The following is a 57,671-nucleotide window of genomic DNA, read 5'->3' on the forward strand; positions in this document are numbered from 1 at the left end:
ACGGGATCCCGACACCATGTCATGGCCGACCGCACCGACCAGGCGCGCGGCGGCCCGAGAGGGAGTACGAGAAGGTGGCAGCACCTAAGAGGGGCCGGAGCGCGAGCGCCCAGAGCAAGCCAGGGCGCTCGCTGGCCCTCATCCTGATCGCCATCGTGGCGCTCACCGGCGGAATGTTCGCCTCCGGAAACACCACTCCGCGTCTCGGTATCGACCTGGCCGGTGGTACGAGCATCACGCTGCAGGCGAGGAACGAGCCGGGCCAGCCCAACGCGATCAACAAGACCAACATGAACACCGCGGTCGAGATCATGAACCGCCGTGTCAACGGTCTGGGCGTGTCCGAAGCGGAGGTCCAGACCCAGGGCACCAGCAACATCATCGTCAACATCCCCAAGGGCACGAACTCCGCAGAGGCCCGCCAGCAGGTCGGCACCACCGCGAAGCTGTACTTCCGCCCGGTCCTGGCCCAGGAGGCCAGCGCCGCCGCGTCGTCGAGCGCCTCCCCGAGCGCGTCCGCCAGCGGCAGCTCCAGCGCCTCCCCGAGCGCCTCCCCGTCGAGCAGTGCGTCGGGGTCCCAGACGGCGACCGGGTCGTCCGCCTCGCCGTCCTCCTCGGCCACCTCGCAGGGGCGCGCGGTCACCGACGCCCTGAAGGCCGGCTCCACGCCGTCGTCCTCGGCGTCCGCCTCCTCGTCGGCGAGCCCCTCCGCCACCTCCTCGGCCGACGCGAGCGCCTCTGCCAGCGCCTCCGCCGCGGCCTCGAAGCTGGAGGCCGAGTACACCGCGCTGGACTGCACGAAGGCCGCGCAGCGCGCCACCGCGGGCAAGAGCGCCAAGCCGACCGACACCACCGTGGCCTGCGGCCAGATCGGCGGCGCCTGGTACAAGTACGTGCTCGGCCCGGCCCGCGTCGACGGCACCGATGTCAAGAAGGCCCAGGCCGTCTACGACACCCAGAGCGCCGCCGGCTGGCAGGTCCAGATGTCGTTCACCGGCGGCGGGGCCAAGAAGTTCGCGGACGTCACCGCCGAGCTCGCCAAGAACGCCACCCAGCCGACGAACGAGTTCGGCATCGTCCTCGACGGCGAGGTCGTCTCCAGCCCGACCGTGAGCCAGTCGATCACCGGTGGCCAGGCGGAGATCTCCGGCAGCTTCACCCAGGAAGAGGCCCAGAGCCTCTCCAACATGCTGTCCTACGGCGCGCTCCCGCTGTCCTTCAGGACCGAGAGCGTCACCACCGTCACCGCCGCCCTCGGCGGCCAGCAGCTGCACGCCGGTCTGCTGGCAGGCGCCATCGGCCTCGCGCTGGTCATCATCTACCTGGTGGCCTTCTACCGCGGCCTGTCGCTGATCGCGATCCCCTCGCTGCTGGTGTCCGCGATCCTCACCTACACGATCATGTCGCTGCTCGGCCCCACGATCCACTTCGCGCTGAACCTGCCCGCCGTCTGCGGTGCGATCGTCGCGATCGGCATCACGGCGGACTCGTTCATCGTGTTCTTCGAACGCATCCGGGACGAGATCCGCGAGGGCCGCACGCTGCGCCCCGCCGTCGAGCGGGCCTGGCCGCGCGCCCGGCGCACCATCCTGGTCTCCGACTTCGTGTCGTTCCTGGCCGCCGCCGTGCTGTTCATCGTGACCGTCGGCAAGGTCCAGGGCTTCGCGTTCACCCTCGGTCTGACCACCGTGCTCGACGTGGTCGTCGTCTTCTTCTTCACCAAGCCGCTGATGACCATCGTCGCCCGGCGTAAGTTCTTCGCGAGCGGCCACAAGTGGTCGGGGCTCGACCCGAAGGGCCTGGGCGCCAAGGCCCCGCTGCGCCGCACCCGCCGTCCCGCCGGCCCCGTCGCCGGCCCTGTCGACCCGAAGGAAGCGTGAGCGATGTCGAAACTCGGCAACCTCGGCGCCCGACTGCACCGCGGCGAGATCAGCTACGACTTCGTCGGCAAGCGCAAGATCTGGTACGGCGTCTCCATCCTGATCACCATCACGGCCATCGTCGGCCTGGCGGTGCGCGGCCTGAACATGGGCATCGACTTCCAGGGCGGTGCCGTCTTCACCACCTCGAAGACCAGTGTCTCGGTGTCCCAGGCGGAGACCTACGCCAAGGAGGCCTCCGGCCACGACGCGGTCGTGCAGAAGCTCGGCACGGGCGGTCTGCGCATCCAGATCGCCGGCATGGACACCGCGAAGTCGGACGCCACCAAGGCCAAGCTGGCCACGGACATGAAGGTGGACCCCGAGTCCATCAACTCCGACCTGGTCGGCCCGAGCTGGGGTGACGAGATCGCCAACAAGGCCTGGGAGGGCCTCGGCATCTTCATGGTCCTCGTGGTGATCTACCTGGCGATCGCCTTCGAGTGGCGGATGGCGCTCGCGGCCCTGGTCGCGCTGATCCACGACATCACCATCACGACCGGTATCTACGCCCTGGTCGGCTTCGAGGTCACGCCCGGCACGGTCATCGGTCTGCTGACGATCCTCGGTTACTCGCTCTACGACACGGTCGTCGTCTTCGACAGCCTCAAGGAGCAGACGAAGGACATCACCAAGCAGACCCGCTTCACCTACAGCGACATCGCCAACCACTCGATCAACGGCACCCTGGTCCGTTCGATCAACACCACGGTGGTCGCGCTGCTGCCGGTCGCGGGCCTGCTGTTCATCGGCGGCGGCTTCCTCGGCGCGGGCACGCTCAACGACATCTCGCTGTCGCTGTTCGTCGGTCTCGCCGCCGGTGCCTACTCGTCGATCTTCATCGCCACGCCGCTCGTCGCCGACCTCAAGGAGGCCGAGCCGCAGATGAAGGCCCTGAAGAAGCGCGTCCTCGCCAAGCGCGCCCAGGCCGCGGCCGAGGAGGAGATGACCGAGTCACGGGTCGGCGGCTCCGAGGACCCCGAGGACGCCGCTCCGGCCGTCGTCGGTCCGCGCAACCAGCCCGCGTCCCGCAACCGGGGCGGTCGCGGCCGCCCGTCGGGGAAGCGCCGGTGACCGACATCGAGGAACTGCTGCTCAGCCGTATCCGGGACGTCGAGGACTACCCGGAGCAGGGCGTGATGTTCAAGGACATCACCCCGCTCCTGGCGGACCCGGCCGCGTTCACCGCGCTCACCGACGCCCTCGCGGAGATCGCCGAGCGCACCGGTGCCACCAAGGTCGTCGGCCTGGAGGCCCGGGGCTTCATCCTGGGCGCCCCGGTCGCCGTCCGCGCCGGCCTCGGCTTCATCCCGGTCCGCAAGGCGGGCAAGCTCCCCGGAGCCACCCTCCGCCAGGCCTACGAGCTGGAGTACGGCTCGGCCGAGATCGAGGTGCACGCCGAGGACCTCGGCACGGACGACCGGATCCTGATCGTCGACGACGTGCTCGCCACCGGCGGCACCGCGGAGGCCGCGATCCAGCTGATCCACCGCGCCGGCGCCGAGGTCGCGGGCGTCGCGGTCCTGATGGAGCTGGGCTTCCTGGGCGGCCGCGGCCGCCTGGAGCCGGCCCTGCGGGGAGCGCCGCTGGAGGCCCTCCTCCAGGTCTGAGCGTCGTACGACCGACCAAGCGGCCGCCCCCTCGGGGGCGGCCGTTCGCGTTCCGCGGGACCCGGGACAACCCGCACGACACCCCTGTGGAATCCCACGGCAGCCTCCGGTGTTCCTCCCGTATACGGTTCTCCGTCCGGCCTGCAGGCGATGACACGGCCCAGGATCGCTACCATGGGCACTCCGGAGCCTGACCGGGGGACCCGGATCGCGCACGAGGAGCCCTCTTGCCAGACGAGGCCCAGCCACTGACAGCCGCCAAGCCCGAGCCCGCCTCGGCGCCCGCGGCCAAGCCCGCGCCGAACGTGTCGCAGACGAAGAACGACACCCGTGGGCCGGTCGAGCACGCCCAGTCCGCGCCGGTCGAGAAGTCGGCCGAGACCTCGCGCCCCAAGCCGGCCCCGCCCGAGCGCCCCGCGACCCGCCCCAACAGCGGCCAGCCCGCACGCTCCGGCTCCTCCAACCGCGTCCGCGCCCGCCTGGCCCGCCTCGGTGTGCAGCGCGCGAACCCGTACAACCCGGTCCTGGAGCCGTTGCTGCGCATAGTCCGCAGCAACGACCCCAAGATCGAGAACGCCACGCTCCGCCAGATCGAGCGCGCCTACCAGGTCGCCGAGCGCTGGCACCGCGGCCAGAAGCGCAAGAGCGGCGACCCGTACATCACGCACCCGCTCGCGGTGACCACCATCCTCGCCGAGCTGGGCATGGACCCGGCGACCCTGATGGCGGGCCTGCTGCACGACACCGTCGAGGACACCGAGTACGGCCTGGAGGACCTGCGCCGCGACTTCGGCGACGTCGTCACGCTGCTCGTCGACGGCGTGACCAAGCTGGACAAGGTCAAGTTCGGCGAGGCCGCGCAGGCCGAGACCGTGCGCAAGATGGTCGTCGCCATGGCCAAGGACCCGCGCGTCCTGGTCATCAAGCTCGCCGACCGCCTGCACAACATGCGCACCATGCGCTACCTCAAGCGCGAGAAGCAGGAGAAGAAGGCGCGCGAGACCCTGGAGATCTACGCGCCGCTCGCCCACCGCCTGGGCATGAACACCATCAAGTGGGAGCTGGAGGACCTCGCGTTCGCGATCCTCTACCCCAAGATGTACGACGAGATCGTCCGGCTGGTAGCCGAGCGGGCGCCCAAGCGGGACGAGTACCTCGCCATAGTGACCGACGAGGTCCAGACCGACCTGCGCGCCGCCCGGATCAAGGCGACCGTCACCGGCCGGCCGAAGCACTACTACAGCGTCTACCAGAAGATGATCGTCCGCGGCCGGGACTTCGCGGAGATCTACGACCTGGTGGGCATCCGCGTCCTGGTGGACACCGTCCGCGACTGCTACGCGGCCCTGGGCACCGTCCACGCGCGCTGGAACCCGGTTCCGGGGCGCTTCAAGGACTACATCGCGATGCCCAAGTTCAACATGTACCAGTCGCTGCACACGACGGTCATCGGCCCCAACGGCAAGCCGGTCGAACTCCAGATCCGTACCTTCGACATGCACCGCCGCGCCGAGTACGGCATCGCCGCGCACTGGAAGTACAAGCAGGAGGCGGTCGCCGGCGCCTCCAAGGTCCGCACCGACGTGCCCAAGTCGTCCGGCAAGGGCAAGGACGACCACCTCAACGACATGGCGTGGCTGCGGCAGTTGCTGGACTGGCAGAAGGAGACCGAGGACCCCAGCGAGTTCCTGGAGTCCCTGCGCTTCGACCTGTCCCGCAACGAGGTCTTCGTCTTCACGCCCAAGGGCGACGTCATAGCGCTCCCGGCCGGTGCCACCCCGGTCGACTTCGCGTACGCGGTCCACACCGAGGTCGGCCACCGCACGATAGGGGCGCGGGTCAACGGCCGTCTGGTGCCGCTCGAATCGACGCTGGACAACGGCGACCTGGTCGAGGTCTTCACCTCCAAGGCGGCCGGCGCCGGACCGTCCCGCGACTGGCTCGGCTTCGTCAAGTCCCCGCGCGCCCGCAACAAGATCCGCGGCTGGTTCTCCAAGGAGCGCCGGGACGAGGCGATCGAGCAGGGCAAGGACGCGATCGTCCGCGCGATGCGCAAGCAGAACCTGCCGATCCAGCGCATCCTCACCGGCGACTCGCTGGTGACGCTGGCGCACGAGATGCGCTACCCGGACATCTCCTCGCTGTACGCGGCGATCGGCGAGGGCCATGTGGCCGCGCAGAACGTCGTGCAGAAGCTGGTGCAGGCGCTCGGCGGCGAGGAGGCGGCCACCGAGGAGATCGACGAGGCGGTCCCGCCGACCCGCGGCCGCCGCAGCAAGCGGCGCAGCAGCCAGGACCCCGGTGTGGTCGTGAAGGGCGTCGACGACGTCTGGGTCAAGCTGGCCCGCTGCTGCACCCCCGTGCCCGGCGACCCGATCATCGGCTTCGTGACGCGCGGCAGCGGGGTCTCGGTGCACCGCAGCGACTGCGTCAACGTCGAGTCACTGTCCCGCGAGCCCGAGCGGATCCTCGACGTCGAGTGGGCGCCCACCCAGTCCTCGGTCTTCCTGGTCGCCATCCAGGTCGAGGCCCTGGACCGGTCCCGGCTCCTGTCGGACGTCACCCGCGTCCTGTCCGACCAGCACGTCAACATCCTCTCCGCGGCCGTCCAGACCTCCCGCGACCGGGTGGCCACCTCCCGCTTCACCTTCGAGATGGGCGACCCCAAGCACCTGGGCCACGTCCTGAAGGCCGTACGAGGTGTGGAGGGCGTGTACGACGTCTACCGGGTCACCTCGGCGCGCAACCGGTCGTAGCGGCGGACAGGCATACGACGAGAGGGGCCCCGTACGCCGTGTACGGGGCCCCTCTCGGTGCCGATGGGAAAATCAGCCGAACTAGCCGCCGAACTCCTGGAGGCCCTTCAGGGCCTGGTCCAGGAGCGCCTGGCGGCCCTCCAGCTCACGCTCCAGCTTCTCCGCCTTCGACGCGTTGCCCTGGGCGCGGGCCTGGTCGATCTGCGTCCTCAGCTTGTCGACGGCGGCCTGCAGCTGGCCGGTCAGACCCGCGGCACGCGCGCGTGCCTCCGGGTTGGTCCGGCGCCACTCGGCCTCCTCGGCCTCCTGGATCGCCCGGTCGACCGTGTGCATCCGGCCCTCGACCTTCGGACGCGCGTCGCGCGGCACATGGCCGATGGCCTCCCACCGCTCGTTGATCGAGCGGAAGGCGGACCGCGCGGACTTCAGGTCCGTGATCGGCAGGAGCTTCTCGGCCTCGGCGGCCAGCTCCTCCTTCAGCTTCAGGTTCTCCGTCTGCTCCGCGTCCCGCTCGGCGAAGGCGGACCCGCGCGCCGCGAAGAACACGTCCTGGGCACCGCGGAAGCGGTTCCACAGGTCGTCCTCGTGCTCGCGCTGGGCGCGGCCGGCGGCCTTCCACTCGGCCATCAGCTCGCGGTAGCGCGCGGCCGTCGGACCCCAGTCCGCCGAGTCGGACAGCGACTCCGCCTCGGCGACCAGCTTCTCCTTGGCCTTGCGGGCGTCCTCACGCTGGGCGTCGAGCTGCGCGAAGTGCGCCTTGCGACGCTTGGAGAACGCCGACCGGGCGTGCGAGAAGCGGTGCCACAGCTCGTCGTCCGACTTGCGGTCCAGGCGCGGCAGGCCCTTCCAGGTGTCCACCAGGGACCGCAGCCGCTCACCGGCCGCCCGCCACTGGTCGGACTGCGCCAGCTGCTCCGCCTCGACGACCAGGTCCTCCTTGGCCTGACGGGCCTCGTCGGACTGCTTGGCACGCTGCGCCTTGCGCTCCTCACGGCGCGAGTCCACGGTCTTCACCAGCTCGCCCAGCCGGGTGCGCAGCGCCTCCAGGTCACCGACCGCGTGGTGCGCCTCCACCTGCTCGCGCAGGTGGTCGATCGCGACCTGGGCGTCCTTCGCGGACAGGTCGGTGGTCTGTACTCGCTTTTCGAGGAGGCCGATCTCGACAACCAGGCCCTCGTACTTGCGCTCGAAGTAGGCCAGCGCCTCCTCGGGGGAGCCTGCCTGCCAGGAACCGACGACCTGCTCGCCGTCGGCCGTACGCACGTACACGGTCCCCGTCTCGTCGACGCGGCCCCACGGGTCGCTGCTCACAGCGCCTCCTCCACATGATGCCCGCGAGGGGCCTCAGCGCCCCCGGGCATCGTCCACAGTTTCGTCACGGCCAACATAGGCGACCGGCGGGTTGCCTGTCCGCATCCCGCGCGACCGAAATTCCGCAGTTCGTGGTCAGGATTTCGTGACCGCGGCCTTGTTGATCACGACCGTCGCGTTCGGGGCTCCGTCACCCTGTCCCGTGTTCTCACCCGCGGCGGCGATTTTCTTGAGGATCTTCAGTCCGGCGGCGTCGACGGTGCCGAACGGGGTGTAGCTGGCGGGCAACTGGCTGTCCTGGTAGACCAGGAAGAACTGGCTGCCACCGGTGTGCTTCTGGCCCGTGTTGGCCATCGCGACCGTACCCGCCGGGTAGACACCGCCCTTCAGGCTCGTGTCCTTCAGGTTCTCGTCGGGGATCGTGTACCCGGGGCCGCCGCTTCCGGTACCCGTCGGGTCGCCGCACTGCAGCACGTAGATGCCGTTGGTGGTGAGCCGGTGGCACTTGGTGTGGTCGAAGTAGCCCTTCGACGCGAGGAAGTCGAACGAGTTCACCGTGTGCGGGGCCGCCGACGTCTTCAGCGCGATGCCGATGTCGCCGCAGGTCGTCGACAGCGTCATCGTGTACTTCGCCGACGTGTCGATCGTCATCGCCGGCTCCTTCTTCCAGCTCAGCTTCGCCACCTTGCCGGCGGCGGGCTTCTCGCACGGGTCCGGCGCCTTGCTGGCACTGGGCGTGGCGCTGGGCGTCGTCTCCGAGCTGGCGTTCGTCTTGTCGTCGTTGCCCTTCAGCGCACCGGTGGTGTACAGCGTGACACCCACGATCACGACCACGCCGAGCACCGACGCGATCACCGAGTTGCGCATGCGTGTCTTGCGTCGTGCGCTGGTACGCCGCTGCTGCTGCCGCAAGAACTTCTCCCGGGCGAGCTGACGCCGCCGCTGCTCCTGGGTGACCACCGGGTTCTCTCCTCATGCGTGTCGTATGTCGACCGGTACGCGTGCGTCCTGTGCGCTGTGTGAGCCGACCACTGCGTGTAGCCCCGTACCGTATATGGGTTCGCTGAGGAAACGGCAGCGCCGGTAGGCTCTGGACCACAGCTTGTAGCCACCCGAACCGACACAACAAAGGACGATCGTGCTCATTGCCGGGTTCCCCGCCGGGGCCTGGGGGACGAACTGTTATCTCGTCGCCCCCGCCGCCGGTGCGGAGTGCGTGATCATCGACCCCGGCCACCAGGCCGCCGAAGGCGTCGAGGAAGCACTGAAGAAGCATCGGCTCAAGCCCGTCGCCGTCGTCCTCACCCACGGCCACATCGACCACGTGGCCTCGGTCGTCCCCGTCTGCGGAGCGCACGACGTACCGGCCTGGATCCACCCCGAGGACCGGTACATGATGAGCGACCCCGAGAAGGCGCTCGGCCGGTCCATCGGCATGCCGCTGATGGGCGAGCTGACGGTGGGGGAGCCGGACGACGTCTTCGAACTGACCGACGGCGCGAAGCTGGAGCTGGCCGGACTCGAACTCTCCGTCGCGCACGCGCCGGGCCATACCAGGGGGTCGGTGACCTTCCAGATGCCGGAGACGGCCGACATCCCGTCGGTCTTCTTCTCGGGCGATCTGCTCTTCGCCGGCTCCATCGGACGCACGGACCTGCCGGGCGGCTCCATGGACGACATGCTGGCCTCGCTGGCCCGTGTCTGCCTGCCGCTCGACGACTCCACCGTGGTGCTGTCCGGCCACGGCCCCCAGACGACCATCGGTCAGGAGCGCGCCACCAACGCCTACTTGCGGCAGGTGGCCGCCGGCCAGGGAGCGCAAGCCGGCGCTCCCCGACGAGGAATGTGACGAGAACTTCCGTGAGCACCTTTCAGGCCCCCAAGGGCACGTACGACCTGATCCCGCCGGAGAGCGCCAAGTACCTGGCCGTCCGCGAGGCGATCGCCGCGCCGCTGCGCAACTCCGGCTACGGCTACATCGAGACCCCGGGCTTCGAGAACGTCGAACTCTTCGCGCGCGGTGTCGGCGAGTCCACCGACATCGTCACCAAGGAGATGTACGCGTTCGAGACCAAGGGCGGCGACAAGCTGGCCCTGCGTCCCGAAGGCACGGCCTCCGTCCTGCGCGCCGCCCTGGAGGCGAACCTCCACAAGTCCGGCAACCTTCCCGTCAAGCTGTGGTACTCCGGCTCGTACTACCGCTACGAGCGCCCGCAGAAGGGCCGTTACCGCCACTTCTCGCAGGTCGGTGCCGAGGCGATCGGTGCCGAGGACCCGGCCCTGGACGCCGAGCTGATCATCCTGGCCGACCAGGCGTACCGCTCGCTGGGGCTGCGCGACTTCCGCATCCTGCTGAACAGCCTGGGCGACAAGGAGTGCCGCCCGGTGTACCGCGCGGCGCTCCAGGACTTCCTGCGCGGCCTGGACCTGGACGAGGACACCCTCCGCCGTGCGGAGATCAACCCGCTCCGCATCCTGGACGACAAGCGTGAGTCGGTCCAGAAGCAGCTCGGCGACGCCCCCCTCCTTCGGGACTACCTCTGCGACGCCTGCAAGGCGTACCACGAGGAGGTCCGCGAGCTGATCACGGCGGCGGGCGTGGCCTTCGAGGACGACCCGAAGCTGGTCCGCGGCCTGGACTACTACACCCGCACGACCTTCGAGTTCGTCCACGACGGCCTGGGTTCCCAGTCCGCGGTCGGCGGCGGCGGCCGCTACGACGGCCTCTCCGAGATGATCGGCGGCCCCGCGCTGCCGTCCGTCGGCTGGGCCCTGGGCGTCGACCGCACGGTGCTGGCGCTGGAGGCCGAGGGCGTCGAACTCGACATCCCGTCCACCACCAGCGTCTTCGCCGTACCGCTCGGCGAGGAGGCGCGGCGCGTGCTCTTCGCGAAGGTCACGGAGCTGCGCCGGATGGGCATCGCGGCAGACTTCTCCTACGGTGCCAAGGGCCTCAAGGGCGCCATGAAGAACGCCAACCGCAGTGGCGCCCGCTACACGATCGTCGCCGGCGAGCGGGACCTCGCCGAGGGCGTCGTCCAGCTGAAGGACATGGAGTCCGGCGAGCAGTCGGCGGTGGGCGTGAACGAGATCGTGGCGGAGCTGGAGTCGAGGCTCGGCTAGCGGGACCGGGTTGCCGGCGCCCCTGCCACCGTGCCGGTCAACTCGCCGAAGAACCGGCGAAGTTGGCCGGCACGGTAAACGCTTGGCGATGTCTCCGAACGGGTGTGCGTGGCATTCCTACGCTGCGGGCATGAAAATCTTCCGGTCGCGCGACCGCGTGGACACCCGGCCCCCGGTGGGCTCTCCCCTGCATCTGGCGAACACCCTCTTCCGCGAAGGGCAGTACGCGGCGGCGGAGGCCGAGGCACGGACGGTGGCCGCGCGCCATGTCCGTTACGCGCCGCCGGCGCTGAGCCTCGTCGCCGCGGCGCTGGGCGCCCAGGGCCGTCATGGCGAGGCCCTCGCCGAGTACGACGCGCTGCTGCCCGTCTTCGGCAGGGAGTACGGCGCCGAACATTGGCTGACGCTGCAACTGCGCTCGAACCGCGCCCAGACGCTGATCACGCTCGGCCGGCACGTCGAGAGCGAGGTGGAGTGTGCCGCCGTCGCCCGGGCCGCGAGCCGCGGCACCGGACCGGCGATGCAGGTCCTGGCGGGGGCCGCCCGCAACGGACAGATCTATGCCGTCAACGCGCAGGGGCGCCACGAGGAGGCCGAGGCGCTCGCCCGCGACGCCCTGGCCGCCCCTGACTCGCCCAACCGGCTCACCCTGGTCCTGCGGCTCGGTCTGGCACGCAGCCTCAACGGCCAGGCCCGCCACGACGAGGCCTTCACGGAGGCGCAGCACGCCGAGGAACTGCACCGGAGTCTCTCCGCGGACCAGCGCCGCCCGGAGGCCGGTGCCGTCGAACTGGCCATGGCCACCGCCCTCGTGGGGCTGGGCCGCGGCGCCGAGGCCCGCCCGCTGGTCGTGGTCGCCCGCGACGCCTGCGTGGCCGCCTTCGGGCCGGACCACTACCGCGTCGCCGAGGCCCGGGCCCTGCTCGACCGCATCGACGGCGCCTGACCGGACACGGCGGTCGTCGTGTGCGAGCAGGCGGACCAGGGTCCCGGAACTGACGACGGGCCGGCCGGGTCGGAAGCCGGTCGTCGGCTCGTCCAGCAGCAGGAGCTCCGGGGCACCGATCACGCTGGGTGCGTCGTCGAGGCGGCGCCGCCGGCCGCCCGAGAGGGACTTGATCCGGCTGTACGCCTTGGCCTCCAGACCGACCAGGGCGATCACCTGCTCCGGGTCGCGCGGCCTCGGGCAGTTGTGCGCGAAGTGCCGTACCGCCTCGCGGACCGTCAACCCGGCGGGCGCCGATTCGTCCTGCCGGACGATTCCCGGTCGGGACCCCCACGCACGCGTGCGCGACGCCGGGCTCGCGCCCAGGACCGACACCCCGCCCGCGTCCCGACTCCGGTTCCCCTGGACGATCTCCACCGGCGTGCTCCTGCCCGTCCGTCGGGCCCGAGCGTCCACCCCGAGTTCGTATCCGTGTGCTGTCATGGCCCGAGCCCGGCCGGAACCGAGCCTTCCGGGACGACCGTGCGCACTTCCTTATCTCCACCGAACGGTGGAGAGGGTGCCTCGTGCGGCACAATGGCCCCTGACCCGAAGAAGTTCCAACTCTCAAACAGACGGAATCGGCGTGATGAGCAAGACGACAGTCAAGGACGTCTCCACCGAGCCCGAGCCCGAGCACGCCTCCGCGGCACCGCGCACGGAGGGCGGCAGTCTCGCCTTCGCGCTGCTGCTGATCATCACGGGTGCCGCCGGCCTGCTGGCCGCGTGGGTCATCACGATCGACAAGTTCAAGCTGCTGGAAGCCAAGGTCGAGGGCAAGACGTTCACCCCCGGGTGCAGCCTCAACCCGGTGGTCTCCTGCGGCAGCGTCATGGAGTCCAAGCAGGCCGCCGCCTTCGGCTTCCCGAACCCGATGCTCGGCCTGGTCTGCTACGGCATCGTCATCTGCGTCGGCATGAGCCTGCTGGGCCGCGCCCGCTTCCCGCGCTGGTACTGGCTGACCTTCAACTTCGGCACGCTCTTCGGCGTGGGCTTCTGCACCTGGCTGCAGTTCCAGTCCCTGTACCGGATCAACGCGCTCTGCCTGTGGTGCTCGCTGGCCTGGGTCGCCACGATCACCATGTTCTGGTACGTGACCTCCTTCAACATCCGCAAGGGTTTCCTGCCGACGCCGAACTGGCTGAAGTCGTTCTTCGGCGAGTTCACCTGGGTGCTGCCGGTCCTGCACATCGGCATCATCGGCATGCTGATCCTGACCCGCTGGTGGGACTTCTGGACCAGCTGACGACCGGGGCCGCCGACGGCCCGGGCCGGATTGTCAGTGCCGTGACTTAGGGTTTCAGCGTGGAACCCGACCTGTTCACCGCCGCCGCAGAAGAACGCCAGGAGAAGGACCCGACCGGGAGCCCCCTGGCGGTGCGGATGCGCCCGCGCACCCTCGACGAGGTGGTGGGCCAGCAGCACCTGCTGAAGCCGGGATCCCCGCTGCGCAGACTGGTCGGCGCGGGTTCCGGCGGCCCGGCCGGACCGTCGTCCGTGATCCTCTGGGGTCCGCCCGGCACCGGCAAGACCACCCTCGCGTACGTCGTCTCCAAGGCGACCGACAAGCGGTTCGTGGAGCTCTCCGCGATCACCGCCGGCGTCAAGGAGGTCCGCGCGGTCATCGACGGCGCCCGCCGCGCCACCGGGGGCTACGGCAAGGAGACCGTCCTCTTCCTGGACGAGATCCACCGCTTCAGCAAGGCCCAGCAGGACTCCCTGCTCCCGGCCGTCGAGAACCGCTGGGTCACCCTGATCGCCGCGACCACCGAGAACCCGTACTTCTCGGTGATCTCCCCCCTCCTCTCCCGCTCCCTGCTCCTCACCCTCGAACCGCTCACCGACGACGACGTCCGGGGCCTGCTGCGCCGGGCCCTCACCGACGAGCGGGGCCTCAAGGAGGCCGTCGCCCTCCCCGAGGACACCGAGGAGCACCTGCTGCGCATCGCAGGCGGCGACGCCCGCCGCGCCCTGACCGCCCTGGAGGCCGCCGCCGGGGCCGCCCTCGACAAGGGCGAGACGGAGATCGGCCTGGGGACCCTGGAGGAGGTCGTCGACCGGGCCGCGGTGAAGTACGACCGGGACGGCGACCAGCACTACGACGTCGCCAGCGCCCTGATCAAGTCCATCAGGGGCTCCGACGTCGACGCGGCCCTCCACTACCTGGCCCGCATGATCGAGGCCGGCGAGGACCCCCGCTTCATCGCCCGCCGCCTGATGATCTCCGCGAGCGAGGACATCGGCCTCGCCGACCCGAACGCCCTGCCCATAGCCGTGGCCGCCGCCCAGGCCGTCGCCATGATCGGCTTCCCCGAGGCCGCCCTCACCCTCAGCCACGCCACCATCGCCCTCGCCCTGGCCCCCAAGTCCAACTCCGCGACCACCGCGATCGGCGCCGCCCTGGAGGACGTCCGCAAGGGCCTGGCCGGCCAGGTGCCCCCGCACCTGCGCGACGGGCACTACAAGGGCGCCGCCAAGCTCGGGCACGCGCAGGGGTACGTCTACCCGCACGACCTGCCCGAGGGCATCGCCGAGCAGCAGTACGCCCCGGACACCGTCCGGGACCGCGAGTACTACACCCCGACCCGGCACGGCTCCGAGGCGCGATATGCCGACGCCGTCGAGTGGACCAGGAAGCACCTCGGTCGCAGGCGGTCCTGAGCAGCCTGTAGACTTCGCCGAAGCGCCGAGTCCCGCGCAGTCAGAGCGGGACAGTCGGCCGGAACCCCCGTCAGGGGGATCCAGGAGCGTCGCGCACCGTCGATCGGTGTCGCGGGCAGCCCACCACCATCCGTCGGGTCAAAGACGACGGAACCGGTCGGTGGGCCACTCGCGTGCTGCACGTATGTGCCCAGACCAGGGGAGCGGCTGCCCACCAGACCCGGCAACGGCTCCGGAGGGTTTCCCCGGCTGCGGATTGCGACCTCCCTCAACCCTGACAAGCCGAATAGTCAGAAGGAAGAAAGAGACAGTGGCGAACCAGTCCCGCCCCAAGGTCAAGAAGTCGCGTGCCCTCGGCATCGCGCTGACCCCGAAGGCCGTCAAGTACTTCGAGGCCCGCCCCTACCCGCCGGGTGAGCACGGCCGCGGCCGCAAGCAGAACTCGGACTACAAGGTCCGTCTGCTGGAGAAGCAGCGTCTGCGCGCGCAGTACGACGTGTCCGAGCGCCAGCTCGTCCGCGCCTACGAGCGTGCCTCCAAGGTGCAGGGCAAGACCGGTGAGGCTCTGATCATCGAGCTGGAGCGCCGCCTCGACGCGCTGGTCCTGCGTTCGGGCATCGCCCGCACGATCTACCAGGCCCGCCAGATGGTCGTCCACGGCCACATCCAGGTCAACGGCCAGAAGACCGACAAGCCGTCCTTCCGGGTCCGCCCGGACGACGTCGTGCAGGTCCGCGACCGTTCCAAGGACAAGACGCTCTTCCAGGTCGCCCGCGAGGGCGGCTTCGCCCCCGACGGCGAGACCCCCCGCTACCTTCAGGTGAACCTCAAGGCCCTGGCGTTCCGCCTGGACCGCGAGCCGAACCGCAAGGAAGTTCCGGTCATCTGCGACGAGCAGCTCGTCGTCGAGTACTACGCCCGCTGATCACCGGCCGGGTGTAGCACCTCAGCGTCAGCCCGCCGGCTCCCCGCCCTTCCGGGTGGGCGAGGCGGCGGGCTTCCGCATGTCGGTACCCTCCCGCCGCTGCCGTACCGGCCCACGTGGCGCGGGCAGCGCGTCCAGCGGCCGTACCCCGAAGTACTCCAGCGCCCGGGCCACCGCCGCCTCCCGGTCCAGCCGGGCCCCCTGCCGTACGCACTCCGCGTACCGCTCGTCGCCCAGCGCCCGCCGGGCCGTCGCCTCGCACAGCTCGTGCGGGGCGTTGTAATGAGCCGAGCCGAACAACGGCAGGCCCACCGAGGGCCACATCCGCCCGGCCGCGCCCTGCAGCACCGCCGCCTCCGCCGGGTCGCCCTGCGCCACCGTCACCAGGGCAAGCAGCTCGATGGACAGCACCGAGCCCAGCAGGTCCCGGAAACCGTGGGCGTGGCCGAGGCAGTCGGTCAGCAGCTCCCGGGCCGCCGCGTGCTCGCCGTCCTGCCAGGACGCGTACGCCAGCACGTACAGCGCGTACGAGCGGGCCCAGCGCTCGCCATGGTCCTCGCACACCCGGCGCACGTCCTCGCACAGCCGTACCGCGTCCGGCAGATCGCCGAGGAACGCCCTGGTCATCGCCAGTTCGACCTGGCCCATCAGGACGTTGCTGTTGAGCTCGCCGATCTCCTGGTAGCGGCCGAGGGCCGAGCGCAGCAGCGTCTCCGCGCGCGCCATGTCGTCCGTGACCAGCGCCAGACAGCCGGTCCGGTGCTCCGCGTACGCCACCGCCGTCGGGTCGGCGGCCAGCTCGGCCTCCGCACGGCACTCCTGCAGCGCGGCAAGGGCGGGCACCGCGTCGCCCTGGAGGATCGCCACATAGCCGAGCACCCACAGCGCCTTCAGCCGGGACTGCGGATACTCCGAGTCCAGCTCCAGACTCCGCTCCAGCCAGCGCCGCCCCTCCGAGAGCCGCCCGCAGCCCGCCCAGTAGAACCACAGCGAGCCCGCCAGGTACTGGCCCAGATGCGCCTCGTCCGGCTCGGTCAGGCAGTGGTCCAGGGCCGTCCGCAGATTCGGCAGCTCGGCCTCGACCCGCGCGGCCACCTCGCTCTGCCGCGGTGAGAACCACTCCAGATCGCACCAGGTCGCCAGCCCCATGAACCAGTCCCGGTGCCGGCGCCGCAGCCGCCCCGCGTCCCCCGTCGCCGCCAGCCAGTCCGCGCCGTACGCCCGTACGGTGTCGAGCATCCGGTAGCGCACGCCCGACCCCGTCTCCGCCCGGGACACCACCGACTGGGCGAGCAGCTCCGCCAGCACGTCCAGGACCTCCTCGGACGCCAGCCCGTCCCCGCTGCACACGTACTCGGCGGCCTCCAGGTCGAAGGTCCCCGCGAACACCGACAGCCGGGCCCACAGCAACCGCTCGGCGGGCGTGCACAGTTCGTGGCTCCAGCCGATCGCGGTGCGCAGCGTCCGGTGGCGGGGGAGGGCGTCCTGCCCGCCGCCGGTCAGCAGCCGGAACCGGTCGTCGAGCCGCCCCAGCAACTGCCCCGGCGACAGCGCCCGCAGCCGCCCCGCCGCCAGCTCGACCGCCAGCGGGATCCCGTCCAGGCGCCGGCACACCTCCCGCACCTCCGCGCAGTCCCGCACCTGAAGCCCCTGTTGCCCGGCGCGCTCGGTGAGCAGCTCCACCGCCTCGTCCTCGCCGAGCGGCCCCAGCGGGAACAGCCGCTCGCCGGCCACCCCGAGCGGCCGCCGGCCCACCGCCAGCACGGCCAGGTCCGGCAGTTGCCGCAGCAGCTCGGCCACCAGCTCCGCGCACGCGTCGACCAGATGCTCGAACCCGTCGAGCAGCAACAGGATCCGGCGGTCGGCCAGCTGTTCGAGGAGTGTCTCGCGCGGCAGCCGGGTGGTGTGGTCGGTCAGCCCGAGCGCCTCCACGACCGCGTACTCCACGAACTCCGGGTCGCGCACCGGCGCCAGCTCCACCCGCCAGACCCCGTCCCGGGGCGCCGCGCCGGCCGCCACCCGGGCCGCGAGCCGGGACTTGCCCACCCCACCGGCTCCGGTCACCGTCACCAGCCGGCCGGACTCCAGGGCCCGGGACAGCTCGCCGAGTTCGGCCGACCGGCCCACGAAGGCGGTCAGTTCCAGGGGCAGATTGCCGTCCGCCGAGCGGCCGGGGCGCTGAGGACCTCGCATGGGACACGGAGCGTACTTAACCGTGTTCAGTCCGTACAATCGCTTCCCGCAACTCCGCCTTCCGCGCGCGGTAATCCGGTACGGACCGCCAGCCCCGGCGCGATAGGCTCGGTGCAGACTTTTCGAGGTAGATCCACGCGGTGGTTGATCAACGTGGTCCAGGCACGAGACAGGGAGCGGGTGCGCGCGGTGTCCGGTGGAGAGGTGGCCGGGATCCTGGTGGCCGTCTTCTGGGCGATCCTGGTCTCCTTCCTCGCGGTGGCTCTCGTGAGGCTGGCCCAGACGCTCAAGGCGACCACCAAGCTCGTGGCGGACGTGACCGACCAGGCCGTCCCGTTGCTCGCCGACGCCTCCGCGGCCGTACGCTCCGCGCAGACCCAGATCGACCGGGTCGACGCGATCGCCTCCGACGTCCAGGAGGTCACGTCCAACGCCTCCGCGCTGTCCACCACGGTCGCCTCCACCTTCGGCGGCCCGCTGGTCAAGGTCGCGGCCTTCGGCTACGGCGTGCGCCGGGCGCTGGTGGGCCGCAAGGCGGACGTGCCCGTGAAGGAGCCCAGGCGTACGGTGATCGTGGGCCGGACCGTCCCCGCCGCACGGCGCAAGAACCGGGGAAAGTAGGAGCCAGGCCATGTTCCGCCGTACGTTCTGGTTCACCACCGGTGTCGCCGCCGGAGTGTGGGCCACCACCAAGGTCAACCGCAAGCTGAAGCAGCTGACCCCCGAGAGCCTCGCCGCCACCGCCGCGAACAAGGCCCTGGAGGCCGGCCACCGGATCAAGGACCGGGCGATCGGCTTCGCGCTCGACGTCCGCGACAACATGGCCCAGCGGGAGGAAGAGCTGGGCGACGCGCTCGGTATCAACGCGGACCCCGAACTCCCCGCGCCCCGGCGGTTCGCCGCTATCGAGAACCGCAGCAACCCGAAGTACGCCGATGACAGGACGACGTACTCGTACAACCGGAATGAGGACCACTGATGGAGTCGGCCGAGATTCGCCGCCGCTGGCTGAGCTTCTACGAGGAGCGCGGTCACACCGTCGTCCCTTCGGCGTCGCTCATCGCGGACGACCCGACTCTGCTCCTCGTCCCGGCCGGCATGGTGCCCTTCAAGCCCTACTTCCTCGGTGAGGTCAAGCCGCCGTGGGCGCGCGCCACCAGCGTGCAGAAGTGCGTGCGCACCCCCGACATCGAAGAGGTCGGCAAGACCACCCGGCACGGCACCTTCTTCCAGATGTGCGGCAACTTCTCCTTCGGCGACTACTTCAAGGAAGGCGCCATCAAGTACGCCTGGGAGCTGCTCACCGCGCCCCAGGACAAGGGCGGTTACGGCCTGGAGCCGGACCGGCTGTGGATCACCGTCTACAAGGACGACGACGAGGCCGAGCGCATCTGGCACGACGTCATCGGCGTGCCGAAGGAGCGCATCCAGCGCCTCGGCATGAAGGACAACTACTGGTCCATGGGCGTCCCCGGCCCGTGCGGCCCGTGTTCCGAGATCAACTACGACCGCGGCCCCGAGTTCGGCGTCGAGGGCGGCCCCGCTGTCAACGACGAGCGGTACGTGGAGATCTGGAACCTCGTCTTCATGCAGTACGAGCGCGGCGAGGGCATCGGCAAGGACAACTTCGAGATCCTCGGCGAGCTGCCCAGCAAGAACATCGACACGGGCCTCGGCCTGGAGCGCCTCGCCATGATTCTGCAGGGCGTGCAGAACATGTACGAGATCGACACCTCCATGGCCGTCATCAAGAAGGCCACCGAGCTGACCGGTGTCCACTACGGCGAAGCCCACGCCTCGGACGTCTCGCTGCGGGTCGTCACCGACCACATGCGCACGTCGGTCATGCTCATCGGCGACGGCGTCACCCCCGGCAACGAGGGCCGCGGCTACGTGCTGCGCCGCATCATGCGCCGCGCCATCCGCAACATGCGGCTGCTCGGTGCCACCGGCCCGGTCGTGCTCGACCTGATCGACACCGTGATCGCCATGATGGGCCAGCAGTACCCGGAGCTGGTCACCGACCGCGAGCGCATCGAGAAGGTCGCCGTCGCCGAGGAGAACGCCTTCCTCAAGACCCTGAAGGCCGGCACCAACATCCTCGACACCGCCGTCACCGAGACCAAGGAGTCCGGCGGCAAGGTCCTCGCCGGCGACAAGGCGTTCCTGCTCCACGACACCTGGGGCTTCCCGATCGACCTCACCCTCGAAATGGCCGCCGAACAGGGCCTCTCGGTGGACGAGGAGGGCTTCCGCCGCCTGATGAAGGAGCAGCGGGAGCGCGCCAAGGCCGATGCCCAGGCCAAGAAGACCGGGCACGCCGGGGCCGGGGCCTACCGCGAGATCGCCGACAAGACCGGCGAGACCGACTTCATCGGCTACAGCGACACCGAGGGCGAGACCACGATCGTCGGCATCCTCGTCGACGGCGTCTCCTCCCCGGCCGCCGGCGAGGGCGACGAGGTCGAGATCGTCCTGGACCGCACCCCCTTCTACGCCGAGGGCGGCGGCCAGATCGGCGACACCGGCCGGATCAAGGTCGACTCCGGTGCCGTCATCGAGGTCCGCGACACCCAGAAGCCGGTCCCGGGCGTCTACGTCCACAAGGGCGTCGTCCAGGTCGGCGAGGTGACGGTCGGTGCCAAGGCCCACGCCTCGATCGACTCCCGGCGCCGGACCGCCATCGCCCGCGCCCACTCGGCCACCCACCTCACCCACCAGGCGCTGCGCGACGCCCTCGGCCCGACGGCCGCCCAGGCCGGCTCCGAGAACCAGCCCGGCCGCTTCCGCTTCGACTTCGGCTCGCCGTCCGCCGTTCCGACGGTCGTGATGACCGACGTCGAGCAGAAGATCAACGAGGTGCTCGCCCGCGACCTCGACGTGCGCGCCGACATCATGGGCATCGACGAGGCCAAGAAGCAGGGTGCCATCGCCGAGTTCGGCGAGAAGTACGGCGAGCGGGTCCGCGTGGTGACCATCGGCGACTTCTCCAAGGAGCTGTGCGGCGGCACCCACGTCCACAACACCTCCCAGCTGGGTCTGGTGAAGCTGCTCGGCGAGTCCTCGATCGGCTCGGGCGTCCGCCGCATCGAGGCCCTCGTCGGCGTCGACGCCTACAACTTCCTGGCCCGTGAGCACACGGTCGTCGCCCAGCTCCAGGAGCTGATCAAGGGCCGCCCGGAGGAGCTGCCGGAGAAGGTCTCCGCGATGCTCGGCAAGCTGAAGGACGCCGAGAAGGAGATCGAGAAGTTCCGCGCGGAGAAGGTGCTGCAGGCCGCCGGCGGTCTCGTCGAGTCCGCCAAGGACGTCCGCGGGATCGCCGTGGTGACCGGGCAGGTCCCGGACGGCACCACCCCGGACGACCTGCGCAGGCTGGTCCTCGACGTGCGCGGCCGCATCCAGGGCGGACGCGCCGCCGTGGTCGCCCTGTTCACGGTCAACAACGGCAAGCCGCTCACGGTCATCGCCACCAACGACGCCGCCCGCGACCGCGGCCTCAAGGCCGGTGACCTGGTCCGCACCGCCGCCAAGACGCTCGGCGGCGGCGGTGGCGGCAAGCCGGACGTCGCCCAGGGCGGCGGCCAGAACCCGGCCGCGGTCGGCGAGGCCATCGACGCCGTCGAGCGCCTCGTGACCGAGACCGCCAAGTAAGGAAACGGTCGGAAATGCGCAGAGGACGTCGACTCGCGATCGACGTCGGGGACGCCCGGATCGGGGTCGCCTCGTGCGACCCGGACGGGATCCTCGCCACCCCGGTCGAGACGGTCCCCGGCCGGGACATCCCGGCGGCCCACCGCAGGCTGCGGCAACTGGTCGAGGAGTACGAACCGGTCGAGGTCGTCGTCGGACTCCCGCGCTCTCTCAAGGGGGGCGAGGGCCCGGCCGCCGTCAAGGTCCGGGCCTTCGCCCAGGAGCTGGCCAAGGGCGTCACACCGGTGCCGGTCCGGCTGGTCGACGAGCGGATGACGACCGTGACGGCCAGTCAGGGACTGCGCGCCTCGGGGGTGAAATCCAAGAAGGGGCGCTCGGTCATCGACCAGGCAGCCGCTGTGATCATCCTCCAGCAGGCGCTGGAATCCGAACGGGTGTCAGGTAAACCACCCGGCGAGGGCGTCGAAGTAGTCATCTGATCGCGATACGGTAACGTTCCGCGCGATGCGATGGTTTTCGAACAGCCACCGCACAGCAAGAGGCGGAACGGTCGGTCGGCCCACCAGCCGCGTGACGCGCCGCCTCGCGGCTCTAGGGGATCGATGACTGAGTATGGCCGGGGCCCAGGCTCCGAACCGTGGCATCCGGAGGACCCGTTTTACGGGGACGACGGGTGGGGAGGACAGCAGGCCCACGTGGGTCAGCAGTCCCCCTACGGCGGCCAGCCGCAGCACTATCCGCAGCAGTCGCAGCAGGAGCAGTACGGCGACTGGGGCCAGCACCCGCAGGGCGGGTACGACCAGCAGCAGTACGCGTACTACGACGAGCAGGGCCAACTCCAGTACGCCGACGGACAGGGCCAGCACACCCACGGGCACGGCCAGCCGCAGTACGACCAGCAGTACGTCGGCCACGCCCCGCAGCAGTACCACCAGGGCACCTGGGACGCGACCGGCACCCACGGCCACGTTCCCTACGCCGCCGACCCGGGCGACCCCTACGGCCAGCAGCCCGTGGCCTACGGCGGCGAGCAGCCCGACTTCTACGGCACCGAGGACGCCTACCCGCCCCCGGAGCCGCCCGGCCGCAGGCGTCCCGAGCCGGAACCGCAGCCGGAGCCCGCCGTCGAGGAGGAGGAAGAGCAGCACCCCTTCTTCACGGGCGCCGACGACGATGACGACGACGGGGACGACGATCCGAAAGGACGCCGCGGTGGTGGCCGCGGCAAGGACGCCAAAGGCGGCAAGGGCGCCAAGAAGCGCCGCAGCGGCTGTGCCTGCCTCGTGGTCTGCCTGGTCTTCGGCGGCGGCGCGGCCACCGTCGGCTACTTCGGCTGGCACTTCTACCAAAATCGTTTCGGCGCGGCCCCGGACTACGCGGGCAGCGGCTCCGGCGAGACGGTGACCGTCCAGATCCCCAAGGGCGCGGGCGGATACGAGATCGGCCGTCGGCTGAAGGAAGCCGGTGTCGTCAAGAGCGTCGACGCGTTCGTCCACGCGCAGACGCAGAACTCGAAGGGCGACACGATCCAGGCGGGTGCCTACACCCTCAAGAAGGAGATGTCCGCCGCGAGCTGCGTGCTGCTGATGCTCGACCCGAAGAGCCAGGCCAATGTGGTGGTCACCCCGGGCGAGCGTGCGGCGGCGGTCTACGTGGCCCTCGACAAGAAACTGGGCCTTTCCGCCGGCTCCTCCAAGAAGGCCGCCAAGGCCGAATACAAGAACCTCGGCCTGCCGAGCTACGCGAACACCAACAGGAAGATCATGGACCCGCTGGAAGGATTCCTCTACCCGGGTACCTATCCCGCGGCCAAGGGCATGAAGCCCGACGCGATCCTGAAACAGATGGTCGCCGCGGCCAAGGAGGAGTACGCCACCTACGACCTTGAGGCGCAGGCCAAGAAGTACGACCTGGACAGCCCGCTGCAGGTCATCACGGTCGCGAGCCTCGTCCAGGCCGAAGGAAAGACGCACGACGACTTCCGCAAGATGGCGGAGGTGGTCTACAACCGTCTCAAGTCCACGAACACCGAGACGAACCAGTTGCTGCAATTCGACTCGACCTTCAACTACCTGAAGGGCACCAGCAACATCCACATCAGCGAGTCGGAGATCAACAGCAACAGGGACCCCTACAACACGTACACCCAGAAGGGGCTTCCGCCCGGTCCGATCGGCAACCCCGGCGAGGACGCGCTGAAGGCGGCACTGAATCCGACCGAGGACGGCTGGATCTATTTCGTGGCGACCGACGGCCAGAACAACACCGAATTCGCCAAGACCTACGCGGAATTCCAGCAGCTCAAGGAAAAATTCAATGCCAACTCGGGCAATTGACGCCCGCCGGGCCGCCGTGCTCGGTAAGCCCATCGCCCATTCCCTCTCCCCGGTGCTGCACCGGGCCGCGTACGACGAACTCGGCCTCACCGACTGGTCGTACGAGCGCTTCGAGGTCGACGAGGCCGCACTGCCCGGCTTCCTCGGGGCGCTGGGACCGGAGTGGGCGGGGCTGTCGCTGACCATGCCGCTGAAGCGGGCGGTCATCCCGCTGGTCGACGAGATCAGCGAGACGGCCGCCTCGGTCGACGCGGTCAACACCGTCGTCTTCACCGAGGACGGACGCCGCCTCGGGGACAACACCGACATCCCGGGCATGGTCGCCGCGCTCCGCGAGCACGGCATCGAACAGGTCGGCTCCGCCGCCATCCTCGGCGCCGGTGCCACCGCCTCCTCCGCGCTGGCCGCCCTGGCCCGGATCTGCACCGGCGAGGTCGTCGCCTACGTCCGCAGCGAGGAGCGCGCCGCCGAGATGCGGCACTGGGGCGAGCGGCTCGACGTCGACGTCCGCACCGCCGACTGGGCCGACGCCGAGCAGGCCCTGCACGCCCCGCTGGTGATCGCCACCACCCCCGCCGGGACCACCGACGCCCTCGCCACCGCCGTACCGGAGCGCCCCACCACGCTCTTCGACGTCCTCTACCACCCCTGGCCCACCGCTCTGGCCGCCCGCTGGTCCATGTTCGGAGGCGCCGTCGTCAGCGGCCTCGACCTCCTGGTGCACCAGGCCGTGCTTCAGGTCGAACAGATGACCGGCCGGAGCCCGGCGCCGCTGGACGCCATGCGCCGGGCCGGGGAGAAGGCGCTCGCCGAGCGCTGACCTGACGGATCCGCGTCCGTCTGCTGGACCGGGCGCCGGGTCGAGGGCCCGGACGTGGGAGGATCGGACATGACGGACCGGGGCCCGCGCACCCGGTCGGCCGTCGCCGTACGCGAGGACGCGCGTACGCAGGGCAGTACCAGGGCGCGAGCACTGAGGAGCATCGTTGAGCAGGCTGCGTTGGCTGACCGCGGGGGAGTCCCACGGTCCCGCACTTGTCGCGACGCTGGAGGGCCTTCCCGCCGGCGTGCCGATCACGACCGAGATGGTCGCCGACCACCTGGCGCGGCGGCGGCTCGGTTATGGCCGCGGTGCGCGCATGAAGTTCGAGCGTGACGAGGTCACCTTCCTCGGCGGCGTCCGGCACGGTCTCACCCTCGGCTCCCCGGTCGCGATCATGGTGGGCAACACCGAGTGGCCCAAGTGGGAGCAGGTCATGGCGGCCGACCCGGTCGACCCCGAGATCCTCGCCGGGCTGGCCCGCAACGCCCCGCTGACCCGGCCCCGTCCCGGCCACGCCGACCTGGCCGGTATGCAGAAGTACGGCTTCGACGAGGCCCGGCCGGTCCTGGAGCGGGCCTCCGCCCGGGAGACCGCGGCCCGCGTGGCGCTCGGCGCCGTCGCCCGGTCGTACCTGAAGGAGACGGCGGGCATCGAGATCGTCTCGCACGTCGTCGAGCTGTGCTCCGTGAAGGCCCCGGCCGGCGTCTACCCCACCCCGGCCGACGTCGAGAAGCTGGACGCCGACCCGCTGCGCTGCCTGGACGCCGACGCGTCGAAGGCGATGGTCGCGGAGGTCGACCAGGCCCACAAGGACGGCGACACCCTCGGCGGTGTGGTGGAGGTGCTGGCGTACGACGTCCCCGTCGGCCTCGGCTCGCACGTGCACTGGGACCGGAAGCTGGACGCCCGCCTCGCCGGGGCCCTGATGGGCATCCAGGCGATCAAGGGCGTCGAGATCGGCGACGGCTTCGAGCTGGCCCGGGTGCCGGGCTCGAAGGCGCACGACGAGATCGTCAGCACGCCCGAGGGCATCCGCCGTGTCTCCGGCCGGGCCGGCGGCACCGAGGGCGGGCTCTCCACGGGTGAGCTGCTGCGGGTGCGGGCCGCGATGAAGCCGATCGCGACCGTGCCGCGGGCGCTGCAGACCGTGGACGTGGCGACCGGCGAGGCCACCCAGGCCCATCACCAGCGCTCGGACGTGTCGGCTGTCCCGGCGGCCGGGATCGTCGCGGAGGCGATGGTCGCGCTCGTCCTGGCGGACGCGGTCGCGGAGAAGTTCGGCGGCGACTCGGTCCCCGAGACCCGGCGCAACGTCCGGTCGTACCTCGAGAACCTGGCCATCCGGTGACCGGCGCACCACGGGTGGTGCTGGTCGGGCCGATGGGAGTCGGCAAGTCCACGGTCGGGGAGCTGCTCGCCGAGCGGCTCGGGGTCGGCTACCGGGACACCGACGACGACATCGTCGCCGCCGAGGGCCGCACCGTCGCCGACATCTTCGTGGCCGAGGGCGAGCCGGTCTTCCGGGAGATCGAGAAGCGGGCGGTGCGGGTCGCGCTGGCCGAGCACGAGGGCGTCCTCGCGCTCGGCGGGGGCGCGATCCTCGACGCGGAGACCCGCGGCCTGCTCGCCGGCTCCCGGGTGGTCTACCTCTCGATGGACGTCGAGGAGGCCGTCAAGCGCACCGGCCTGAACGCGGCCCGGCCGCTGCTCGCCATCAACCCGCGCAAACAGTGGCGCGAGCTGATGGAGGCGCGGCGGCACCTCTACGAGGAGGTCGCCACGGCCGTCGTGGCGACCGACGGCCGTACGCCCGAAGACGTCACCCAAGCAGCCCTGGACGCACTGGAGTTGAAGGAAGCATGAGCGAGGCAGTCACCCGGATCCAGGTCGGCGGCACGGCGGGCACCGAGCCGTACGAGGTCCTGGTGGGCCGTCAGCTCCTCGGCGAGCTGGGCGGGTTGATCGGGGACAGGGCGAAGCGGGTGGCCGTGATCCACCCCGAGGCGCTCGCCGAGACCGGCGACGCGCTCCGCGCCGACCTGGCCGGGCAGGGCTACGAGGCCGTCGCCATCCAGGTGCCCAACGCCGAGGAGGCCAAGACCGCCGAGGTCGCGGCCTACTGCTGGAAGGCGCTCGGCCAGTCCGGTTTCACCCGCTCCGACGTCATCGTCGGCGTGGGCGGCGGTTCGACCACGGACCTCGCCGGTTTCGTGGCCGCGACCTGGCTGCGCGGGGTCCGCTGGATCGCCGTCCCGACGACCGTGCTGGCCATGGTCGACGCGGCGGTGGGTGGCAAGACCGGCATCAACACGGCCGAGGGCAAGAACCTGGTGGGTGCCTTCCACCCCCCGGCGGGCGTCCTCTGCGACCTGGCCGCTCTCGACTCGCTCCCGGTCAACGACTACGTCTCCGGGCTCGCCGAGGTCATCAAGGCCGGCTTCATCGCCGACCCGGTGATCCTGGAGCTCATCGAGTCCGACCCGGAGGCAGCGCGCACCCCGGCCGGCCCGCACACGGCCGTGCTGATCGAGCGCTCCATCCGGGTGAAGGCGGAGGTCGTCTCCTCCGACCTCAAGGAATCGGGTCTGCGCGAGATCCTCAACTACGGCCACACGCTCGGCCACGCCATCGAGAAGAACGAGCGCTACAAGTGGCGGCACGGCGCCGCGGTCGCCGTCGGCATGCACTTCGCCGCAGAGCTGGGCCGGCTGGCCGGCCGCCTGGACGACGCGACGGCCGACCGCCACCGTACGGTCCTGGAGTCCGTCGGCCTCCCGCTGCACTACCGCTACGACCAGTGGCCCAAGCTGGTCGAGACGATGAAGGTCGACAAGAAGTCCCGCGGCGACCTGCTCCGGTTCATCGTCCTGGACGGCCTCGCCAAGCCGACCGTCCTGGAGGGCCCGGACCCGGCCGTGCTGCTCGCTGCGTACGGCGAGGTCGGGCAGTAAGTCCGCCGCTGTTCCATCCGCCCGATTCGCCGCGCGTAACGGGCACTTCGGACCGCCCCCGGCCGTTTCACCAAACGACCACCGGGGGCGGTACCGTTCGGTAACGAGCGCAGCCGAACATGACGAGACGGAGTGGCACCGGATGCAGCACGCAGTGGGATCTCCGCTGCCGCCGCCCCATCAGCCGGGGCAGGGATCGACCGGCTGGCAGCCGGCCGCGCACCACCCGGGAGCACCGCAGGGCCCCGCGCCAGTGCCGCCGCCACCGCCCGCGCCCCCGCAGCCGCCGCTTCCTCCACTGCCCTCGGCCCCGCCGCCGCCCGACTCCACGGGCCACGTCCCGCTGCCGCCGGGCGCCCCGGTGGGCATGCCGAGTGCGCCCCCCGCCGCCACGGTTCCCGACCCGACGAGCACCACCCTGGCCGTCCTCCTCATCGGCCCGGCCGGCGCGGGCAAGACCAGCGTGGCCAAGTACTGGGCCGACCACCGCCGGGTCCCCACCGCCCACATCAGCCTCGACGACGTCCGCGAATGGGTCCGCTCCGGCTTCGCCGACCCCCAGTCCGGGTGGAACGACCACTCCGAGGCCCAGTACCGCCTCGCCCGCCGCACCTGCGGCTTCGCCGCGCGCAACTTCCTCGCCAACGGCATCTCGTGCATCCTCGACGACGCGGTCTTCCCGGACCGCCCGGTCGTCGGCCTCGGCGGCTGGAAGCGCCACGTCGGCCCCGGCCTCCTCCCGGTCGTCCTCCTCCCGGGCCTCGACATCGTCCTGGAGCGCAACGCGGAACGCACGGGCAACCGCCGCCTCACCGACGAGGAAGTGGCCCGCATCCACGGCCGCATGGCGGGCTGGTACGGCTCGGGCCTCCCCATCATCGACAACTCGCAGCTGGATGTCCCTGGCACGGCAAGGGTCCTCGACGAGGTCCTGGCACGGGCGATAGCGAGCCCCCCGAACTGGTAACCCGGGGCCGGTGGAGAAACCCGGGGGCGCGGGGCTGTTTCCGTATGCGGCTCCGCCGCGTGGGCGCGAACACCCCCACGGGCCCGCGGCCGACGGACGGCCTGCGGTCTCAGGGGCGCTGGGGGTACCCCCGGCCGAAGGCTGGGGGAGGAACTGCGCGGCAAACCCACCGGACCCGCACCCCACAACGGCGCCCCGCCACCCCACTCGGCCCCCTCAACCGGCACAAACCGCCCACCCCTCCTACGCTCGACTCATGTCAGACGTGTACGCGGCCCGCCGAACCAGGCTGAGGGAACGCTGCCACGCGGCCGGCAGCCAGTCCGCCGTCATCTCGCACCCGGCCAACGTGAGATACCTCGCCGGCGCCGCACCCCACGGCTCCGTCCTGCTCCTCGGCAGACGCGAGGACCTCCTCGTCTGCCCCGGCCCGCTGGACGACCGCCCCGGTGAGGCCCGCCCCGACGAGTCCCTGCGGCCGCACCTCCTGGCAGCACCCGGCGGAGACCCCGCCGTGGCCGCCGCCGACCTCGCCGCCGCCCAGGACGCCGACGCCCTCGCCGTCGAGGAGCACCACCTCACCGTGGCCCGGCACCGCGCCCTCTCCTCCGTCGCCCCCCACCTCCGTCTGACCGACCTCGGCAGCGCCGTCGAGCAGCTCAGGGTCGTCAAGGACGAGGAGGAGATCTCCTGCCTCCGCATCGGCGCCGAGATCGCCGACCAGGCCCTCGGCGAGCTGCTGGAGTCGATCCTCGTCGGCCGTACCGAACGGCACCTCGCCCTGGAGCTGGAACGCCGCCTGGTCGACCACGGCGCCGACGGCCCGGCCTTCCCCACCTCCGTGGCCACCGGCCCGAACTCCGGCCGCCGCGGCCACCGCCCCACCGACCGGCGGGTCGAGGAGGGCGACTTCCTCTCCGTCTGCCTCGGCGCCACCTACCGCGGCTACCGCTGCGAGATCGGCCGTACCTTCGTCATCGGCACCTCGCCCGCCGACTGGCAGATCGAGCTCTACGACCTGGTCTTCTCCGCCCAGCGGGCCGGCCGGGAGAGCCTCGTGCCCGGCGCCGCCTACCGCGACGTCGACCGCGCCGCCCGCCAGGTACTGGACTCCGCGGGCCACGCCGAGGGCCTGCAACCCCTCACCGGACACGGCGTCGGACTCGAAATCGACGAGGACCCGCAGCTCGCCCCTTCAGCCATGGGTAAACTGGACGCTTGCGTGCCGGTCACCGTCGAACCGGGGGTCCACCTCCCGGGCCGGGGCGGCGTCCGGATCGATGACACGCTCGTCGTGCGCCCCGAGGCGGACGGCGGACCCGAGCTACTCACCATCACGACCAAGGAGCTGCTCGCACTCTAGGCAAGGTGCGCGCCCCGGGGTCGTCCACGTCAGTCCAGGAGATTCCGCAACCGTGGCTTCCACGAACGACCTCAAGAACGGCCTGGTGCTCAAGCTCGAAGGCGGCCAGCTCTGGTCCGTCGTCGAGTTCCAGCACGTCAAGCCCGGCAAGGGCCCCGCTTTCGTGCGCACCAAGCTCAAGAACGTGCTGTCCGGCAAGGTGGTCGACAAGACCTTCAACGCCGGCGTCAAGGTCGAGACGGCCACTGTCGACAAGCGCGACATGCAGTTCTCGTACATGGACGGCGAGTACTTCGTCTTCATGGACATGGAGACGTACGACCAGCTGCACATCGACCGGAAGGCCGTCGGTGACGCCGCGAACTTCCTGATCGAGGGCTTCACCGCCACCGTCGCGCAGCACGAGGGCGAGGTGCTCTTCGTCGAGCTGCCGGCGGCCGTCGAGCTGGTCATCGCCGAGACCGAGCCGGGCGTCCAGGGCGACCGCTCCACCGGCGGCACCAAGCCGGCCACCCTGGAGACCGGCCACCAGATCCAGGTCCCGCTCTTCATCACCACCGGTGAGAAGATCAAGGTCGACACCCGCACGAGCGACTACCTCGGCCGGGTGAACAGCTAACCGTGGCTGCCCGCAACACGGCCCGCAAGCGTGCCTTCCAGATCCTCTTCGAGGGCGACCAGCGCGGGGCCGACGTCCTGACCGTCCTCGCGGACTGGATCCGGCTCTCCCGGGACGACACCCGGCAGCCGCCGGTGAGCGAGTACACGATGCAGCTGGTCGAGGGCTACGCCGAGCACGTCACGCGTATCGACGAGCTGATCGCCCAGTACGCGGTGGGCTGGACGCTGGACCGGATGCCCGTCGTCGACCGCAACATCCTGCGCCTGGGCGCGTACGAGCTGATCTGGGTCGACGAGACGCCGGACGCCGTCGTCCTCGACGAGATGGTGCAGCTCGCGAAGGAGTTCTCCACGGACGAGTCGCCCTCGTTCGTGAACGGGCTTCTGGGGCGTCTGAAGGAGCTGAAGCCGTCGCTGCGCCGCGAGGCGTGAGCCGACGAAACGCCGGAGGGCCTGCAGCGTGCCTTGCTGCAGGCCCTCCGGCGTTCGTGTGCCCAATGGGGTGGGTGGTGCGGTCGTCGGGCGGCTGCGGGCCGTGTGGGGCCGTTCGCGCAGTTCCTCCCCCAGCCTTCGGCCGGGGGTACCCCCAGCGCCCCTGGTCGGGCGTGCAACCGTCGCTCACCAAGTGAAGGGCGATGACAAAAAGCCGCCGGGGTGGCTGGAACCGTCAAGTTCCGGCCACCCCGGCGGCACGTTTCTGCTGAGGCGCTGGGCGGCTCAGGCGTCTTCGTGGGTGGCCACCGCGCGGCGGGCGTCCGCGTCCAGGACGCCCCAGCTGATCAGCTGCTCGGTGAGGACAGAGGGGGACTGGTCGTAAATGACGGCCAGTGTGCGCAGGTCGTCCTGGCGGATCGACAGCACCTTGCCGTTGTAGTCACCGCGCTGGGACTGGATCGTCGCTGCGTAGCGCTGCAGCGGTCCCGCCTTCTCGGCCGGCACGTTGGCCAGCCGCTCCAGGTCGAGGACCAGCTTCGGCGGGGGCTCGGCGGCACCGCCGGGGGTCGTGCCGGGCAGCAGCTCCTGCACCGGGACCCCGTAGAAATCCGCCAACTCTGCAAGGCGCTGTACGGTCACGGCACGGTCGCCGCGCTCGTACGAACCGACCACCACGGCCTTCCAGCGACCCTGGGACTTCTCCTCGACACCGTGGAGGGAAAGGCCCTGCTGGGTGCGGATGGCCCGGAGCTTGGCCCCGAGCTGTTTGGCGTATTCGCTGGACATATAGCTCCCCGGACACTGTGTCGACGCGGCCGGCCTTGGTTCCCGCCGCGCGGCTGGTAACTCACTGTGAGGTTACGCAGCGTTACTCTGCTGCGTCAAGCCGAATGGTCCGCACCGACTCTTCCGTGGCAGCGATGACCGGTTACGCCAGGGGGGTGATCAGGGCCCTCTCTGCCACCTGCTACCGTGGATGGCGCAAATCCGACGTCCTTTAAAGTCCGTCCCGTGAGGCGGAGAAGGGGGTCCGTTTCGTATGGACAAGCAGGAAAAGCTGGACCAGCAGGAAAAGCCTGACGCCGCGGTGCAGGCTTCCGATGCGCGGCCCGTTCTCGAGGGCCCGGACATCGCGCGGGTGCTGACCCGCATCGCCCACGAGATCGTCGAACGCGCCAAGGGCGCCGACGACGTGGTGCTCCTCGGCATCCCGACCCGCGGCGTCTTCCTCGCCCAGCGGCTCGCCGCCAAGCTGGAGCAGATCACCGACCGCAAGATGCCCGTCGGTTCGCTCGACATCACCATGTACCGCGACGACCTGCGCATGCACCCGCCGCGTGCGCTGGCCCGCACCGAGATCCCCGGTGACGGCATCGACGGCAGACTCGTGATCCTCGTCGACGACGTGCTCTTCTCCGGCCGCACCATCCGTGCCGCCCTCGACGCCCTGAACGACATCGGGCGCCCCCGCGCGGTCCAGCTGGCGGTCCTCGTCGATCGCGGCCACCGCGAACTGCCCATCCGCGCCGACTACGTCGGCAAGAACCTCCCCACGTCGCTGCGGGAGACGGTCAAGGTCCTGCTCGCCGAGGAGGACGGTCGCGACACCGTGCTGCTCGGTGCGAAGCCGACCCCGTAGCAGGCCGAGGGGCCCGCACCACCCCGGTGCGCCCACGCCTGCCCGCAATCTCCCGATATGTGAACTTCCTTACGGAGCCTGACAGATGCAGCGTCATCTCATCTCGGCCGCCGACCTCACCCGCGACGACGCCGTCCTGATCCTCGACACCGCCGAGGAGATGGCCCGGGTCGCCGACCGGCCGATCAAGAAGCTGCCGACCCTGCGCGGCCGCACCGTCGTCAACCTCTTCTTCGAGGACTCGACCCGGACCCGGATCTCCTTCGAGGCCGCCGAGAAGCGCCTCTCCGCCGACGTCATCAACTTCACCGCCAAGGGGTCCAGCGTCTCCAAGGGCGAGTCACTGAAGGACACCGCCCAGACCCTGGAGGCCATGGGCGTCGACGCCGTCGTCATCCGGCACGGCGCCTCCGGAGCGCCCTACCGGCTCGCCAACTCCGGCTGGATCGACGCGGCCGTCATCAACGCCGGCGACGGCACCCACCAGCACCCCACCCAGGCCCTCCTGGACGCCTTCACCATGCGCCGCCGCCTGGTCGGCCGGGACGCCGGGATAGGGCAGGACCTGGCCGGCAAGCGCATCACCATCGTGGGCGACGTCCTGCACAGCCGGGTCGCCCGCTCCAACGTCGACCTGCTGCACACCCTCGGCGCCGAGGTCACCCTGGTCGCCCCGCCCACCCTGGTACCGGTCGGCGTCGAGCGGTGGCCCTGCGAGGTGTCGTACGACCTCGACGCCGTCCTTCCCAAGTCCGACGCCGTGATGATGCTGCGCGTCCAGCGCGAGCGCATGAACGCCGCGTTCTTCCCGACCGAGCGCGAGTACTCGCGGCGCTACGGCCTCGACGGCGAGCGCATGGCGAAGATGCCCGAGCACGCCATCGTGATGCACCCCGGCCCGATGGTCCGCGGCATGGAGATCACCGCCGAGGTCGCCGACTCCGAGCGCTGCACCGTAGTCGAGCAGGTCGCAAACGGAGTCTCCATCCGGATGGCCGTTCTGTACCTCCTGCTCGGCGGCAACGAACCCGCCGTCAGCCACGCCCGCACCACCGAGGAGAAGTAACACCCATGAGCAAGATCCTGATCCGTGGTGCGAAGGTGCTCGGCGGTGCGCCGCAGGACGTCCTGATCGACGGCTCCGTCATCGAGGCGGTCGGCTCCGGGCTGTCCGCCGAGGGCGCCGAGGTCGTCGAAGCCGCCGGCAAGGTGCTGCTGCCGGGCCTCGTCGACCTGCACACCCACCTGCGCGAGCCCGGCCGTGAGGACTCCGAGACCGTCCTGACCGGCACCCGCGCGGCGGCGAGCGGCGGCTACACGGCCGTCTTCGCCATGGCCAACACCTTCCCGGTCGCCGACACCGCCGGAGTCGTCGAACAGGTCTACCGGCTCGGCCAGGAGCACGGCTACTGCGACGTCCAGCCGATCGGTGCCGTCACCGTCGGCCTGGAAGGCAGGAAGCTCGCCGAGCTGGGCGCCATGCACGAGTCGGCCGCCGGGGTCACCGTCTTCTCCGACGACGGCAAGTGCGTGGACGACGCCGTGATCATGCGCCGCGCCCTGGAGTACGTGAAGGCCTTCGGCGGGGTCGTCGCCCAGCACGCCCAGGAGCCCCGGCTGACCGAGGGCGCCCAGATGAACGAGGGCGTCGTCTCCGCCGAGCTGGGGCTCGGGGGCTGGCCCGCGGTCGCCGAGGAATCGATCATCGCGCGCGACGTGCTGCTCGCCGAGCACGTCGGATCCCGCGTCCACATCTGCCACCTCTCGACCGCCGGCTCCGTCGAGATCGTGCGCTGGGCCAAGTCCCGGGGCATCGACGTCACCGCCGAGGTCACCCCGCACCACCTGCTCCTCACCGACGAGCTGGTGCGGTCGTACAACCCGGTCTACAAGGTCAACCCGCCGCTGCGCACCGAGCGCGACGTCATCGCCCTGCGCGAGGCCCTTGCGGACGGCACGATCGACATCGTCGCCACCGACCACGCCCCGCACCCGCACGAGGACAAGGACTGCGAGTGGGCCGCGGCCGCCATGGGGATGGTCGGCCTGGAGACGGCGCTGTCGGTGGTGCAGGAGACCATGGTGGACACGGGCCTGCTGACCTGGGCCGGCGTCGCCGACCGCATGTCCGTCAAGCCCGCGCAGATCGGACAGGCCGCCGGTCACGGCCGTCCCGTCTCGGCAGGTGAGCCCGCCAACCTCGCCCTCGTCGACACGGAATACCGTGGCCTGGTGGACCCCGCGGGCTTCGCCTCGCGCAGCCGCAACACCCCGTACGAGGGACGCGAGCTGCCGGGCCGTGTCACCCACACGTGGCTGCGGGGCAAGGCGACGCTCGTGGACGGGAAGCTGACGTGACACCTCTGATCCTGCTGGCCGACGAGAAGAAGTCGGCCGCGGTCACCGACTGGTCCGCCCGCATCGGCTGGCTGGTCGGCCTCGCCCTCTTCGTCGCGCTCGTCTACTGGCTGATGCGCGAGGGCTGGAAGTGGCGCGGCACCCTCCAGGGCGACCTCCCCGAGCTCCCCACCGCGCCGGACGACCTCGGCGAGCCCAGACTGACGATGAGCGGCCGCTACCACGGCTCCACCACCGCCGGGCAGTGGCTGGACCGCATCGTGGCCCGCGGCCTCGGCTCCCGCAGCCGGGTCGAGCTCACCCTGACCGACGCGGGCCTGGACGTCGTGCGCCCCGGCGCGACCGACTTCTTCATCCCCGCCGACGCGCTCCGCGAGGCCCTGCTCGGCAAGGGCATCGCGGGCAAGGTCCTCACCGAGGGCGGACTCCTCGTGGTGACCTGGCAGCACGGCGACCGGCTGATCGACTCCGGCTTCCGCTCCGACCAGGCGGCCGAGCACACCGAGTGGGTCGACGCCGTCAACTCCATGATCAAGACACCCAGCACGGAAGGCGCCGAACGATGACGACCTCCACCAGGGGAACCGGCAAGGTTCCCGCCGTACTCGTCCTGGAGGACGGCCGGATCTTCCGCGGCCGCGCCTACGGGGCCGTGGGGGAGACCTTCGGCGAGGCCGTGTTCTCCACCGGCATGACCGGCTACCAGGAGACCCTGACCGACCCCTCGTACGACCGCCAGATCGTGGTCGCCACCGCCCCGCAGATCGGCAACACGGGGTGGAACGACGAGGACGACGAGTCCAGCCGCATCTGGGTCTCCGGCTACGTCGTGCGCGACCCCGCGCGCGTGCCCTCCAACTGGCGTGCCACGCGTTCGCTGGACGAGGAACTGGTCGCGCAGGGCGTGGTCGGCATCTCCGGGATCGACACCCGCGCCCTCACCCGCCACCTCCGCGAGCGCGGCTCGATGCGCGCCGGCGTCTTCTCCGGCGAGGCGATCGCCACCGACGCCGAGCTCCTCGCGCGCGTGCAGGCCCAGCCGCACATGAAGGGCGCCTCGCTGTACGAGGAGGTCGCCACCAAGGAGGCGTACGTCGTCCCCGCGGTCGGCGAGAAGCGGTTCACCGTCGCCGCCATCGACCTCGGCATCAAGGGCATGACCCCGCAGCGGATGGCCGAGCGCGGCATCGAGGTGCACGTGCTGCCCGCGACCGCCACCGAGGACGACGTGTACGCCGTCTCCCCGGACGGCGTGTTCTTCTCCAACGGCCCCGGCGACCCGGCCACGGCCGACGGACCGGTGGCCCTGATGTCCGCCGTCCTGGAGCGCAGGACCCCGCTCTTCGGCATCTGCTTCGGCAACCAGATCCTCGGCCGCGCGCTCGGCTTCGGCACCTACAAGCTGAAGTACGGCCACCGGGGCATCAACCAGCCGGTCCAGGACCGTACGACCGGCAAGGTCGAGGTCACCGCCCACAACCACGGTTTCGCCGTCGACGCGCCGCTCGACAAGGTCAGCGACACGAAGTTCGGCCGCGCCGAGGTCTCGCACGTCTGCCTCAACGACGACGTCGTGGAGGGGCTGCAGCTGCTCGACCAGCCGGCCTTCTCCGTCCAGTACCACCCCGAAGCGGCAGCAGGCCCGCACGACGCCGCCTACCTGTTCGACCGCTTCGTTTCCCTGATGGAGGGCCAGCGTGCCTAAGCGCACCGATATCCAGTCCGTCCTGGTCATCGGCTCCGGCCCGATCGTCATCGGCCAGGCCGCCGAGTTCGACTACTCCGGCACCCAGGCCTGCCGCGTCCTGCGCGCCGAGGGCCTCAGGGTCATCCTGGTCAACTCCAACCCGGCGACGATCATGACCGACCCGGAGATCGCCGACGCCACGTACGTCGAGCCGATCACCCCCGAGTTCGTCGAGAAGATCATCGCCAAGGAGCGCCCCGACGCCCTGCTGCCCACCCTGGGCGGCCAGACGGCCCTGAACACCGCGATCTCGCTCGACGAGAACGGTGTCCTGGCCAAGTACGGCGTCGAGCTGATCGGCGCCAACGTCGAAGCCATCAACAAGGGCGAGGACCGCGACCTCTTCAAGGACGTCGTGGAGGCGGTCCGCCGCAAGATCGGGCACGGCGAGTCCGCGCGGTCGGTCATCTGCCACACCATGGACGAGGTCCTCGCGGGCGTCGAGGAACTCGGCGGCGGCTACCCGGTCGTCGTCCGCCCCTCCTTCACCATGGGCGGTGCCGGCTCCGGCTTCGCGCACGACGAGGAGGAGCTGCGCCGGATCGCCGGCCAGGGCCTCACGCTCTCCCCGACCACCGAGGTGCTCCTGGAGGAGTCCATCCTCGGCTGGAAGGAGTACGAGCTGGAGCTGATGCGCGACAAGCACGACAACGTCGTGGTCGTCTGCTCCATCGAGAACTTCGACCCCATGGGCGTGCACACCGGTGACTCGATCACCGTGGCGCCCGCGATGACGCTGACCGACCGCGAGTACCAGATCCTGCGGGACATCGGCATCGCCGTCATCCGCGAGGTCGGCGTCGACACCGGCGGCTGCAACATCCAGTTCGCGGTGAACCCCGAGGACGGACGGGTCATCGTCATCGAGATGAACCCGCGCGTGTCGCGGTCCTCGGCGCTCGCCTCCAAGGCCACCGGCTTCCCGATCGCGAAGATCGCGGCGAAGCTGGCGGTCGGCTACACCCTCGACGAAATCCCCAACGACATCACGCAGGAGACCCCGGCCTCCTTCGAGCCCACGCTCGACTACGTGGTCGTCAAGGCCCCGCGGTTCGCGTTCGAGAAGTTCCCGCAGGCCGACTCCACGCTGACCACCACCATGAAGTCGGTCGGCGAGGCGATGGCCATCGGCCGCAACTTCCCCGAGGCCTTCCAGAAGGCGCTGCGCTCGCTGGAGAAGAAGGGCAGCCAGTTCACCTTCGTCGGCGAGCCCGGCGACAAGGAAGCGCTGCTGCACGAGGCGGTACGGCCCACCGACGGCCGCATCAACACCGTCATGCAGGCCATCCGGGCGGGCGCGACGCCCGAGGAGGTCTTCGAGTTCACGAAGATCGACCCGTGGTTCGTCGACCAGCTCTTCCTGATCAAGGAGATCGCCGACGAGCTGGCCGGGGCGCCGGAGCTGACCACCGACCTGCTTGCCGAGGCCAAGCGGCACGGCTTCTCCGACCAGCAGATCGCCGAGATCCGCGGCCTGCGCGAGGACGTGGTCCGCGAGGTCCGGCACGCGCTGGGCGTGCGCCCGGTCTACAAGACGGTCGACACCTGCGCCGCCGAGTTCGCGGCCAGGACGCCGTACTTCTACTCCTCCTACGACGAGGAGACCGAGGTCGCGCCGCGCGAGAAGCCGGCCGTCATCATCCTGGGCTCCGGCCCGAACCGCATCGGCCAGGGCATCGAGTTCGACTACTCGTGCGTGCACGCGTCCTTCGCGCTGAGCGACGCCGGCTACGAGACGGTCATGGTCAACTGCAACCCGGAGACCGTCTCCACCGACTACGACACCTCCGACCGGCTGTACTTCGAGCCGCTGACGCTGGAGGACGTGCTGGAGATCGTGCACGCCGAGCAGCAGGCCGGACCGGTCGCCGGTGTGATCGTGCAGCTGGGCGGCCAGACCCCGCTGGGCCTGTCCCAGGCGCTGAAGGACAACGGCGTTCCGATCGTCGGCACCTCGCCCGAGGCGATCCACGCGGCCGAGGACCGGGGCGCCTTCGGCCGGGTCCTCGCCGAGGCGGGCCTGCCGGCCCCCAAGCACGGCACGGCGACCACCTTCGCCGAGGCCAAGGCCATCGCCGACGAGATCGGCTACCCGGTGCTCGTCCGGCCCTCGTACGTCCTCGGCGGCCGTGGCATGGAGATCGTCTACGACGAGACCCGGCTGCAGACGTACATCGCCGAGTCGACCGAGATCAGCCCCACCCGGCCGGTCCTCGTCGACCGGTTCCTGGACGACGCCATCGAGATCGACGTCGACGCGCTCTACGACGGCGAGGAGCTGTACCTCGGCGGCGTCATGGAGCACATCGAGGAGGCCGGCATCCACTCCGGCGACTCGGCGTGCGCCCTGCCGCCGATCACCCTGGGCGGCTTCGACATCAAGCGCCTGCGAGCCTCGACCGAGGCCATCGCGAAGGGTGTCGGCGTACGCGGTCTGATCAACATCCAGTTCGCGATGGCCGGGGACATCCTCTACGTCCTCGAAGCCAACCCGCGTGCCTCCCGTACCGTGCCCTTCACCTCGAAGGCGACCGCGGTGCCGCTGGCGAAGGCCGCCGCCCGGATCTCGCTGGGCGCGACCGTCGCCGAACTGCGCGCCGAGGGGCTGCTGCCGGCCCGCGGCGACGGTGGCGAGCTGCCGTTCGACGCGCCGATCTCCGTGAAGGAGGCGGTCATGCCGTGGTCGCGGTTCCGCGACATCCACGGGCGCGGCGTCGACACCGTCCTCGGCCCGGAGATGCGCTCCACGGGCGAGGTCATGGGCATCGACTCGGTCTTCGGCACGGCGTACGCCAAGTCGCAGGCCGGGGCGTACGGGCCGCTGCCGACCAAGGGCCGCGCGTTCATCTCCGTCGCCAACCGGGACAAGCGCTCCATGATCTTCCCGGCCCGCGAGCTGGTCGCCCACGGCTTCGAGCTGCTGGCCACCTCCGGTACGGCCGAGGTGCTCAAGCGCAACGGCATCAACGCGACCGTCGTGCGCAAGCAGTCGGAGGGGGTCGGCCCCAACGGCGAGAAGACGATCGTGCAGCTCGTCCACGACGGCGAGGTGGACCTCATCGTCAACACGCCGTACGGCACCGGGGGTCGCCTGGACGGGTACGAGATCCGGACGGCCGCGGTGGCCCGGTCGGTGCCGTGTCTGACGACCGTGCAGGCGCTGGCGGCGGCTGTGCAGGGCATTGACGCGCTCAATCATGGAGATGTGGGCGTGCGGTCGCTTCAGGAGCATGCGGAGCGTTTGACGGCCGCGAGGGACTGAGGCCGTAGTGAGGCTGCGGGCCCGTTGTGGCTGGTCGCGCAGTTCCCCGCGCCCCTATCGGGGCGCGTTGCCCAGCTGTCTGTGAGGGGGGCACCGATGTCGGTGTCCCCCTTGGCATGAGGACGTCATGTATAAGATCTTTTTCCAGCTCGTCTTCCGGCGGATGGACCCGGAAGCCGCCCACCACCTGGCCTTCCGCTGGATCCGGCTCGCCGCCCGGATCCCCGTGCTGCGTACCTTCGTCGCCGCCGCCCTGGCTCCCCGCTACAAGGAGCTGCGCACCGAGGCCTTCGGGCTGCGGATGCACGGGCCCTTCGGGCTGGCCGCCGGGTTCGACAAGAACGCCGTGGCGATCGACGGGATGTCGATGCTCGGGTTCGATCACGTCGAGATCGGGACCGTGACCGGGGAGGCGCAGCCGGGCAATCCCCGGAAGCGGCTGTTCCGGCTCGTCGCCGACCGGGCGCTGATCAACCGGATGGGGTTCAACAACGACGGTTCGCTGACCGTCGCCGCGCGGCTGGCGACCCGTGAGGTCGTCTTCAGGACCGTCGTGGGCGTCAACATCGGCAAGACCAAGGTCGTACCCGAGGCCGAGGCCGTCGGCGACTACGTGAAGTCCGCCGAGCGGCTCGCGCCGTACGCGGACTACCTGGTCGTGAACGTGTCGTCGCCGAACACGCCGGGCCTGCGCAGCCTCCAGGCCGTCGATCACCTCCGTCCGCTGCTGACGGCCGTGCGCGAGGCCGCCGACCGTGTGGTGGCGAGCCGTCGGGTGCCGCTGCTGGTGAAGATCGCGCCGGACCTCGCCGACGAGGACGTCGACGCCGTCGCGGATCTGGCCGTGGAGCTGGGGCTCGACGGGATCATCGCCACCAACACGACGATCGCTCGCGAGGGGCTCGGGCTGCGGTCGGATCCCGCCCTGGTGAAGGAGACCGGGGGGCTCTCCGGGGCGCCGCTCAAGGCGCGCTCCCTGGAGGTGCTGCGGCGGCTGTACGCGCGCGTGGGCGACCGGATCACCCTGGTGGGCGTCGGCGGCGTCGAGAACGCCGAGGACGCCTGGCAGCGCATCCTGGCCGGTGCCACGCTGGTCCAGGGCTACAGCGCCTTCATCTACCAGGGGCCCTTCTGGGGCCGCGCCGTCCACAAGGGCCTCGCGACACGCCTGCGCACCAGCCCGTACGCCACCCTCGCCGACGCGGTCGGCGCCGACGTGAGGAAGTCCGTATGAGCCCGCTGGAGCCCTTCGGCGCGCGGCTGCGCCGCGTCATGGACGAGCGCGGTCCGCTGTGCGTCGGCATCGATCCGCACGCCTCGCTGCTCACCGAGTGGGGTCTGAACGACGACGTGGCGGGCCTGGAGCGGTTCAGCCGTACCGTCGTCGAGGCGGTGGCCGACCGGGTCGCCGTGATGAAGCCGCAGAGCGCGTTCTTCGAGCGGTTCGGCTCGCGCGGAATCGCCGTGCTGGAGCGGGTGGTCGAGGAGGCGCGGGCGGCCGGGACGCTGGTCGTGATGGACGCCAAGCGCGGCGACATCGGCTCGACCATGGCCGGGTACGCGGAGGCCTTCCTGAGCAAGGACGCCCCGCTGTTCTCGGACGCCCTGACCGTCTCGCCGTACCTCGGCTACGGCTCGCTCAGCCCGGCCGTCGCGCTGGCCCGCGAGAGCGGGGCCGGCCTGTTCGTGCTGGCGCTCACCTCCAACCCGGAGGGGCCCGAGGTGCAGCACGCGGTGCGCGCCGACGGGCGCACGGTCGGCGCGACCGTGCTGGCGCATCTCGCCGCCGAGAACGCGGGGGAGGAGCCGCTGGGTTCCTTCGGCGCCGTCGTCGGCGCCACGGTCGGCGACCTGTCGTCGTACGACCTCGACATCAACGGTCCGCTCCTCGCGCCGGGCGTCGGCGCGCAGGGGGCAACGGCTGCCGATCTTCCCATGGTCTTCGGAGCCGCCGTGCGCAACGTGGTTCCAAACGTGAGCCGAGGTGTTTTGCGTCACGGTCCCGATGTCGGGGCCCTGCGGGCGGCCGCGGACCGGTTCGCGGGCGAGATCCGGGATGTCGTCGCAGGTCGGTGAGGGCTCCGACGGGACTCCGACGAGTGCTCCGGCGAGCACTTCGGCGGCTGCCCGATCGTGAATACATCCTCAAATCCGGGGCAATATGTCTGAAATGTCTGGCCTGACGGAGGCTGACCAGGACTTTTCCGCTGTTCTCGCTGACTCCGGCGGACTTGCCCGCTAGTCTCCGAGCAGAGTCAACGGGCAAGCGTGTTGCTCGTAGCTCCCCAGGTGTGGGGCGACTAGGTTCCTCACCGGTCCGTATCCGACAGTTCGACATCCGAGGTGACGTAGGCGTGGCTCTTCCGCCCCTTACCCCTGAACAGCGCGCAGCCGCGCTCGAAAAGGCCGCCGCGGCTCGCCGGGAGCGGGCCGAGGTCAAGAATCGACTCAAGCACTCCGGCGCCTCTCTTCACGAGGTCATCAAGCAGGGCCAGGAAAACGACGTCATCGGCAAGATGAAGGTCTCCGCCCTGCTCGAGTCCCTGCCGGGCGTGGGCAAGGTCCGCGCCAAGCAGATCATGGAGCGACTCGGGATCTCCGAGAGCCGCCGCGTGCGTGGCCTCGGTTCCAACCAGATCGCCTCCCTGGAGCGCGAGTTCGGCAGCACCGGCTCCTGATCACGGGGCCGTCCGGGAGGGCCGTCCCGGACGGCCAGCGATTGCTGGAATAATCGCTGCATGGCTGCAACATTCCGGGGGACGACCCCCGAGCCCCCGGACGTACGTCCGCGGCTGACCGTGCTCTCCGGCCCCTCCGGGGTCGGCAAGAGCACGGTCGTCGCCCATATGCGCAAGGAGCACCCCGAGGTCTGGCTCTCGGTGTCGGCGACCACGCGCAAGCCCCGCCCCGGCGAGAAGCACGGCGTCCACTATTTCTTCGTCTCCGACGAGGAGATGGACAAACTGATCGCCAACGGCGAGCTCCTGGAGTGGGCCGAATTCGCCGGCAACCGCTACGGCACCCCGCGCGCCGCGGTCCTTGAGCACCTGGAGGCCGGCGTGCCGGTCCTCCTGGAGATCGACCTCCAGGGCGCCCGGCAGGTCCGCGAGACCATGCCGGAGGGCCGGCTGGTGTTCCTGGCTCCTCCTTCCTGGGAGGAACTGGTGCGCAGGCTCACCGGGCGCGGCACCGAGGCGCCCGAGGTGATCGAGCGGCGCCTGGACGCAGCCAAGGTCGAGCTCGCGGCCGAGCCGGAGTTCGACGAAACCCTGGTCAACACCTCTGTCAAGGACGTGGCGCGCGAGCTGCTAGCCTTGATGGACGTTGTGTGATCGTTGCTGATCATTCAGACTGAATCTTTCCCATCCATCGGAAGGCAGAGCGTGTCCTCTTCCATCACCGCGCCCGAGGGCATCATCAACCCTCCGATCGACGAGCTCCTCGAGGCCACCGACTCGAAGTACAGCCTCGTGATCTACGCGGCCAAGCGTGCCCGCCAGATCAACGCGTACTACTCGCAGCTCGGCGAGGGCCTCCTCGAGTACGTCGGTCCGCTCGTCGACACCCACGTCCACGAGAAGCCGCTCTCCATCGCCCTGCGCGAGATCAACGCGGGTCTGCTGACGTCCGAGGCCATCGAGGGCCCGGCGCAGTAGTACTTTCGTATTGCGGTTGACTTATCCACAGGCCCGGCAGCCGACTGCCGGGCCTGTGGTGTGTGATGGCGTCATGGATTCGACGAGTGGAGGCCCGGTGGGCAAGCCGAAGGTCGTGCTGGGGGTCAGCGGCGGCATCGCCGCGTACAAGGCCTGTGAGCTGCTGCGGAGGTTCACGGAGTCGGGCCACGACGTCCGGGTCGTGCCCACCGCCTCCGCGCTGCACTTCGTCGGCGCCGCGACCTGGTCCGCCCTCTCCGGCAACCCGGTCTCCACCGAGGTCTGGGACCACGTCGAAGAGGTCCCGCACGTCCGGATCGGCCAGCACGCCGATCTCGTCGTCGTCGCCCCCGCCACCGCCGACATGCTCGCCAAGGCGGCCCACGGCCTGGCCGACGACCTGCTCACCAACACCCTTCTCACCGCCCGCTGCCCGGTCGTCTTCGCCCCCGCGATGCACACCGAGATGTGGGAGCACCCGGCCACCCAGGAGAACGTGGCCACGCTGCGCCGCCGCGGCGCCGTCGTGATCGACCCGGCGGTCGGCCGCCTCACCGGCGTCGACACCGGCAAGGGCCGCTTCCCCGATCCGGCGGAGATCTTCGAGGCCTGCCGCCGCGTGCTCGCGAGAGGAGTGGCGGAGCCCGACCTGGCCGGCCGCCACGTCGTCGTCTCCGCCGGCGGCACCCGGGAGCCCCTCGACCCCGTCCGCTTCCTCGGCAACCGGTCCTCCGGCAAGCAGGGCTACGCCCTCGCCCGCACGGCCGCCGCGCGGGGCGCCCGGGTGACGCTGGTCGCCGCGAACACCACGGGGCTGCCCGATCCGGCCGGCGTGGACGTCGTCCCGGTCGGTACCGCCGTACAGCTGCGGGAGGCGGTGCTGAAGGCGGCCGCCGACGCCGACGCCGTGGTGATGGCCGCCGCCGTCGCCGACTTCCGCCCCGCGGTCTACGCGGCCGGAAAGATCAAGAAGAAGGACGGCCAGGATCCCGAGCCGATCGTCCTGGTGCGGAATCCGGACATCCTCGCGGAGATCTCGGCCGACCGGGCGCGGTCCGGACAGGTGATCGTCGGCTTCGCCGCCGAGACCGACGACGTCCTCGCCAACGGCCGGACCAAGCTGGCGCGCAAGGGCTGCGACCTGCTCGTAGTGAACGAGGTCGGAGAGCGGAAGACCTTCGGCTCCGAGGAGAACGAGGCGGTGGTGCTCGGTGCCGACGGCAGCGAGACGCCGGTGCCGCACGGGCCGAAGGAGGCGCTCGCCGACACCGTCTGGGACCTGGTGGCGGCCCGTTTGGGTTAACTTATTTCAGCCATATGTCAACTTTCCCGGACGTGACATAGCGGTGCGGGGGCTCTGGTCAAGGCCGCCGACCATTGGGCAGAATGCCCGTGCCGCAGGTCACAGCACTTCCGAGTGTCGAGACAGATGGGCCGGCGGCCGAGTGCGACCGATAAACTGTTCTCGGACGACGCCCGGGTGCAGCCCCCGTGTCGTCCGCCAATGATCAGACAGCAGCCGCTGCAACCCCAGGGAGCGTTGTGTCCCGTCGCCTGTTCACCTCGGAGTCCGTGACCGAGGGTCACCCCGACAAGATCGCTGACCAGATCAGCGACACCATTCTCGACGCGCTTCTGCGCGAGGACCCGACCTCCCGGGTCGCCGTCGAGACGCTGATCACCACCGGCCTGGTGCACGTGGCCGGCGAGGTCACGACCAAGACGTACGCGGACATCGCGACGCTGGTCCGCAACAAGATCCTGGAGATCGGCTACGACTCCTCGAAGAAGGGCTTCGACGGCGCCTCCTGCGGCGTCTCGGTCTCGATCGGCGCGCAGTCCCCGGACATCGCCCAGGGCGTGGACACGGCGTACGAGAACCGGGTCGAGGGCGACGAGGACGAGCTCGACAAGCAGGGCGCCGGCGACCAGGGCCTGATGTTCGGCTACGCGACCGACGAGACGCCGACCCTGATGCCGCTCCCGATCTTCCTGGCGCACCGCCTGTCGAAGCGGCTCTCCGAGGTCCGCAAGAACGGCACGATCCCCTACCTGCGCCCCGACGGCAAGACGCAGGTCACCATCGAGTACGACGGCGACAAGGCCGTCCGCCTCGACACGGTCGTGGTCTCCAGCCAGCACGCCTCCGACATCGACCTGGAGTCGCTGCTCGCCCCCGACATCCGCGAGTTCGTCGTGGAGCCGGAGCTGAAGGCGCTGCTGGACGACGGCATCAAGCTCGACACCGAGAACTACCGTCTGCTGGTCAACCCGACCGGCCGCTTCGAGATCGGCGGCCCGATGGGTGACGCCGGCCTGACCGGCCGCAAGATCATCATCGACACCTACGGCGGCATGGCCCGCCACGGTGGCGGCGCCTTCTCCGGCAAGGACCCGTCCAAGGTCGACCGCTCCGCCGCCTACGCCATGCGCTGGGTCGCCAAGAACGTCGTCGCCGCCGGCCTGGCCGCCCGCTGCGAGGTCCAGGTCGCCTACGCGATCGGCAAGGCCGAGCCCGTCGGTCTCTTCGTCGAGACCTTCGGCACGGCCAAGGTCGACCACGAGAAGATCGAGAAGGCCATCGACGAGGTCTTCGACCTGCGTCCGGCCGCCATCATCCGCGACCTCGACCTGCTCCGCCCGATCTACGCCCAGACCGCCGCGTACGGCCACTTCGGCCGCGAGCTCCCCGACTTCACCTGGGAGCGCACGGACCGCGTGGACGCCCTGCGCACGGCCGCGGGTCTGTAACCCCCGGAGATCCGTCGCCGAGGCCCGGTTTCCCTTGGGGGAGCCGGGCCTCGGCGCGTCCGGGGGTACCGGGGAATCCGTCGCGTCCCGGGGGCGTGGAAATCGGCTGGTCGCCGGGAACGGGTGATCAGTAGGGTGGGGCCCTCCCGGTGCGATGGCCGCGGTTACTTCTGTTGAGTGTGCCCATGGGCGCGCGGTGATGCTGATGTGTTCCGACCGTTGCCGGACTGACCTCGGGAGACCTGCGCCGTCCGGGCCGAGTGGCGGGCCGGGCGGCGGAAGTACGCCGTACGGCACTCCCCGGCCGGAGTGAACTCGGGCGGCGCCGCTTGTCAGTGGCGTTTGGTAAGAATGCAAGGGTGAGCAGCGAGAACGGGCAGGGGGGCGGGGGCGCCGGAGGGGCGCCGCCGGAGCAGCTCGCGCTCATTCGGGAGAGTGTGCGGGGGGCCAGGGCGCCGCGGGCCAAGCCGCGGACCTGGCGGGGGGCCGCGCTGGCCGAGCGATTGCCGGTCGCGCGGGTGCTCGTGGACAAGGGCGTGCTCCATCTCGACCGCTACTTCGACTACGCAGTCCCCGCCGAGCTGGACGCCGACGCGCAGCCGGGGGTGCGGGTGCGGGTCCGGTTCGGGGCCGGGCGGCACCGGGTGCGGGACGGGCGCCGGGAGGGCGGGGGGCTCATCGACGGTTTTCTGGTCGAGCGGCTCGCCGAGTCCGACTACTCGGGGCCGCTGGCCGCACTGGCCCAGGTGGTGTCGCCCGAGCCGGTGCTGAGTGAGGAACTGCTGCGGCTCGCACGGGCGGTCGCCGACCGGTACGCGGGGAGCCTCGCGGATGTGCTGCAGCTGGCCGTGCCGCCGCGCAGTGCGCGGGCCGAGAAGCGGCCTTCGCCCGAGCCGCTGCCGCCCCCGCCCGTGCCGGGCGCCGGAAGCTGGTCGCGGTACGAGCACGGGGCCGCCTTCGTCGAGTCGCTGGCCTCCGGCGGCGCGCCGCGCGCCGTGTGGAACGCCCTGCCGGGGCCGGGGTGGAGCGAGGAGATCGCCCGGGCCGTCGCCGCCACCCTTGCCTCGGGACGCGGCGCGCTCGTCGTCGTACCGGACGGGCGGGCCGCCGCGCGGGTCGATGCCGCGCTGACCCGTGTGCTGGGCGAGGGGCGGCATGCGCTGCTCACGGCCGACGCCGGGCCCGAGAAGCGGTACGCGCAGTGGCTCGCCGTCAGCCGCGGGTCGGTGCGGGCCGTCGTGGGGACGCGGGCGGCCATGTTCGCGCCCGTGCGGGATCTCGGGCTCGTCGCGATCTGGGACGACGGGGACGACAGCCACAGCGAGCAGCACGCGCCGCAGCCGCATGCGCGGGATGTGCTGCTGTTGCGTGCGGCACTGGACAAGTGCGGCTTTCTGCTGGGGAGCTGGAGCTGCACGGTGGAGGCCGCGCAGCTCGTGGAGAACGGCTGGGCCCGGCCCCTGGTGGCGGGCAGAGAGCAGGTGCGGCCGGCCGCTCCGCTGGTGCGGACGGTCGGGGACGGGGATCTGGCCCGGGACGAGGCCGCACGGGCCGCGCGGCTGCCGACGCTCGCCTGGCAGGCCGTCCGGGACGGGCTGCGGCACGGGCCGGTGCTGGTGCAGGTGCCCCGACGGGGGTATGTGCCGCGGATGGCCTGCGCCCAGTGCCGGGCGCCGGCGCGCTGCCGGCACTGCGCCGGTCCGTTGGAGGCGCGGGACGCCGGGGCGCTGGGGTGCGGGTGGTGCGGGCGGGCGGAGAGCGACTGGCACTGCCCCGAGTGCGGCGGCTTCCGGCTGCGTGCCCAGGTGGTCGGGGCCCGGCGGACCGCCGAGGAACTGGGGCGGGCCTTTCCCGCCGTACCCGTGCGGACCTCGGGACGCGAGCAGGTGCTGGACACCGTGCCCGGGACGCCCGCGCTGGTCGTGAGTACACCGGGTGCGGAGCCGGTGGCCGAGGGCGGCTACGCGGCGGCCCTGCTGCTGGACGGCTGGGCGATGCTCGGGCGGCCCGATCTGCGGGCCGGTGAGGACGCACTGCGCCGGTGGATCGCGGCCGGGGCGCTGGTGCGGCCGCAGGCGGACGGGGGGACCGTGGTCGTCGTCGCGGAGCCGACGCTGCGGCCCGTGCAGGCTCTGGTGCGCTGGGATCCCGTCGGGCACGCGGTGCGGGAGCTGGCCGAGCGGGCGGAGCTGGGGTTTCCGCCGGTGTCGCGGATGGCGGCGGTGTCGGGGACGGCGGAGGCGCTCGCCGAGTTCCTCGGTACGGTCGAACTGCCGCCGGACGCCGAGGTGTTGGGGCCGGTTCCGGTGCCCGTGGTGCGGGCCGGGGCGCCTCGGCGGGCGGGTGCGCCGCCGCCCGGGGAGCACTGGGAGCGGGCGCTGGTACGGGTGCCACCGGGGAGTGGGGCGGTACTCGCCGCCGCGCTGAAGTCGGCTCAGGCCGCCCGGATGGCGCGGGGGAGTGGGAGCGGGGGTGGGGAGGCGGTGCGGGTGCGGATCGATCCGCCGGACATCGGGTGAGCCGGCAGACGGCTGCCCTCCCGGGTGCTTGCCGGGAGGGCAGGAGCGGGCGGGTCGGCCCTTGCCGACGTCGGCCGTTGCGTGTGTCAGCCGTTGCGCGGGCCGGGGAAGGCTGTCGGCCTGGCCTCGTCGCGGAGGGTGGGGCTGCCCGCGGTCGGCTGGGTGGGCATGGAGCGGGCGGCCGGGACCGTGGGCAGGCCGCCGCCCATGTTGATCGTGCGGGTGCCCGACGGTTCCGTGGACAGGTCGGGATCGGCCGCGGCCGCTGTCTGGGCCGCGGCGCGACGGGCGCCGTAACGGCGGTGCACCGCCTGCTTGGTGACTCCGAGCGCGGAGCCCACCGCGTCCCACGAGAAGCCGAGCGAGCGGTCGAAGTCCACGGCGGCCGTGACCAGGGTTTCGACACTGTCCCGGAGTTCCTGGGCGAGACGGACCGTCGGGGCGGGGGCGCGTCCGTAGACGACGAAGCCCGTGGACGGGCCGGATCGGCGCGGGCGGTAGACGTTGCCCAACTGGGCGGTGAGCGTGCGTAGTGCGTCCACCTGGCGGCGGACCCGCTCGATGTCCCGCACCAGCAAGTGCAGGCTGGCCCGGGCCTGGGCGTCGTGGGTTGCGTGGTCGGCCATGAACAAGCCTCTCGAACCGGCGTTGAAAGGAATGGGCCGCGTGTGGGGCCCGTTGTGGTCAACTCTCTCTTGACCAACGCGTGGGCGCTCCGCTGGTCACGGTGTGGGGGCGTATGGGCATATGCGTACGCCGTGCGGCGGGGTTTGCACCACCGGGGTGTTCTCCCACCCGCGCACCACCCGTCCCAGTCGGCAGAGATGTTGAGCGACCTGCGGGGGTGCTCGCCGTCGGCGGCTTGCGGTTTGAGGCTTGCGGTTTGAGGCTTCAGGTTTGCGGCTTGCAGCTTCGTCTGCCGTTCCCTGTGGGCTGTGGGCTGTGGGCTGTGGGCTGTGGGCTGTGGGCTGTGGGCTGTGGGCTGTCGCCTGTGGGCCATTGAGTGTTGGCCGCTCGTGGCTCGCGCCCTCGCCGCTCGCGGTGCGTGGTGTGCGGTTGGTGGTCTTCGGGGCTGTGGGCTGGGGGCGGTGGTTGATTGTTGCGGCATAGACTTGCTTGTTGCCCGTGTTGATGCCGTTCGAGAGGGTCTCAGTCGCCCATGAAGCTTGTCTTCGCCGGTACCCCCGAAGTCGCCGTTCCTGCTCTGGACGCTCTCATCTCCTCCGGACGGCACGAAGTGGCCGCCGTGGTCACGCGGCCCGACGCGCCGGCCGGGCGAGGGCGCAGGCTGGTCGCTTCGCCTGTGGCCGAGCGGGCGATGGAGGCCGGGATCGAGGTGCTGAGGCCGCTCAAGCCGCGCGAGCCGGAGTTTCTGGAGCGGCTGAAGGAGATCGGGCCGGACTGCTGTCCGGTGGTGGCCTACGGTGCGCTGCTGCCCCGGGTTGCGCTCGACGTGCCGGTCCACGGCTGGGTCAACCTGCACTTCTCGCTGCTTCCGGCCTGGCGCGGGGCGGCTCCTGTGCAGCACTCCATCATGGCGGGCGACGAGATCACGGGCGCGTCCACCTTCCTCATCGAGGAAGGGCTGGACTCGGGGCCCGTCTACGGGACCGTGACCGAGGAGATCCGCCCCACCGACACCAGCGGTGACCTGCTGACCCGGCTCGCCTTCGCCGGGGCCGGGCTGCTCGCCGCGACCATGGACGGTATCGAGGACGGCACGCTCAAGGCCGTACCGCAGCCGGGGGAGGGCATCACCCTCGCGCCGAAGATCACCGTCGAGGACGCGAAGGTGGAGTGGTCGGCGCCGGCGCTGAGGGTCGACCGGGTGGTGCGGGGGTGCACCCCGGCCCCCGGTGCCTGGACCACCTTCCGCGGTGAGCGGCTCAAGCTCATCCAGGTCACGCCGGTGCCCGAGCGGACCGATCTCGCCCCCGCCGAGGTCGCCGTCGGGAAGAACAGCGTGCACGTGGGAACGGGGTCGTACGCCGTGGAACTGCTCTGGGTACAGGCCCAGGGCAAGAAGCCGATGCGGGCCGCCGACTGGGCGCGAGGCGTGCGCATCGGCGCCGGGGAGACCCTCGGCGACTGAGCCGACTTTCCCACCAGCGGCTCTCCGGCGTACACGGCGTACCCTGGGAGTCGCCTCATTCCCATACCCGGAGCACCTTTTTCGTGAGCGAGCAGTCCCGGCGGCCGCGCAGGCCCGCCAAGCCCTACCGCCGTCCCCAGAAGGACCCCGTCCGCATCCTCGCCTTCGAGGCGCTGCGCGCCGTGGACGAGCGGGACGCGTACGCCAACCTCGTGCTGCCGCCGTTGCTGCGCAAAGCCCGGGAGAAAGGCGACTTCGACGGGCGGGACGCCGCGCTCGCGACCGAGCTGGTGTACGGGACGCTGCGCCGGCAGGGGACGTACGACGCGATCATCGCCGAGTGCGTCGACCGGCCGTTGCGCGAGGTGGACCCGCCGGTGCTGGACGTGCTCAGCCTGGGTGTCCATCAGCTGCTCGGGACGCGGATTCCCAGCCACGCCGCCGTCTCCGCCTCCGTCGAGCTGGCCCGGGTGGTGCTGGGCGACGGGCGGGCGAAGTTCGTCAACGCCGTGCTCCGCAAGGTCGCGCAGGACGACCTCGACGGCTGGCTCGCGAAGGTCGCGCCGCCCTACGACAAGGATCCCGAGGATCATCTGGCCGTGGTGCACTCGCATCCGCGGTGGGTCGTGTCCGCCCTCTGGGATTCGTTGGGGGGCGGACGTGCGGGGATCGAGGAACTGCTGGCCGCCGACAACGAGCGGCCCGAGGTGACGCTGGTCGCCCGGCCGGGGCGGGCCACCACCGAGGAACTCCTCGGCGAGGAGGCCGCCGTACCGGGGAACTGGTCACCGTACGCCGTGCGGCTCACCGAGGGCGGGGAGCCCGGTGCCATCACGGCCGTGCAGGAGGGCCGGGCCGGTGTGCAGGACGAGGGCAGCCAGCTGGTCGCCCTCGCGCTCGCCAACGTGCCGGTCGAGGGGCCGGACGAGAAGTGGCTGGACGGCTGCGCCGGACCCGGCGGCAAGGCCGCGCTGCTCGCCGCGCTCGCCGCCGAGCGGGGGGCCGTGCTGCTCGCCTCCGAGAAGCAGCCGCACCGGGCCGGGCTGGTCGAGAAGGCGCTGCACGGCAACCCGGGGCCGTACCAGGTCATCACCGCCGACGGCACCCGGCCGCCGTGGCGCGCCGGCACCTTCGACCGGGTCCTGATGGACGTCCCCTGCACGGGCCTGGGCGCGCTGCGCCGCCGCCCGGAGGCGCGGTGGCGGCGTCGCCCCGAGGACCTCGACAACTTCGGTCCGCTGCAGCGTGCGCTGCTGCGGACCGCGATCGACTCGGTGCGGGTGGGCGGGGTGGTCGGATACGCCACCTGTTCCCCGCATCTGGCGGAGACGCGGGCGGTGGTGCAGGACGTGCTGAAGCAGCGTCCGGAGACCGAGCTCGTGGATGCGCGTCCGTTGCTGCCGGGGGTGCCGGAGCTGGGCGAGGGGCCCGATGTGCAGCTGTGGCCGCACCTGCACGGCACGGACGCGATGTATCTGGCGCTGATCCGGAGGACTGGCTGAGGCGGGGGTGGGGACGCTCACCGGCGCTGGCAGGGTGCCTCCCCCACTCTCGGCTTCGCTCGAGCGGGGGGACCCCCATCGCCCACCCGTGCCGCCCTGCGGCACGATTGCCCGCAGCTCTGTGGCTGACGCGACTGCAGCGCCCCGAAAGGGGCGCTGGGGGTACCCCCGGCCGAAGGCTGGGGGAGGAACTGCGCGAGCAACCCCCACCCACCCGCACGGGACCCACAAGCGCACCCACCCCGAACCCCATTCGGCCCACCCCGTCAGGGCATGGCACGCTTGGGGCATGGCCGTGCAGATCAACCCCAGCATCCTCTCCGCCGACTTCGCCCGCCTCGCGGACGAGGCGAAGGCGGTCGAAGGCGCCGACTGGCTCCACGTCGACGTCATGGACAACCACTTCGTCCCGAACCTCACGCTCGGTGTGCCGGTCGTAGAGTCCCTGGCGCGTGCTACGGACACCCCGCTGGACTGCCACCTGATGATCGAGGCCCCTGATCGGTGGGCGCCGCAGTACGTCGAGGCGGGTGCCTCCTCCGTCACCTTCCATGTGGAGGCGGCCGCCGCGCCCGTGCGACTCGCGCGGGAGATCCGGGCGAAGGGCGCCCGTGCCGCCATGGCGGTCAAGCCCGCGACGCCCATCGAGCCGTACGAGGACCTGCTTCCCGAGCTGGACATGCTGCTGATCATGACGGTGGAGCCGGGCTTCGGCGGCCAGGCGTTCCTCGACATCATGCTGCCGAAGATCCGCCGCACCCGGGAGTTGATCAGCAAGCACGGACTGGAGCTGTGGCTCCAGGTCGACGGTGGAGTTTCCGCGTCGACGATCGAACGGTGCGCGGACGCCGGAGCCGACGTTTTTGTGGCAGGTTCGGCGGTGTACGGGGCAAACGACCCGGCAGCGGCGGTACGTGCACTACGCACCCAGGCGGAGACGGCCACGGCCGCCGCGTCGTGGGCGTGCGACCACTGAGGTACGGGAACGTGAACGGCTCCGATCAGGGCTGATCAACTGCGCCGGATCTGCAAGGATGAACGGCGTATCCAGAGTGTGAACAGCAGTGAGGAGATGGCCGTGTCGGGTATGTCGGCGGGCCGGTCAGCCATGCGGATGGGACCCGCAGAGCTGGTGCAGGCGGCGGCCATGGCCCGCCGCTTCTACCTCGAGGGCAAGTCCAAGATCCAGATCGCTGAGGAGTTCGGCGTCAGCCGCTTCAAGGTGGCCCGGGTACTGGAGACTGCCCTCGAAAGGGATCTCGTACGCATCGAGATCCGCGTACCGGCCGAACTGGACGCCGAGCGCTCGGACGCGCTCCGTGCCCGGTACGGCCTGCGGCATGCCGTCGTGGTCGAGTCCCCGGCCGAGGCGGAGGAGACCCCCGACCCCGAGAACCTCGGCGAGGTCGCCGCGGACCTGCTCGGCGAACTCGTCAACGAGGGAGATGTGCTCGGCCTCGCCTGGGGCCGGTCCACCATCCACATGGCGGCGGCGCTCGACCGGCTGCCGCCGTGCACGGTGGTGCAGTTGACGGGTGTGTACGACGCCGGGACCTCCGAGCGCGGCTCGGTCGAGGCCGTCCGGCGCGCCGCGCAGGTGTCGGGCGGCGACGCGCACCCCATCTACGCGCCGATGCTGCTGCCGGACGCGGCCACCGCGGCGGCGCTGCGCAACCAGACCGGGATCGCCCGGGCCTTCGAGTACTTCGACAAGGTCACGGTCGCCTGTGTCTCCATCGGCTCCTGGGAGCCCGGCATCTCCACGGTGCACGACATGCTCAGCGACGAGGAGCGCGGGCACTACGCCACACTGGGCGTCGCCGCCGAGATGGCCGCGCACCTCTTCGACGCCGAGGGCCGCCGGGTCGGACGCGACCTGGGGGAACGGTGCATCACGGTCAAGGCCGACCAGTTGCGCCGTATCCCGGAGGTCGTCGCGATCGCGGGCGGGCAGCGCAAGGCGGCCGCGATCGACGCGGTGCTGCGGTCGGGGCTGGTCACCAGCCTCGTCACCGACACCTCGGCCGCCGACTACCTGATGACGGCGGGCACCACCCCCAAGCCCGCCCTGAACCGCGCGGACCCGGACGGTCCCTGACCGGGACCATGACAGCGCCGCGGCAGCCGGAGTGACAACGCTGCCGCGGCGGACGAGCGGCCCCGCAGCGGGGGCTTTCAGGACCCGGCCGGCAGTGCCGCGTCGATCAGGATGGCCGCCGCCTCCCGGGCGACCGCACCCACCGACGGGTCGCGGTCCATCCGCGCGGACACCCCACCCCCGTCGTACAGCAGGTGCAGGCGGCGGCCGAGCGCCTCGGGATCCGGGGCGCCGGCGTCCCGGGCGAGGCCGGTGAACAGGGCCCTGACCCAGGCGCGGGAGACGTCCGAGGCCTCCTCGATGGCGCTGCCGTGCTTGGCCTCGGCGCTCGCCGCCATGAACGCGCACCCGTGGTAGTCCTGCTCGGCGAAGAGTTCGGCCTGCGCGTCGAAGACGGCCAGCAGTCTGTCCCGCGGGGTGCCGGCGGCGTCGACGGCGCGCAGCAGCCGCTCGGTCAGCCTGGCGTGCCGGGAGTCGAGGTAGGCGCGGATGAGCTGTTCCTTGCCGCCGAAGGTGTTGTACAGCGAGGCCTTGGCGACCCCGGCGCGCTCGATGATCCGGTCGATCCCGACCGACTGCACGCCCTCCGCGTAGAACAGCTCGTTCGCGGCCGAGAGCAGCCGCTCCCGGGCGGTGGGGGCCTTGGCAGCGGGCAACGTCTTCGTCATGCCACTCACCTTCCCGACACTTCCAGACTTCGAGTCTATGGCTGACCAGACCGGTCTACTCAGTCATCTCCGCTCGGTCATCGTGCCTGCGTGACGCGCTCGGGCTGGTCCGCCCGGACCGGCACCGTCTGCGGGCCGCCGGACGCCACCTTCACCCCCGGTGCGGTCTGGGGCCTGCCGCGCAGCAGCAGGGCGGCCAGGGCCAGCAGCGCCAGAGCGATGACCACCGCGCCGTACTCCTCGGAGGTCGGGACCAGCCCGCCCCCGTGCACGACCAGCACGCCGGCGGCGACCGAGGGGACGCCCATGCCGAGGTAGGAGACGACGAACAGCAGGGACAGCACCCCCGAGCTCTCGTGGGGCTCGGCCAGCGGCAGCACGGTGCGGATGCCGCCCTGGAACCCGCTGCCGAAGCCGAGGCCCGCGACGGCCGTGCCGACGAAGAACAGCGCCGGGGCGCTCAGATCCACGGCGATCAGGGTCAGGGCGACCCCGGCGACGAGCGCGCCGATGCCGGTGTACATCACGGTCGTGGACTGCGCCTTGCGCAGCGCGAGGACCGAGGCGGCCGCGACGAACGCGAGGACGAAGAGGCCCAGGCCGCCCCAGACTGCGGAGGTGGAGCCGACCAGGGTGCGGACCAGGGCGGGGCCGAGGGAGCCGTAGAACCCGGCGAGAGCCCAGACGGCGAAGATGACGGGTGCCGCCGCGAGGATCGCGCCACGGACCGCGCGCGGGAGCTTGATCTCGGGCACCAGGCTGGCCAGGGCGCCCGGCGCCTTGGTGACGGTCTCGTCGATCAGGGCGATGGCGACGGCCTGGGCGGCGAACACGGCCAGCAGGCCGAGGTAGATCGTGTGGGTGGGGGCGGGCAGGTACTGCACGACGAGACCGCTGGCCAGTGAGCCCGTGGCGGTGCCGAGGCCGGGGGCGAAGGCGTTCGCCAGCGTGCCGCGGGAGCGGTTGATGTCCATCATCGCGGCGCCGACCGCGCCGAGCGCGGCGCCGGTCGACAGACCCTGCACGACGCGGGCGAGGAGCAGTTCGCCGACGCCCCCTGCGGTGGAGAAGATCAGCATCGCGGCGGCCTGGGCGGCGATCGCGGTGATCAGGACCGGGCGGCGGCCGACGTGGTCGGACAGCTTGCCGAGGACGAGCAGGCCGGAGAGGACGGCGATCGCGTAGACGCCGAAGACGACCGTGGTGGTGATCGGGGTGAATCCCCATTCGGCCTGGTAGGTCGCGTAGAGCGGGGTGGGCGCGCTGGAGGCGGCGAGGAAGGAGACGACGACGGAGGCGAGTACGTAGAACGCCGCGCGCGGCGGGATCGGCCTGCGCGCTGCCGTCACGCGCTCGGTGCGCTCGGTTCGCTCGTGCGGTGCGAGGTGGTTCATCGGAGATCCTTCGCGGGGACGGGGCCGAAGAGCGTCGGTTCGGAGGTCTTGATGAGTAGACCGGTCTGTCTATCTGGCCTGGTCAACCCCATAGACAGGTCTGTCTATTCCGCGGAACGAAGGATTTCTCGAAAATTTCCGGGCACGAACCGCGCGGTCAGGCGGCGGCGCGGGGCTCGCGGAACGCGCGGCGGTACGCGGTGGGCGTGGTGCCGACGGTGCGGTGCGGCGACCAGCTCCCGGGCGATCTCGTCGGCGACGGCCGTGCCGAGGCCTTGCGGACCAGGTAGGGGGACAGGTCGATGCCGGCGGTCACCCCGGCGGAGGTGAGGAGGGGGCCGTCTCTCGCACGCCTACGACGACGCGGAGTCCATCGGGCGAGCCTCGACCAGGTGCTGACCGGCCGGCCTCCTCCCCACCGCGACCCTCGTCGAACTGGACGCGTGGGCCACCTGTCCCCGCTGGAGGCACCGGACCTGGTCGCCCGCCACGTCGGGGACTTCCTGCGCGCCCTGTGAGCCGGGCCACCGTTCTCACCTGTTCATGTGATGCCGCGACGGGCATGTCTTCCGACAGTCTCAACGCCGTCGCGTGGAGCGTCTTCATCCACTGAACGCCGTCAACCCCGAGTATGTGTACGACAGACCGTGTGCCGATCGCATCGGGAGGACGCGTTGACCACTGAACCCCAGTCCGTGCCGGGAGCCGAACCGCAGCCGGTGCTCGGTCCGTTGACCACCGCCGCGATCTTCCTGGTGCTCACCGTCCGCCCCGGCGGCGAGGTCACGGCACGGGAGGTGCTGGGCGATCTCCGCGCGCTGCAGCGCAGTTTCGGGTTCGGGTCGCCGGACGCCGCGCTGAGCTGTGTGGCGGGGGTCGGCTCCGCCGCCTGGGACCGCCTGTTCGACCACGCGCGCCCGGCGGGCCTGCACCCCTTCCGGCCGCTGGAAGGTCCCCGGCACACCGCGGTCGCCACCCCCGGCGACCTCCTGCTGCACATCAGGGCCACCCGGTTCGACCTGTGCTTCGGACTGGCCGCCGAGATCATGCACCGGCTGCGCGACGCGGTGACCGTCGAGGACGAGGTGCCGGGCTTCAAGTACCTGGACGCGCGCGACCTGCTGGGCTTCGTCGACGGCACCGAGAACCCGGTCGGCGCAGCCGCCCGCAGGGCCGTCCTGATCGGCGCCGAGGACCCCGGTCATGCCGGCGGCAGCTACGTGGTCGTGCAGAAGTACCTCCACGACCTCGACGCCTGGAACGCGCTGCCCGTCGAGACGCAGGAGCGGATCATCGGCCGCACGAAGGCCACCAACCTCGAACTGGAGGAGCCGGCCTCCCACGTGGACCTGAAC

The 57,671-nt window shown here is 71.0% G+C and carries 50 protein-coding genes and 1 pseudogene (1 of these 51 running past the window's edge); 42 read left to right on the forward strand and 9 right to left on the reverse strand.

From position 1 onward, the window contains the following. The first annotated feature begins 74 nt into the window (after positions 1-74). From secD to ABT137_RS08450, 4 genes are all read left to right on the forward strand, one after another. Complete coding sequence (secD, locus tag ABT137_RS08435; RefSeq protein ID WP_351704453.1) at positions 75-1,880, forward strand: protein translocase subunit SecD; 1,806 nt, start codon at positions 75-77, stop codon at positions 1,878-1,880. Positions 1,881-1,883: 3 nt separating this feature from the next. Next, positions 1,884-2,993 carry a protein translocase subunit SecF gene (gene secF, locus ABT137_RS08440; RefSeq protein WP_351704455.1) on the forward strand — a complete coding sequence of 370 codons (1,110 nt, stop codon included), beginning with the start codon at positions 1,884-1,886 and terminating at the stop codon, positions 2,991-2,993. Then, positions 2,990-3,529 carry an adenine phosphoribosyltransferase gene (locus tag ABT137_RS08445; RefSeq protein ID WP_351704458.1) on the forward strand — a complete coding sequence of 180 codons (540 nt, stop codon included), beginning with the start codon at positions 2,990-2,992 and terminating at the stop codon, positions 3,527-3,529. The genes secF and ABT137_RS08445 overlap by 4 nt, the downstream gene beginning before the upstream one ends. 227 nt (positions 3,530-3,756) lie before the next feature. Beyond that, on the forward strand, positions 3,757-6,285 hold the full coding sequence (locus ABT137_RS08450) for a RelA/SpoT family protein (RefSeq protein ID WP_351704461.1): 2,529 nt from the start codon (positions 3,757-3,759) through the stop codon (positions 6,283-6,285). A gap of 81 nt (positions 6,286-6,366) precedes the next feature. On the opposite strand, the gene ABT137_RS08455 is transcribed toward ABT137_RS08450, so the two are convergent. Together ABT137_RS08455 and ABT137_RS08460 are read right to left on the reverse strand one after the other, a co-directional pair. Continuing rightward, entirely contained in the window at positions 6,367-7,596 is a 1,230-nt protein-coding gene (locus ABT137_RS08455; RefSeq protein WP_351704464.1) for a DUF349 domain-containing protein, read from the reverse strand. Between the two features lie 135 nt (positions 7,597-7,731). Continuing rightward, positions 7,732-8,556 (reverse strand): peptidylprolyl isomerase, encoded by an 825-nt coding sequence (locus ABT137_RS08460; RefSeq protein WP_351704467.1) that lies wholly within the window; start codon positions 8,554-8,556, stop codon positions 7,732-7,734. A 178-nt stretch (positions 8,557-8,734) separates the two neighbouring features. Here ABT137_RS08460 and ABT137_RS08465 point away from each other — a divergent pair, with 178 nt between their 5' ends. From ABT137_RS08465 to ABT137_RS08475, 3 genes are all read left to right on the forward strand, one after another. Beyond that, positions 8,735-9,445 carry an MBL fold metallo-hydrolase gene (locus ABT137_RS08465; RefSeq protein ID WP_351704470.1) on the forward strand — a complete coding sequence of 237 codons (711 nt, stop codon included), beginning with the start codon at positions 8,735-8,737 and terminating at the stop codon, positions 9,443-9,445. Between the two features lie 11 nt (positions 9,446-9,456). Next, positions 9,457-10,719, forward strand: coding sequence for a histidine--tRNA ligase (gene hisS, locus ABT137_RS08470; RefSeq protein WP_351704473.1), 1,263 nt, complete (start codon positions 9,457-9,459; stop codon positions 10,717-10,719). Positions 10,720-10,849: 130 nt separating this feature from the next. Further along, the gene (locus ABT137_RS08475) at positions 10,850-11,665 is read left to right on the forward strand and encodes a tetratricopeptide repeat-containing protein (RefSeq protein ID WP_351704476.1); all 816 of its coding nucleotides are present in this window, start codon (positions 10,850-10,852) and stop codon (positions 11,663-11,665) included. A 138-nt stretch (positions 11,666-11,803) separates the two neighbouring features. On the opposite strand, the pseudogene ABT137_RS08480 reads toward ABT137_RS08475, so the two are convergent. After that, positions 11,804-12,148, reverse strand: a pseudogene (locus ABT137_RS08480) (ATP-binding cassette domain-containing protein); the annotation flags it as partial. Positions 12,149-12,293: 145 nt separating this feature from the next. Between ABT137_RS08480 and ABT137_RS08485 the strand changes: the two are divergent. The 3 genes from ABT137_RS08485 (at position 12,294) to rpsD (ending at position 15,290) form a co-directional block, all read left to right on the forward strand. Next, positions 12,294-12,950, forward strand: a complete 657-nt coding sequence (locus tag ABT137_RS08485; protein WP_351704479.1) for a vitamin K epoxide reductase family protein — start codon at positions 12,294-12,296, stop codon at positions 12,948-12,950. A 59-nt stretch (positions 12,951-13,009) separates the two neighbouring features. After that, positions 13,010-14,365 carry a replication-associated recombination protein A gene (locus ABT137_RS08490; RefSeq protein ID WP_351704482.1) on the forward strand — a complete coding sequence of 452 codons (1,356 nt, stop codon included), beginning with the start codon at positions 13,010-13,012 and terminating at the stop codon, positions 14,363-14,365. Between the two features lie 310 nt (positions 14,366-14,675). Beyond that, entirely contained in the window at positions 14,676-15,290 is a 615-nt protein-coding gene (gene rpsD / locus ABT137_RS08495) for a 30S ribosomal protein S4 (RefSeq protein ID WP_351704484.1), read from the forward strand. A gap of 27 nt (positions 15,291-15,317) precedes the next feature. Here the strand turns inward: rpsD and ABT137_RS08500 are convergent, their stop codons facing one another. Next, the gene (locus tag ABT137_RS08500; protein ID WP_351704487.1) at positions 15,318-17,483 is read right to left on the reverse strand and encodes an ATP-binding protein; all 2,166 of its coding nucleotides are present in this window, start codon (positions 17,481-17,483) and stop codon (positions 15,318-15,320) included. A 180-nt stretch (positions 17,484-17,663) separates the two neighbouring features. Here ABT137_RS08500 and ABT137_RS08505 point away from each other — a divergent pair, with 180 nt between their 5' ends. The 13 genes from ABT137_RS08505 (at position 17,664) to nusB (ending at position 30,627) form a co-directional block, all read left to right on the forward strand. Then, on the forward strand, positions 17,664-18,104 hold the full coding sequence (locus ABT137_RS08505; protein ID WP_351704735.1) for a DUF948 domain-containing protein: 441 nt from the start codon (positions 17,664-17,666) through the stop codon (positions 18,102-18,104). Positions 18,105-18,114: 10 nt separating this feature from the next. Next, positions 18,115-18,462, forward strand: a complete 348-nt coding sequence (locus ABT137_RS08510; RefSeq protein WP_351704490.1) for a hypothetical protein — start codon at positions 18,115-18,117, stop codon at positions 18,460-18,462. Beyond that, positions 18,462-21,134: an alanine--tRNA ligase gene (alaS, locus tag ABT137_RS08515; RefSeq protein ID WP_351704493.1), complete on the forward strand. Its 2,673-nt coding sequence runs from the start codon at positions 18,462-18,464 to the stop codon at positions 21,132-21,134. Before ABT137_RS08510 ends, alaS begins: the two co-directional genes overlap by 1 nt. 14 nt (positions 21,135-21,148) lie before the next feature. Continuing rightward, positions 21,149-21,613 (forward strand): Holliday junction resolvase RuvX, encoded by a 465-nt coding sequence (gene ruvX / locus ABT137_RS08520; protein ID WP_351704496.1) that lies wholly within the window; start codon positions 21,149-21,151, stop codon positions 21,611-21,613. A 123-nt stretch (positions 21,614-21,736) separates the two neighbouring features. Continuing rightward, complete coding sequence (gene mltG, locus ABT137_RS08525; protein ID WP_351704499.1) at positions 21,737-23,470, forward strand: endolytic transglycosylase MltG; 1,734 nt, start codon at positions 21,737-21,739, stop codon at positions 23,468-23,470. Then, positions 23,451-24,290: a shikimate dehydrogenase gene (locus ABT137_RS08530; protein ID WP_351704502.1), complete on the forward strand. Its 840-nt coding sequence runs from the start codon at positions 23,451-23,453 to the stop codon at positions 24,288-24,290. The genes mltG and ABT137_RS08530 overlap by 20 nt, the downstream gene beginning before the upstream one ends. 166 nt (positions 24,291-24,456) lie before the next feature. Next, positions 24,457-25,641, forward strand: a complete 1,185-nt coding sequence (gene aroC / locus ABT137_RS08535; protein ID WP_351704505.1) for a chorismate synthase — start codon at positions 24,457-24,459, stop codon at positions 25,639-25,641. A 32-nt stretch (positions 25,642-25,673) separates the two neighbouring features. Beyond that, entirely contained in the window at positions 25,674-26,156 is a 483-nt protein-coding gene (locus tag ABT137_RS08540; protein WP_351704738.1) for a shikimate kinase, read from the forward strand. Then, positions 26,153-27,244: a 3-dehydroquinate synthase gene (aroB, locus tag ABT137_RS08545; protein WP_351704508.1), complete on the forward strand. Its 1,092-nt coding sequence runs from the start codon at positions 26,153-26,155 to the stop codon at positions 27,242-27,244. The genes ABT137_RS08540 and aroB overlap by 4 nt, the downstream gene beginning before the upstream one ends. 142 nt (positions 27,245-27,386) lie before the next feature. Then, complete coding sequence (locus tag ABT137_RS08550; RefSeq protein ID WP_351704511.1) at positions 27,387-28,211, forward strand: Pro-rich N-terminal domain-containing protein; 825 nt, start codon at positions 27,387-27,389, stop codon at positions 28,209-28,211. A gap of 256 nt (positions 28,212-28,467) precedes the next feature. Further along, entirely contained in the window at positions 28,468-29,574 is a 1,107-nt protein-coding gene (locus ABT137_RS08555) for an aminopeptidase P family protein (RefSeq protein ID WP_351704514.1), read from the forward strand. A gap of 52 nt (positions 29,575-29,626) precedes the next feature. After that, complete coding sequence (efp, locus tag ABT137_RS08560) at positions 29,627-30,193, forward strand: elongation factor P (RefSeq protein ID WP_189264622.1); 567 nt, start codon at positions 29,627-29,629, stop codon at positions 30,191-30,193. Between the two features lie 2 nt (positions 30,194-30,195). Continuing rightward, the gene (nusB, locus tag ABT137_RS08565) at positions 30,196-30,627 is read left to right on the forward strand and encodes a transcription antitermination factor NusB (RefSeq protein WP_089103252.1); all 432 of its coding nucleotides are present in this window, start codon (positions 30,196-30,198) and stop codon (positions 30,625-30,627) included. Between the two features lie 285 nt (positions 30,628-30,912). Here nusB and bldD read toward each other — a convergent pair whose 3' ends face one another. Further along, positions 30,913-31,416: a transcriptional regulator BldD gene (gene bldD / locus ABT137_RS08570; protein WP_351704518.1), complete on the reverse strand. Its 504-nt coding sequence runs from the start codon at positions 31,414-31,416 to the stop codon at positions 30,913-30,915. A 253-nt stretch (positions 31,417-31,669) separates the two neighbouring features. On the opposite strand from bldD, the gene pyrR reads away from it, so the two are divergent. The 14 genes from pyrR to ABT137_RS08640 all read left to right on the forward strand — a co-directional run bounded on the left by pyrR (position 31,670) and on the right by ABT137_RS08640 (position 48,562). Next, a complete protein-coding gene (gene pyrR / locus ABT137_RS08575) occupies positions 31,670-32,269 on the forward strand; it encodes a bifunctional pyr operon transcriptional regulator/uracil phosphoribosyltransferase PyrR (protein ID WP_351704521.1) in 600 nt (199 codons plus the stop codon). Between the two features lie 85 nt (positions 32,270-32,354). Continuing rightward, on the forward strand, positions 32,355-33,335 hold the full coding sequence (locus ABT137_RS08580) for an aspartate carbamoyltransferase catalytic subunit (RefSeq protein ID WP_189264619.1): 981 nt from the start codon (positions 32,355-32,357) through the stop codon (positions 33,333-33,335). A gap of 5 nt (positions 33,336-33,340) precedes the next feature. After that, positions 33,341-34,627, forward strand: coding sequence for a dihydroorotase (locus ABT137_RS08585; protein WP_351704524.1), 1,287 nt, complete (start codon positions 33,341-33,343; stop codon positions 34,625-34,627). Continuing rightward, positions 34,624-35,193 carry a PH-like domain-containing protein gene (locus ABT137_RS08590; RefSeq protein WP_351704527.1) on the forward strand — a complete coding sequence of 190 codons (570 nt, stop codon included), beginning with the start codon at positions 34,624-34,626 and terminating at the stop codon, positions 35,191-35,193. The genes ABT137_RS08585 and ABT137_RS08590 overlap by 4 nt, the downstream gene beginning before the upstream one ends. Then, entirely contained in the window at positions 35,190-36,332 is a 1,143-nt protein-coding gene (gene carA, locus ABT137_RS08595) for a glutamine-hydrolyzing carbamoyl-phosphate synthase small subunit (RefSeq protein ID WP_351704530.1), read from the forward strand. Before ABT137_RS08590 ends, carA begins: the two co-directional genes overlap by 4 nt. Continuing rightward, entirely contained in the window at positions 36,325-39,636 is a 3,312-nt protein-coding gene (gene carB / locus ABT137_RS08600; protein WP_351704532.1) for a carbamoyl-phosphate synthase large subunit, read from the forward strand. Before carA ends, carB begins: the two co-directional genes overlap by 8 nt. Positions 39,637-39,763: 127 nt before the next feature. Further along, positions 39,764-40,870: a quinone-dependent dihydroorotate dehydrogenase gene (locus ABT137_RS08605; protein ID WP_351704535.1), complete on the forward strand. Its 1,107-nt coding sequence runs from the start codon at positions 39,764-39,766 to the stop codon at positions 40,868-40,870. Further along, a complete protein-coding gene (pyrF, locus tag ABT137_RS08610) occupies positions 40,867-41,712 on the forward strand; it encodes an orotidine-5'-phosphate decarboxylase (protein WP_351704538.1) in 846 nt (281 codons plus the stop codon). The genes ABT137_RS08605 and pyrF overlap by 4 nt, the downstream gene beginning before the upstream one ends. A gap of 278 nt (positions 41,713-41,990) precedes the next feature. After that, complete coding sequence (locus ABT137_RS08615; RefSeq protein ID WP_003977346.1) at positions 41,991-42,314, forward strand: integration host factor; 324 nt, start codon at positions 41,991-41,993, stop codon at positions 42,312-42,314. 60 nt (positions 42,315-42,374) lie between these two features. Further along, positions 42,375-42,968, forward strand: coding sequence for a guanylate kinase (gmk, locus tag ABT137_RS08620; protein WP_351704541.1), 594 nt, complete (start codon positions 42,375-42,377; stop codon positions 42,966-42,968). A gap of 51 nt (positions 42,969-43,019) precedes the next feature. Next, on the forward strand, positions 43,020-43,292 hold the full coding sequence (rpoZ, locus tag ABT137_RS08625; RefSeq protein ID WP_005319902.1) for a DNA-directed RNA polymerase subunit omega: 273 nt from the start codon (positions 43,020-43,022) through the stop codon (positions 43,290-43,292). Between the two features lie 73 nt (positions 43,293-43,365). Continuing rightward, on the forward strand, positions 43,366-44,595 hold the full coding sequence (gene coaBC / locus ABT137_RS08630) for a bifunctional phosphopantothenoylcysteine decarboxylase/phosphopantothenate--cysteine ligase CoaBC (RefSeq protein ID WP_351704544.1): 1,230 nt from the start codon (positions 43,366-43,368) through the stop codon (positions 44,593-44,595). 239 nt (positions 44,596-44,834) lie between these two features. After that, entirely contained in the window at positions 44,835-46,043 is a 1,209-nt protein-coding gene (gene metK, locus ABT137_RS08635) for a methionine adenosyltransferase (RefSeq protein ID WP_351704547.1), read from the forward strand. Positions 46,044-46,402: 359 nt separating this feature from the next. Further along, complete coding sequence (locus ABT137_RS08640) at positions 46,403-48,562, forward strand: primosomal protein N' (protein ID WP_351704550.1); 2,160 nt, start codon at positions 46,403-46,405, stop codon at positions 48,560-48,562. An 86-nt stretch (positions 48,563-48,648) separates the two neighbouring features. Here the strand turns inward: ABT137_RS08640 and ABT137_RS08645 are convergent, their stop codons facing one another. Continuing rightward, on the reverse strand, positions 48,649-49,188 hold the full coding sequence (locus tag ABT137_RS08645) for a hypothetical protein (protein ID WP_351704553.1): 540 nt from the start codon (positions 49,186-49,188) through the stop codon (positions 48,649-48,651). A gap of 533 nt (positions 49,189-49,721) precedes the next feature. Here ABT137_RS08645 and fmt point away from each other — a divergent pair. The 4 genes from fmt to ABT137_RS08665 all read left to right on the forward strand — a co-directional run bounded on the left by fmt (position 49,722) and on the right by ABT137_RS08665 (position 54,254). Then, positions 49,722-50,654, forward strand: a complete 933-nt coding sequence (gene fmt / locus ABT137_RS08650; protein WP_351704556.1) for a methionyl-tRNA formyltransferase — start codon at positions 49,722-49,724, stop codon at positions 50,652-50,654. 83 nt (positions 50,655-50,737) lie between these two features. Next, positions 50,738-52,156, forward strand: coding sequence for an RsmB/NOP family class I SAM-dependent RNA methyltransferase (locus ABT137_RS08655; RefSeq protein ID WP_351704559.1), 1,419 nt, complete (start codon positions 50,738-50,740; stop codon positions 52,154-52,156). 289 nt (positions 52,157-52,445) lie between these two features. Further along, the gene (gene rpe / locus ABT137_RS08660) at positions 52,446-53,132 is read left to right on the forward strand and encodes a ribulose-phosphate 3-epimerase (protein WP_351704562.1); all 687 of its coding nucleotides are present in this window, start codon (positions 52,446-52,448) and stop codon (positions 53,130-53,132) included. Positions 53,133-53,210: 78 nt separating this feature from the next. Then, positions 53,211-54,254: a sugar-binding transcriptional regulator gene (locus ABT137_RS08665; protein ID WP_351704565.1), complete on the forward strand. Its 1,044-nt coding sequence runs from the start codon at positions 53,211-53,213 to the stop codon at positions 54,252-54,254. A gap of 77 nt (positions 54,255-54,331) precedes the next feature. Here the strand turns inward: ABT137_RS08665 and ABT137_RS08670 are convergent, their stop codons facing one another. The 3 genes from ABT137_RS08670 to ABT137_RS08680 all read right to left on the reverse strand — a co-directional run bounded on the left by ABT137_RS08670 (position 54,332) and on the right by ABT137_RS08680 (position 56,632). Continuing rightward, positions 54,332-54,922 carry a TetR/AcrR family transcriptional regulator gene (locus tag ABT137_RS08670; RefSeq protein WP_351704568.1) on the reverse strand — a complete coding sequence of 197 codons (591 nt, stop codon included), beginning with the start codon at positions 54,920-54,922 and terminating at the stop codon, positions 54,332-54,334. 77 nt (positions 54,923-54,999) lie between these two features. Further along, on the reverse strand, positions 55,000-56,316 hold the full coding sequence (locus tag ABT137_RS08675; protein WP_351704570.1) for an MFS transporter: 1,317 nt from the start codon (positions 56,314-56,316) through the stop codon (positions 55,000-55,002). A 157-nt stretch (positions 56,317-56,473) separates the two neighbouring features. Next, on the reverse strand, positions 56,474-56,632 hold the full coding sequence (locus tag ABT137_RS08680) for a hypothetical protein (RefSeq protein ID WP_351704572.1): 159 nt from the start codon (positions 56,630-56,632) through the stop codon (positions 56,474-56,476). A 358-nt stretch (positions 56,633-56,990) separates the two neighbouring features. On the opposite strand from ABT137_RS08680, the gene ABT137_RS08685 reads away from it, so the two are divergent. Continuing rightward, on the forward strand, positions 56,991-57,671 hold the 5' portion of the coding sequence (locus tag ABT137_RS08685; RefSeq protein WP_351704574.1) for a Dyp-type peroxidase. The gene runs 285 nt beyond the window's last position; only the first 681 of its 966 coding nucleotides appear in the window; its start codon is at positions 56,991-56,993; its stop codon lies off the right edge, out of view.

It is taken from the genome of Streptomyces sp. NPDC001980, from assembly GCF_040296885.1.
Taxonomy (GTDB): domain Bacteria; phylum Actinomycetota; class Actinomycetes; order Streptomycetales; family Streptomycetaceae; genus Streptomyces.

Excerpts from the sequence above, each read along its gene's own strand:
- secF (WP_351704455.1), top strand. The coding sequence starts at position 1,884 with ATGTCGAAACTCGGCAACCTCGGCGCCCGACTGCACCGCGGCGAGATC.
- ABT137_RS08475 (WP_351704476.1), top strand. The coding sequence starts at position 10,850 with ATGAAAATCTTCCGGTCGCGCGACCGCGTGGACACCCGGCCCCCGGTG.
- ABT137_RS08485 (WP_351704479.1), top strand. The coding sequence starts at position 12,294 with ATGAGCAAGACGACAGTCAAGGACGTCTCCACCGAGCCCGAGCCCGAG.
- ABT137_RS08500 (WP_351704487.1), bottom strand. The coding sequence starts at position 17,483 with ATGCGAGGTCCTCAGCGCCCCGGCCGCTCGGCGGACGGCAATCTGCCC.
- ABT137_RS08510 (WP_351704490.1), top strand. The coding sequence starts at position 18,115 with ATGTTCCGCCGTACGTTCTGGTTCACCACCGGTGTCGCCGCCGGAGTG.
- alaS (WP_351704493.1), top strand. The coding sequence starts at position 18,462 with ATGGAGTCGGCCGAGATTCGCCGCCGCTGGCTGAGCTTCTACGAGGAG.
- ruvX (WP_351704496.1), top strand. The coding sequence starts at position 21,149 with ATGCGCAGAGGACGTCGACTCGCGATCGACGTCGGGGACGCCCGGATC.
- mltG (WP_351704499.1), top strand. The coding sequence starts at position 21,737 with ATGACTGAGTATGGCCGGGGCCCAGGCTCCGAACCGTGGCATCCGGAG.
- ABT137_RS08530 (WP_351704502.1), top strand. The coding sequence starts at position 23,451 with ATGCCAACTCGGGCAATTGACGCCCGCCGGGCCGCCGTGCTCGGTAAG.
- ABT137_RS08540 (WP_351704738.1), top strand. The coding sequence starts at position 25,674 with ATGGGAGTCGGCAAGTCCACGGTCGGGGAGCTGCTCGCCGAGCGGCTC.
- aroB (WP_351704508.1), top strand. The coding sequence starts at position 26,153 with ATGAGCGAGGCAGTCACCCGGATCCAGGTCGGCGGCACGGCGGGCACC.
- ABT137_RS08550 (WP_351704511.1), top strand. The coding sequence starts at position 27,387 with ATGCAGCACGCAGTGGGATCTCCGCTGCCGCCGCCCCATCAGCCGGGG.
- ABT137_RS08555 (WP_351704514.1), top strand. The coding sequence starts at position 28,468 with ATGTCAGACGTGTACGCGGCCCGCCGAACCAGGCTGAGGGAACGCTGC.
- bldD (WP_351704518.1), bottom strand. The coding sequence starts at position 31,416 with ATGTCCAGCGAATACGCCAAACAGCTCGGGGCCAAGCTCCGGGCCATC.
- pyrR (WP_351704521.1), top strand. The coding sequence starts at position 31,670 with ATGGACAAGCAGGAAAAGCTGGACCAGCAGGAAAAGCCTGACGCCGCG.
- ABT137_RS08580 (WP_189264619.1), top strand. The coding sequence starts at position 32,355 with ATGCAGCGTCATCTCATCTCGGCCGCCGACCTCACCCGCGACGACGCC.
- ABT137_RS08585 (WP_351704524.1), top strand. The coding sequence starts at position 33,341 with ATGAGCAAGATCCTGATCCGTGGTGCGAAGGTGCTCGGCGGTGCGCCG.
- carA (WP_351704530.1), top strand. The coding sequence starts at position 35,190 with ATGACGACCTCCACCAGGGGAACCGGCAAGGTTCCCGCCGTACTCGTC.
- ABT137_RS08605 (WP_351704535.1), top strand. The coding sequence starts at position 39,764 with ATGTATAAGATCTTTTTCCAGCTCGTCTTCCGGCGGATGGACCCGGAA.
- pyrF (WP_351704538.1), top strand. The coding sequence starts at position 40,867 with ATGAGCCCGCTGGAGCCCTTCGGCGCGCGGCTGCGCCGCGTCATGGAC.
- gmk (WP_351704541.1), top strand. The coding sequence starts at position 42,375 with ATGGCTGCAACATTCCGGGGGACGACCCCCGAGCCCCCGGACGTACGT.
- coaBC (WP_351704544.1), top strand. The coding sequence starts at position 43,366 with ATGGATTCGACGAGTGGAGGCCCGGTGGGCAAGCCGAAGGTCGTGCTG.
- ABT137_RS08645 (WP_351704553.1), bottom strand. The coding sequence starts at position 49,188 with ATGGCCGACCACGCAACCCACGACGCCCAGGCCCGGGCCAGCCTGCAC.
- fmt (WP_351704556.1), top strand. The coding sequence starts at position 49,722 with ATGAAGCTTGTCTTCGCCGGTACCCCCGAAGTCGCCGTTCCTGCTCTG.
- rpe (WP_351704562.1), top strand. The coding sequence starts at position 52,446 with ATGGCCGTGCAGATCAACCCCAGCATCCTCTCCGCCGACTTCGCCCGC.
- ABT137_RS08670 (WP_351704568.1), bottom strand. The coding sequence starts at position 54,922 with ATGACGAAGACGTTGCCCGCTGCCAAGGCCCCCACCGCCCGGGAGCGG.
- ABT137_RS08675 (WP_351704570.1), bottom strand. The coding sequence starts at position 56,316 with ATGAACCACCTCGCACCGCACGAGCGAACCGAGCGCACCGAGCGCGTG.